Origin of the sequence: uncultured Xanthomarina sp., from assembly GCF_963971605.1 — a bacterium.
Classification (GTDB): domain Bacteria; phylum Bacteroidota; class Bacteroidia; order Flavobacteriales; family Flavobacteriaceae; genus Xanthomarina; species Xanthomarina gelatinilytica.
In genome coordinates, this window is the sequence record NZ_CAXATZ010000025.1 from 1 (window position 1) to 42,527 (window position 42,527).

Below are 42,527 nucleotides of genomic sequence, written 5' to 3' on the forward strand. Positions count from 1 at the left end.
ATCTTGCATCTGTTTTTAAAAGTTCGGTTTCGTCCCCATCCACAATATCTTTCAGTTGCTTGATGTATTGTTTTATAACGGTTTTGTTTACCTGTGTGGTGGTTTCTTCACCAGTAATTTCAACATATATGGAAAAATCTATTTTTCCACGTTCCAATGTGTTGGCAATAAGTTTTCTTAAAGACAGTTCTTTTTCTCTGTAAATAGAAGGCATTCTGGCATTCAAATCCAGATTTTTACTGTTAAGGGATTTTATTTCTATGGTAATTTTTTTGTTTGGCAATTGTAAAACCGATTTGCCATAACCTGTCATGGAGTGTATCATAAACTTATTTATAGTATGTTACAAAGGTAGGTAAATATTGAGGTTTAGAAAACACTAATTTTGTTATGCGTGCATAATATAAAAATGTAAATTTGTTCTTTTAAAAACAGATGCAAGATGTACAAAAAACAGTTTGAAATTAGATGGAGTGATGTAGATGCCAACAGGCATTTGGCCAACAGTGCTTATACTAATTTTATGAGTCATACCAGAATGGCCTTTTTGGTTGAAAATGGTTTTAGTATGAAAACTTTGGGTGAATACCATATGGGTCCTGTGGTGTTTTATGAACATATGTATTATTTTAAAGAAGCATTTTTAGGACAGCAAATCGTGGTTGGTTTAGAGGTTTCTGGCTTAAGTGAAGATGGGATGTTTTTTAAATTCGATCATAATTTTTACAATGAAAAAGGAGAAAACATTGCCCATTGCGAAATGCTTGGTGCTTGGATGGATCTTAACTCCAGAAAGTTAACCAAATTGCCGGAAACCTTATTGGCCATTAAAAACACCTTCCCAAAATCTGATGCTTATAAAACCCTTACAAAAGAAGACACAAGGGTTTCTGGCAAAAAACCGGTTCATTTAACGATATAGTTTGGGTTTTTTGGTTACCAAATAAACACCTGTAAAAATTAAGCAAGCAGCTACAATTTTAATTAAATTCATAGTGTCACTTCCCATTAATAAAGCAAAAATACTGGCAATTACAGGTTGTATATATAAAAACGTACTTACAGTTGAAGCTTTTAAATGCCTTAAGGCAATAGGGTTTAAAAGATAAGTGGTGAAGGTTGCCCCTACCACTACAAATAAGACTGAAAATACAATATATGGTGAAAAAGAAGCCCAGGCTATGGTAGAAAATTCGCCATATCCAAAAGGCAGAACCAAAATAAACCCAAACAAAAACAACCATTTTATAAACGTAAATGGATGATATTTGCTGGTTAGTTTTTTTATAATAATAAGGTAAATACTATAAGAAACAGCATTAATAAATACCAGTAAATTTCCAAGAGGAATATGATCTGCTACGTGAGTGGATTTGCCGTAAACCGATAATACTATAGCACCTGAAAAGCCGAGTAAAATCCCTATAATTTTTAAACCGGTAATTCTTTCCTTTAAGAAAAAAGCAGACAAAACCAACACCACAATTGGAACTACCGTCATAATTACAGAGGCATGGATGGGAGTTGTATATTCAAGACCTTTAAAGAAAGTTAACATGTTTAAGGCAATACCAAAAACAGAAGCAAAAAACAGTATGATAAAATCTTTGGGTTCTATGCGTTGTTTGGGAGTAAACAAACTTAAAATCCAGAATAAAATGGCTGCTCCCAAAACACGTATAAAAATAAAACCGAAAGGTTTTATAAATCCATCGTCAATAACATCGTTGGCAAACGTAAAGGTAAAACCATAAATAACCTGCACCAAAAACACAGCAATAAGCGCAAAAACCCTGGTTTTATCCATGTATGGCTTCTTTGGCTAGTTGGATTGTTTTTTTGGAATTCCCAATAAAAATATGGTTGTTGTAAACAATTACAGGGCGACTTAAAAAGGTATAATGTTCCAAAAGATATTGTTTGTAATCGGCTTCTTTCAGGTCTTGATTTTTTAAATCCATTTCTTTGTAAAGCTTGGCTCTTTTACTAAAAAGGGCTTCATAGGAGCCAGCCAACTGTTTCATTTCTTCAAGTTGCTTAACAGTAATCTCTTCGTTTTTAATGTCTTGTAAAACAAACCCGGAAGGTAGGTTTAGTTCCTTTAAAATACGTAAGCAGGTATTGCAAGTTTTTAAATAATAGACCTTCTTCATTTTATGCTCACGTTAGTGAGTAACTTTTGTGTTAACATTTATTTTCTCTTGACAAAGAACGTCCATTTTTATTGAAAAAATAATTACTTTTAATAAAAAATAACAAGATGGATTGGGCTTTTGACATTACAAACAAAAATAGGGCAATATTTAAAACGTTTTTAGAAACCTTCACTCTAGAAGAACTCAACAAGGTTCCCAAAGGCTTTAATAACAATATTATTTGGAACATTGCACATACCATTGTCACTCAGCAATTGTTGGTTTACAATTTGTCTGGATTGCCAATGCTTTTAACAAACGACATGGTAGAAAAATACCGAAAAGGCACCAAACCGGAACAAGATGTTACTTGGGCTGAAGTGGATTTGATAAAAGGTTTGCTGTTTTCTACCATAGAAAAAACAAAAGAAGACTACAACAATAACGTATTTGAAACTTATAATGAGTACACGGTTACTACCAAAAGCACTTTAACAAATGTAGATGAAGCCATAGATTTCAATAATTTTCATGAAGGCATTCATTTAGGTTATATCTTGGCGCTAAAACGTGCTCTATAAATAGTTTAATGAAGTCTGTAATTCTTCCCATGGAATCTGTATTTCAGTCATTCCAGAAGAATATGGAGCTATTTCATAGGTGTTGTAAAGCAAAATAACACCTTCTTCGTTAAATCCAATATTTTCGGGAAGTGTAAAATTATCTGGTTCAAAATACAGGTCTTTTTTATCTGCAATTTCCTCATCAAAATACGTTTTGGCAATCTTGGTAAATGCTAAATAATCTTCAAACAGGTCTTCATTTTTCAACATGTTACCTGTTTGGGCATTAAAATTCAAAAAAGAAACATTTAAGTGTCCATGAGCACCACCAGTGTTCATGTAGGTTGTAATGGAGAGTGAAATAACATCCGCAGATTGGTACATGACTTCACCATCTATTTGAGCTTCCCATGCGATAATGGTTTCAGGAAAATCAGACTTAAAAGATTCGTACTCATTGTTAAAAGCATCAATACTTTCTTCTATGGTTTTTAAGGCTGGAGCTTCAGTATCTTTTATGTTTAAAGAATTTATAACATGCTGATGGATGGAAGAATTAATGTTTTTGGAAATATCATCGTTTCCAGAAGCTTCTGGTATGTGAATTTCAAGTAGTTTATTGTTTGTTGTAGTTTTGGTAACTTCTTGAAACTCCACGGTTTTTTCCTCTTTACAAGTTTGTGAGATTAAAGAAATGATGATGGCATAAATAAAAATTTTAAAACGCATGGCACTAAAGGATTAAGATGATGTTAAAGGTAGTTATTGCATTCCAATAGACCGAATGAAACAGTAACTTTGTATGAAATAATTTTTTAATTTGTAATGGTAAGCTTTACCCTTACATTTTTAATGAACTTTAAATAAGAAAGCAAACAGGTTTCTTATTGGCTTAAAACTTTACAACCCATGAAATTCAACACCAAAACAATACATGGAGGCCAACAACACGATCCAGCATATGGCGCTGTTATGCCACCTATTTATCAAACCTCAACTTATGCTCAATCTACACCTGGAGCACATAAAGGTTACGAATATTCCAGATCCCATAACCCAACTAGAACAGCCTTGGAAAATGCTTTAGCAAGTCTTGAAAACGGGAATTACGGACTGGCTTTTGGTTCTGGTTTAGCTGCCATAGATGCTGTGTTAAAACTGTTGCAAGTAGGCGATGAGGTTATCTCTACAAACAATTTGTATGGAGGGTCCTATAGGTTGTTTACATCCATATATAAAAAATTTGGGATTAAGTTTCACTTTATTGGGATGCAACAAGCTGAAAACATAGAAGCTTACATCAACGAAAATACCAAACTTATTTGGGTTGAAACCCCAACCAACCCAATGATGAACATTATAGATATAAAAGCATGTGCAACCATAGCAAAAAAACACAAATTGCTTCTTGCTGTTGATAATACTTTTGCAACCCCTTATTTGCAACAACCATTAACTTTGGGTGCGGATATTGTCATGCACTCTGCAACTAAATATCTTGGTGGTCATAGCGATGTGGTTGTGGGAGCTTTGGTGGTAAAAGATAAAGACTTGGCAGACAAACTTTACTTTATTCAAAACTCCAGTGGAGCCATTTGTGGCCCTCAAGATAGCTTTTTGGTATTACGAGGCATTAAAACCCTACATGTAAGAATGCAGCGTCATTGTGAAAATGGGAAAGCAGTAGCCGAATATTTATCCAACCATCCCAAGATAGAGCACGTGTATTGGCCTGGATTTGAGCATCATCCAAATCATGCAATTGCAAAAGCACAAATGAAAGGTTTTGGTGGCATGCTGTCATTTTCTACCAAAGGGAATAATTTTGAAGAAGCCATTAAAATTGTTGAAACATTAAAGGTGTTTACCTTGGCAGAATCTTTAGGAGGTGTTGAGTCTTTGGCAGGACATCCTGCAAGTATGACACATGCCAGCATACCCAAGGAAGCGCGTGAAAAAACAGGGATTTTAGACTCCTTGATAAGGTTAAGTGTTGGCATTGAAGATATAGACGACTTGATTGAAGACTTAAAACAAGCTATAAATTAAACCAAAAAAAACCAAGAACATGTCTTGGTGTCTTATGTGTTTTAAAATTTTAATCCAGATAATAAATATATCCAAAATTCAACCAGATTAGCCAATCGTTATATTTGTTAGAAGATAATTGATGGTTTAAACCGTCTATCCAGTCACTTCCATAATACTGCCATCTCAAATCCAGCATCAAATCAGATAGAGGAGCTAACTTATATCGAACTCCAATACTGGTTACCACAGACCAAGTACTCCCTTTGGAAGGGTCTATAGAACCAGGTTCCCAAGCACTCCAGAAATTGTTGGCATTGTTAATGTTTCCATCTACAATTCCTGTATCAGGATCCATAAAATTGGTATATGCCTTAGGGTTGTACGATGTATAATGAACTCCTAAACTCACAAAAGGCGCAAACCTGTATGCAAAAGCCATAAAGTCTCGAATACTTAAAGGAAAATATTCTAATTGCATACCAATATCAAAATTATTGGCTTCCCCAGTGTGGGCTCTTAGCCTGGCAGCATCAACCGAATTTCCATCAGCCCATTGCCCATGATGATCTAGCTTGGTTTTGTTAAAGGAAATCTCACTTCTTAATTTGAAATGATCGTTAAAATAGGTGTCTGTAGAATAACAATTACAATCTGCTCTGTAGGCAAAATTGATGTAGTGTACAATACCTATTCCATATCCTGAGTTTCCATAATTGGTACCTTCATCATTTCGAACTCCAAAATCCGATCGAAATTGAACAGGACCTACTATGGCTCCAATTTCATGTGAAAATCCAAGTTGAGAAAAACTTGACTGAATTCCAATAAGTAGGAAAAAGAATACGGTTAACTGTTTCAAATTGCACATATAAGCATTCGATAATTAGAGCATAATAATAAACAAATATATAAAAACTCGACCAACTACCAAATAAATCGGATAAAATGCAAATTACAGGTAGTTTTTTACTTTAATAAGCTAAATCTAATAATTTATTCTCCAATAAACATTGTGAAAAAACAAAAAATAATAATTAATTTTTAAAGATAATGTATATTTGCTGAACAAATTAACAAATTACACAACAGTATTAAATTTAAATTAAATGAAAAATAAAATAGATGCTTTTCTAAGTCTTGTAAAGGAAAAGAATGGGCATGAACCGGAGTTTTTACAAGCTGTACATGAAGTGGCAGAAACTGTAATTCCATTTATAGAAGCGAATCCTAAATATCAGGATAAAATGTTGTTAGAGAGAATGGTTGAGCCGGAACGCACAATAATCTTTAGAGTGCCATGGATTGACGATCAAGGAAAGACTCAAGTAAATAGAGGGTTTAGGGTAGAGTTCAATTCTGCTATTGGACCTTACAAAGGTGGTTTGCGTTTTCACCCATCTGTAAACCTAAGCATTTTAAAATTTTTAGGATTTGAACAAGTATTTAAAAACTCGCTTACAACCTTGCCAATGGGTGGAGGAAAAGGTGGAAGTGATTTTGACCCTAAAGGGAAAAGCGATAATGAAGTTATGCGTTTTTGTCAATCGTTTATGACAGAGTTATTCCGTCATATAGGTCCAGATACCGACGTTCCTGCTGGAGATATAGGAGTTGGTGGAAGAGAAGTTGGATATATGTTCGGACAATATAAAAGATTAAGAAACGAATTTACAGGTGTCTTAACAGGAAAGGGTATCTCTTTTGGAGGATCTTTAATTAGACCAGAAGCTACAGGTTATGGCTGCGTGTATTTTGCCAAAAATATGTTGGCCACAAAAAATGATACGTTTCAAGGAAAGACTGTGGTGATTTCTGGATCTGGAAACGTCGCACAATTTGCATGTGAAAAAGCCACAGAACTTGGAGCCAAAGTAGTAACCTTATCGGATTCTTCAGGATTTATTTACGATGCTGATGGAATTGATGCAGAAAAATTGGCTTATGTTCAAGAAATCAAAAATGTTAGAAGAGGTAGAATTAACGAATATCTTGATAAATACCCTTCTGCAACCTTCCATGAGGGAGAGAGACCTTGGTCTGTAACTTGTAATGTAGCTATGCCATGCGCCACTCAAAATGAATTAAACGAAGCAGAAGCACACATGCTAATAAAAAATAAGGTTCAGGTAGTGGCAGAAGGTGCTAACATGCCAACCACACCTGAAGCTATTACAGCTTTCCAGAATGCAAAAGTGATGTTTTCTCCAGGAAAAGCATCCAATGCAGGAGGTGTGGCAACTTCCGGATTGGAAATGAGCCAGAACTCTTTAAGGCTAAATTGGACTAGAGACGAAGTGGATGCCAAGTTAAAACAAATCATGGATAACATTCATGAGTCTTGCGTTCTTTATGGTACACAGGATAATGGTTATATTGACTATGTGAAAGGAGCGAATATCGCTGGATTTGTTAAGGTGGCAGATGCCATGTTGGCACAAGGAGTGGTATAATTTCCTAAATATAAAAATGAAAAGCTTCCAAATTGGAAGCTTTTTTTGTTCAATTTATATGTTTTTATTCTAAAACTCGTTATATATAGATATATTTGAAAAGTTTTTAAATGACTATGAATATCAGAAACTACCTAATTTTAATCATCTTGTTTCCAGTATCTTTAATGGCCCAGGATTATTCTGCGTTATGGAAAGGACACTTTTCCTACCTAAATGTAAAGGATGTCACACAAGGTAATGGTAAAATATACGTGGCTGCAGAGAATGCTGTGTTTTCTTATGATCTTATGTCCTCTGAAATGGAAACACTTACAACTATAAACGGACTTTCAGGTGAAGAAATCTCAACCATTCATTATAGCGAAGCATATCAAATGCTCGTTATTGGCTATGCAAATGGACTTATAGAAATTGCTTTGGAAGATGATACCAATATCTTAACGGTTGTTGATATATTGGAAAAACCAACCATTCCTCCTAATGACAAAAGGGTTAATCATTTTGAAGAATATAATGAGCTGCTTTATATAGCCACTGATTATGGTATTTCAGTATACGATATGTCCAGACTGGAATTTGGGGACACCTATTACATTGGTTCTGGAGGTTCTCAGTTAAGGGTTAAACAAACCGCTATTTCTGGAGGCTATATTTTTGCTGCATGTTTAGATGGTGGAGGCTTAAAAAGAGCCTTGGTGAACAGTGACAATTTAATAGACTTTCAGGAATGGCAAACCGTAACAGGTGGTAATGTCATTGCTGTAGAATCTACAATGGATGATAGAATTTATATCATTAAGGCAAATAGACAGGTATTTGAGGTTATAGACACTTCTATAAATTCAATTACAACCATACCAGATCCAATTTTAGATTTTAGTGAATCCAATAACAATCTATTTGTAACTACTAAAAATGAATCTTATTTTTTCGACAATGCTTTTAATGAAATAACCGTTGTACCAATACTTCCAGATTACCCTACTGAATTTTCTGTCACAACTTTTGATAGTGAGTATATGTATATTGGAACTACAGATTATGGTATTTTAAAAATAGCATATGCCAACCAAACAGATATAACAGAAATACATCCAGACGGTCCTTTAAGAAATAATGCCTTTGCCATACAAACCATTCCTAATAATCTTTGGGTTTCCTATGGAGACTACAACTTGACGTATAATCCTGCTCCAATTAGGCAGTGGGGTTTTAGCCACCTTATAGATGAATCCTGGGTAAATGTGCCATTTGATAGTGTTTTAGGAGCCAGAAATTTAAATAAAATAGCTGTAAACCCATTTAATAACCAACAAGTATTTATCAGTTCCTTCTCAGATGGATTATTGGAAGTAAATAATGATGTTCCCACTGTATTGTATGATGAGTCCAATAGTGCTTTACGATCCCTCGTGATTCCCAGTGCACCTAATTATAAAAGTATTAGGGTCAGTGCCTCTAACTTCGATTCAAGTGGCGTTTTATGGACCATGACAGCTCGTGTTGCAAAACCATTGGTATCCTATGATCCAAACTCAAATCAATGGAATAGTTATGATTTTACAGATTTAATTCCCGATGCTTTAGAAGGCGAATGGGGTTACAGCGATATTGAAATTGATGCTAATGGCACCAAATGGATTGGAGCTTATAAAAATGGACTTATAGGCTACAAAGATGGACAACTTAGAGGGTTGTATTCCGAAGAACAGAACATGCCTACAGCGTTTGTTTCTTCATTGGCCATTGATAAAAGAGATCAAATCTGGATTGGTACAATTAATGGTTTAAGGGTGTTGTACAATACGGCAGGTTTCTTTACCGATCCAGCAATAGAAGCGCAATCTATTATTGTATTGGATGATGGATTGCCACAAGAACTTTTATTTCAAACCTATGTGTCTGACATCGAGGTGGATGGTTCCAACAACAAATGGATTGGAACTATTGGTGCTGGATTATACTATTTTTCATCAGATGGCCAAGAAACCATTTACCATTTCACAAAAGACAACTCCCCTTTGCCAACAAACAACGTGGTAGATGTTGCCATTGACCAAACCAACGGCATAGTTTACATTGCTACAGACAAAGGACTGGTGTCCTACGGCTCCGGTGGTTCAGAGACCATGACTACCTTAGAAAATGCCTTTATTTTTCCAAATCCAGTAAGACCGGATTATAACATGAATGATAAAAAAATTCAAATAAGAGGCATTACCGAAAATATGAATATTAAAATTACAGATATAGAAGGTAATTTGGTAGCAGAAGCTCAATCCAACGTAAATACCAGATATAGAGGTTACAATTTAGAGATAGATGGAGGTTCGGCCTATTGGAATGGAAAAAACCTAGGGAATAACTCTGTTGCCTCTGGAGTGTATCTTATCATGCTATCCGATTTGGATTCTTACGAAACAAAGGTGCTTAAACTAATGGTGGTGAGATAATGCTAACAACTACAAATGCCATTGTTTTATCAAAGATAAAATACAGGGATAACGATTTAATTGTTAAATGTTATACTCAAAAATATGGTCTTGTAAGTTATTTGCTTAGAAACGTATCCAGTTCTAAAAAAGGAAATTCAAAATCTGCCTATTTTCAATTGCTATCCCAATTACAGCTAGTCACTTTGCACAAAAACAATAGGTCTTTGCAGGAAGTTAAAGAGGTTAAGGTGCACTATCTGTACAGTAACTTACAAACCCATGTAATAAAAAGCGCCATTACTTTTTTTTTGGCCGAACTTCTAACCAGCACCTTAAAAGAAGAAGAATCAAACGAACATCTTTATACCTACCTGGAAACCACTTTGCAATGGTTGGATACCCATAACCATTATGCCAACTTCCATTTGCTGTTTTTACTGAAGCTCACCAAACATTTAGGATTTTATCCTGAATTACCACAAAACAACGAATCTTGGTTTAATTTGGCAGAAGGAACCTTCCAACATCACAAAACAAATATGTATGCAGTTTCAGGTGAAAATATAATTCTCTTAAAACACCTCTTGGGCATAAATTTTGATAAGTTAAACACGATTAAAATCAATTCAAATCAAAGACAGTCTTTTTTAAAAATGATGCTTTTATATTTTGAATTGCATCTGGAAGGGTTCAGAAAACCTCAATCCATGGAAATTTTTAATCAAGTATTTAATTCATAAATTTTTAACTAACCAACATGAGATTGTTTTTAACAATAGGTCTCTGGCTCTGTATTGTCATACCTGCTCAAGCCCAAGAAATTAAAGTATTAGAAAGTGAATCTAGGCTACCCGTTCCTGGTGTAACTATTTATAACCAAACTAAAACCATAATGGTGATAACAGATTTTGAAGGGATGGCCTCTTTAAATTCTTTTACAGACTCTGAATATCTTTATTTTGAAGATTTACTCCACAAAAAGTTAAAAATTAAAAAAGAGACCATCATTGCCAACAACCATACGGTTTTATTGGAAGCCAAAATTGAAGGTCTGGATGAAATAGTTATTTCTGCCTCTAAGTTTGAACAAAACAAAAAAGACATTCCTCAAAAAATTATTGGAATTTCTGCCAAGGAAATCCAAATCTCAAATCCACAAACCAGTGCCGATTTGTTGGAAAGCTCTGGGAATGTGTATATCCAAAAAAGTCAGTTAGGAGGAGGAAGCCCTATGATTAGAGGTTTTTCAACCAACAGATTGTTGCTTACCGTAGATGGTGTGCGAATGAACAACGCCATTTTTAGAAGTGGAAACCTTCAAAATGTCATCTCTATCGATCCGTTTACCATACAAAACACAGAAATTACCCTTGGAGCTGGTTCTGTGGTTTATGGTAGTGATGCCATAGGAGGTGTTATGAGCTTCTATACCAAAAAACCACAAGTGTCCTATTCAGACAAGCTGTATTTTAAAGCCAATGCTGTTGCTAGATATGCAACGGCAAACAAAGAAAAAACAGGTCATCTGGATTTAAATTTCGGTCTCAAAAAATGGGCGTTCTTAACCAGTGTTTCATATTCCGATTTTGACGACCTAAGAATGGGAAGCCATGGACCAGACGATTATTTAAGACCAGAATATGTGGTAACCAATAATGGCCAGGACCAAATAGTGTCTAATGACAACCCTAAATTACAAGTGCCAACAGGTTATGACCAAATAAACCTCATGCAAAAAGTACGTTTTGAGCCACAAGAAAACTTAAGTTTCGATTTAGGTGTAACTTATACAAAAACATCGGATTACCCAAGATACGATAGATTAATTAGATATCGGGGAGATGATTTACGTTCAGCTGAATGGTATTACGGTCCACAGCAATGGTTTATGGGTAACCTGCAAATGACCAAAATAAGCAGCAGTTCCAATTTATACGATAAAATTCAAACAACTCTAGCCTATCAAAATTTTAAAGAAAGCAGAAACGATAGGGACTATCGAGATGTGATGAAAAGCATGACAGAAGAAGCTGTAGATGCAGTGTCGTTTAATGCCGACTTTGAAAAATTACTATCTCCAAAAACCGAATTGTTCTATGGTGTGGAATATGTGTACAATAAAGTAAAATCCATAGGCAAGGAATTGAACATAGAGACCAACGAAACTGCTCCAATCGTGTCTAGATATCCCAATGGTTCTACATGGCAATCCATGGCAGCTTATACCAATTTTAAGTTTAAACCAAACCATAAATTTATCCTACAGTCTGGCTTACGTTACAATTATATTTTAATGCATGCCAATTTCACCGAAAACAATCAATTTCTAAATTTACCTTTTACTGAAACCGATCTAAATTTTGGAGCTTTAACGGGTTCGGCAGGAATTAGTTGGTTAGCCAATGATATTTTACAATGGCGATTTAATTTATCTACGGCTTTTAGGGCACCCAATATTGATGATATTGGAAAGGTTTTCGATTCAGAACCTGGTTCTGTGGTTGTGCCTAATCCAGATTTAAAGGCTGAATATGCTTATGGTGGCGAGTTAGGTCTAACCCTAAATTTTGATGATATGGTTATTTTTGATGTCGCTACTTATTATACCTATTTAGATCAAGCATTGGTAAGAAGGGATTATACTTTAAATGGAGAAACTGAAATTATGTATAATGGTGAATTGAGCAATGTACAGGCCATACAAAATGCTTCTGATGCCAAAATATATGGCTTTGAAGCTGGAGTGCGTTTAAACTTGACCAATCATCTTAAGCTTACCTCCCAATATAATGTTACTGGTGGAAAAGAAGAGGATGCAGATGGCAGTGAAGTTCCAGCGAGACATGTGTCGCCTAATTTTGGGAACACCCATTTTATTTGGCAAAAAAATAAATTTTTAGTCGATGCCTTCGCTGAATATAACAGCGAATTGTCTTTTTATCAATTGGCACCTTCAGAACAAGGCAAGGATTATATGTATGCTCTAGACGACAACGGAAACCCTTACGCTCCTTCTTGGTACACCTTAAATTTAAGGACCCAATACCAAATCACGAAAGCAGCAACCCTAACAGCCAGTTTGGAGAACATCACAGACCAACGTTATAAAACCTATTCCTCAGGAATTGCTTCTCCAGGAAGAAACCTGATTATTTCTTTAAGCTATAGCTTGTAACTAAAAACAAACAAAAAAGCCACTACAAACATGTGTTGTAGTGGCTTCTTCTAATTTGTGTCACACTCAGCCTGTCGAAGTGTCTACAAAGTGTATTATCGCTTCTCAACATCAAACAACAACTAAACAACAAGCTTACTTACGTTTTACAGCCTTTTTAGTGAGCACTTGCCCATTTGTTAAAGTTACTCTAGCTACATAAGTTGCCTGGCTTAAATTAGAAAGATTGTATGTTTCGGTGGAACTATTTCCTTTTAAGTTGTAAACAGTTCTTCCTAAAAGGTCTATAATATCAACAGTTTGTATTTTATATTGACTTGGAACCTTAAATGTAACCTCTCCATTGTCATGTTCTATGATACTAACATGGTTTGAAGTAAGTTCTTCTTCATTTACCGAAAGGAAAGAGTCCCTAAACACCAATTCAAAACGCTCATTAAACTCACCTACTCCTGAGGTGAATGTGTAAGGAGCATTATTTAAATTATGGATAATGTTTAATAGGTTGTCTTTTACAAAAACATTGTTATTGGAGAAAAACTCCCCTTCAAATTGCTCAATGGACAAACTATATAAAGTTGCTTCATTTATAGTTGTGTAAAAGCCGAGTGGAATAACTTCATCTAAATTCAAACTGTTAGGGTGTTTTCCTTGAACGGCATATCTTATGTTATCAACCTCTTCAATTGATGTGTAAATTACAGAAGCTAATCCACTAGATAGATTTCTTGGCGCATCATAGCTCCAACCATCATAACCATTTGTTGCTCCATCAACATATGCAATTAAAATTTGATTGAAAACACCATTATCCGAAGTTAAATTAACCCATAACCTATTGGTTTGATTGTTTGAAGTATTTTGATTTGAATTATCAACCCTAAAAAACTGATTATTACTAGTATTGTCTGCACGACGCATGGCATTTGTAAACCTCAAATCACCACCTGAGTTTATTGCCTTAACAAAAAAGCCTTGACCAGAAGGAATGAAAGATGTAGGAATAACAGTACTTCCTCCTGCAATATTACCACTTCCAGTAGTAATGATTGCATAATCTGCTTGATTAAAATTTAGCACTTCATTACCTGGATTTGTAATTAAAGGAGGTAATGCTTGAGACCATAAATAAGCAGCTCCATCAATTATTGCGTTATTTTCTGTATATAAATCATTAAAAGCAATAGCTGAAGCATAAGGGTTTCCAACCAAATTCCAATCGTTATCTCCAGAAAAACCATTGGTTATAATTGGTTTAAGTAAATCACCATTAAAAAATGTTCCTTCAAAAATTGCTTGGTCAACTCCAGGAAACGAACCTAAAGGCGAGGAGGTTGTGGCATACCCTCTGCCTGATTCCATAATATCTCCTGAGGCGTTTTGCCAATCATTACCATCATCATCAATATCATCTGGGACATTGTTAGTTGTACCAACAGTATGTTCATCTAAATAATTAGCAGTTTCAAAATAAAACCTTCTAGAATTTGGGGTATCTGGTGTAGCTGCATTTATCAATTGATTCACAACTGGAGAACTCCAATAGGTATACTCATACCAGTCATTTAAAATATCTGTATATTTAATTACACTAGCAGAACCATTGTTAGTAAATGTGCCTGCATTTGCACCCACACCATCCTGTACAAAAGCACCATGTGTTTGAACTGTAATGCTTCCGTTGTTAATAACATTATTTACAACTCTAACATAAGTGGAATTTTCCACATTTAAAGTGCGGTCTACTCCAGAATTTATAATAAGCTGGCAAGCGTCAATATCTCCATGAAACCCCGTATCATAAGTCCCGTCAATAACAGCTACAGTAAATTCATCTGGAGGTGTAGAGTTGGTCCAATCCGTTCCATCCCAAACAGTTTTAGTAACATGAAGTTTTACAGCATTAGATGCTTTGAAACAAAGTGCATCATCTTCTCTTACTTGGCAATAATATTGATAGCCATCCAGATTTAATGTATTGCTAATATCTAATGTTGCAGCATTATAACCACTATAAGGTGCAGCATTTGGTACTGGAGTCCATCCAGTATCACCAGATGCTGAATAATACCATTGATAAGCTAATGGATTCCCACCTGAAAAACCTTCAGTAGCAGTAACGCTTATAGTTGCAGAAAGATCACAATTACTTGTTGGTAAATTAGGCTGAACTGTTAATGTTGGAGGTGTACCTAATGAAAAATCATAATTTCCAATATCTGAATAATCGTTTATGCTACAAGTTGATAAACCTGACCCTGCCCAATCAATTATGTTCCAATTGCCTAGTTCTGCTAAAGTAAATGTTGGATCTGGTAATGGAGAGGCTGTATTTAATCTTCTAAAATTAAATCCTCTATCACCAGTAATACTTGTTGAATCCATCCAATCATCATCTTGATAAACTCCAAATTCATCTACAACAACAGTTCCAGATGATTTTAATAAACGAATAGCATCATGTTTATTATCCTTTTTATTAATACCTCCTACATAACTAACTAAGTCAGCCAATTCTCCATTTCCACCTGTGATAGAACAAGTATCTGCCCCTGGATCTGTATAATCTGGAGAAGTTGAAGCCCCTATGGCTATAACAAAGGTATCGTTATCAAGAATGCTACCTGTTAAATTAATAGAATTTGTTGGTGTAGCTTCTCCGTTACTAAGAATACCTATAGAATATCCAGAAAGATTAACAGTACTACCAGTTCTATTATAAAGCTCTATATAAGTTAAACCTCCTACAGTAGCATCTGTAATTTCACTAATAAAGATATCACTTAACGTTGCGCTACCTTCACAACCTCCTATTTGATTATCAATTACGGTAAATGCTATAGTACTATCACAATTCAAGTCGTTATTAATAATAATGTTACCAGTAACAGCTCCAGTAGGAATAATTAATTCCATTTGGGTTGTACTTAAAACAGTAACCCCAACAGCATTACCATTTATCGTGGCAGTTGTCGAGCCTCCAAAATTAGTTCCTGTAATAGTCGTTACGGTACCTACAGGTCCACTTAAAGGAGCAATTGTAAATCCGGTAGCTGTACAGGTGGCAGTTCCTTGTATAGCAAAATCGTAAGGATTCTCATCTGCATCATCACTAATGATGTTTACTGTAGTATTTCGTGTTCCTGCAGCAACTGGAAAAAATTCAATTTCAAAAGTAATAAGACTAGAAGGTGAAATTACTAATGGAAATGTTAATGTAGGTTCTACTATAAAATCTGCAGCATTCCCTCCTACTGTGGTAATGTTAGTAATGGTCAAATCAGCTGTTCCTAAATTTTGAATTCTATATGATTTTGTCTGTGACGACCCTATTGCTGTTGAAGCAAAAAGTGTGTTATCAGTCCCTTGTGGTGTCGTGTCTCCATCTGCAATATCTGGGAAAGACCCTAAATCGCCTTCTACATTAATTTCTGGTGCAGGAGTAAAACTTTGTCCTGTTAGGTTTACTACACATGTTCCTTCATCTATATCATTATTGTTTATAGTTAAAACGCCATTTCTTGTTCCTGTTGCTGTAGGTGTAAACCTAATAGTAACTGTTTGCGAGTTTCCTGAAGTAATTGTCAATGGTGCTGTTGGAGAGATTATGGCATAATCACCAGTAATCCCAAAAGAGCTAATATCTAAATCGGCACTCCCAACATTTTCTATATCAAAAGTTAAATCAGTATTTGTAGAAACAGCTTGTGCGCCAAAATCTATGGTATAACCACAGTTCTGATTCGTGGCTGTGTCATCTACTAATTGCAGTTCTGGGGTTGGGCCTTGGCAATCACTAGTATGATTGCCTAAATCTGAAACTGTATCTTGACCATAAACCTCCCATTCAGAGTTAAATGTAGGAAAACCATTTGCAGGATTTGAATCAACTCCAATTTGCACACTTGCATTTCGTCTTATTGTTCTGTTTTCAGTTGAACGGCCTCCTGTACCAGTCCATGCAGAACCTGGATCTTCGCCAATGGTTCCTATGATATCTATGTAAGATGAACCATTTAGAAGAGCGATGGCATCATCTCCATTAAAATTACAAACATTTGTTACTGTTACTGTCCCAGCGTAAATTGTTGCTAAATTGTTTGCATACACAATAGTTCCATAAGCTGGAATTGTTCCACTTAAATTTTCTGTTGACGAAGCTGTTGCACTGCCGTTTGAGTATAATTCTAATGAGTATCCCGATAAATTTATTGCAGAATTTGTTGGATTATAAATCTCAATATATTTATTATTAGAAGAACCTTCAACGTATTCCGAAATAAATAGTTCTGTACAATTTCCAGAAATACAACTTCCAGGATCTGTTATAAGCTGGTTTAATATGCATGTGCCATCAGTATCATCAGTAAGCGTAACTGTAACATCACCTGCGCCTGCTGAACCATTTTGCAATGTAAAAGTTGTAACACTTCCATAGGCAGCTGTCGTTGGTGAAATACTACCACTACTTACACTTACATTATAATTTGTTCCAAGTGTTGATCCTGTTGGGTTTAAATTAAAAGTAATATAATCATCTGTGTCGTCAGTTGTAGTACCATTATCATTGCAAGATATATTGGAGATACCAGAATTTGAAATAGCACAACCTCCACCTGTTGATGTTACAGTACCATTTACAATAATATCATTTCCTGTACCATCACCAATACCTCCACTGCCTCCAGTAGCTTCGGCATACATATAAAACCTATAAGTAACTGGTGAAGCAGAATTAGCTTGTGCAAAAGTAAAAGTAAAAGATTGAGTACTAGTAATATCCGTTATAGTTTTTATTGCATCAAGATCAGAAGAATAAGAATCGATAGAGCTTCTTAGGGTTATAGCTCTTGGTCCAGTTCCTGAACGCTGTAAATGGATTTCAATTGATGAAACTGAAAATTGATAAGTTGCATTAGGCGAAATAGTAAACTCCATGTAATCATCACCAGAAACAGCATTAGCTATACTTCCAGTTGCCCAGTTAGTCGCATTAAATCTCCCCCCATTATTTGAAGCAGATAATCCAGAGCCCCTTGTAATTGTAGAGGAAGATAAATTTGCGTTATTGAAATTGGAATTTGCACTTACTTCACTTCCAGCCAAACCAGAAAATTCAAAAGTAAGAATCTGCCCAAAACCAGACAAAACAAAGCACAAAAATGCTACTAATACAAGGGAGTATTTTTTAATCATAGGGATTAATATGGATTAATTAATTAGGCCCATTAAAAATGAGCACTCAAATATAACACAAATTATCATATAAATCAATGGCTCACAACGGGTTACTTGTTAATAAATTGTTATTATCTTGCAGCTATGAAATTGGTTAAAACATACACGGTTGAAGAAGCCAAAAGAACCCTTGAAAACTACTGTGCCTACCAGGAACGTTGCCATAAAGAAGTCGCCCAAAAACTTCGGGATATGCGCATGATTCCAGAAGCCATAGATGTGATTATCGTGCATTTGTTGGAACACGATTTCCTTAACGAAACCCGTTTTGCAAAATCGTATGTGCGTGGCAAATTCCGTGTTAAAAAATGGGGTCGCAAACGTTTGGAACTGGAACTTAAAAAACGCGACATTAGCCCTTTCAATATCAAGGAAGCTTTTAAGGACATTTCAGAAGCAGACTACTTAAACACCTTTCATGCCTTGGCAGAAAAAAAAGCAGCCAGCATTAAAGAAACCAATCCTTTAAAGAAAAAAAAGAAATTGGCAGATTACCTGCTTTATAGAGGTTGGGAAAGCCACCTGGTGTACAATAAGATCCATGAACTGTTTTAAAATAAGTCTACCTGTCATTGCGAAGACGAAGGACGTGGCAATCTCATTCATGTAAGCATATGTCCACAAACAGTTTAGCTTCTATATAGCTCAAGTATGGCTCAAGTATAGATAGTGTATGGAGAGTGTATGAAAAATATACAATCATTTTAGGATTTAGAAAAAGAATTGTATCCTGATATCAGGATTTATTTATTAATCTGTATAGTTATTTTAGGACGGGTCATTTTTTCTATACACAGCTTAAATAATAGCCTCGTTTTTTTGGACTTTAAGAAAAAAGGAGTATCTTAATCTTTCAAAGTTCACTCCCTTGAATCAATACAGGTTATGCCTGTTTTCAACCACTCTAAACCCTTATAAATAAAAGCATCCTTAGGGGTTCACCCGTAGTTACTCCCTAGTTACTCCGTATGTAAGTAATATAAACCCCATATCACACCCTAAAACAACCTAAGAAAACCTGCTCTTAAAGTGAGATCCATAGCAGGATAGGTCAGAAACTTGTATGGGCCTTTGGTACAAGCAATAGAACTTAACATCTAGCTATTGGAACTTCAATTTTTTTTCAACCAAACAACAAACATTTTAACACCTAACGTTTTTAAAAATTCAATACCTTTATGCCATGTATGCCCTTGTAGATTGCAATAACTTTTACGCCTCTTGCGAACGGGTTTTTAACCCTAGTTTGCGCCACAATCCTGTCGCTATTTTAAGCAATAACGATGGTTGCGTGATTGCGCGAAGCGATGAAGCTAAAGCCTTGGGTTTGCCCATGGGAGCTCCTGCTTTTAAATACGAAGCCTTTTTTAAAGAACACAACGTACAAGTGTTTTCTTCTAATTATCCACTGTATGGAGACATGAGCAGTCGTGTTATGAGTATCTTAAAACAGTTCACGCCAGATGTGGAAGTGTATAGTATAGACGAAGCTTTTTTACAATTTAGAGGCTTTGATGGGATAACACAAAACTCTCAAAACACTGAAAGATTTGACTTTAAGGAATATGGAGATCAAATTAGAAAACGCATTTTAAAATGGACTGGCATTCCAACCTGTGTTGGTGTGGCACCAACCAAAGCTTTAAGCAAGGTAGCCAATAAAATTGCACGTAAATTCCCAGAGCAAACCAAAGGCGTGTACGTGATTGATTCCGAAGACAAACGCATCAAAGCCCTTAAATGGCTAAAAATAGAAGATGTTTGGGGAATAGGACGCGCCTTGAACAGACGCTTAAAAGAAAAACACATTCTTACAGCCTATCAGTTTACACAGCTTTCAGATGAATGGGTCAGGAAAAATTTTTCCATTGTGGAATGGCGTTTAAAAACAGACCTGGAAGGTGTTCCAACCTTACAGTTGGAGGAAATGGCATCAAAAAAAGCCATTGCTACCACCAGAAGTTTTGAATATACCTTTTCAGATATCCAAAATTTAAAGGAACGCATATCCACCTTTGCTACCAGCTGTGCCGAAAAACTGCGCAAACAAAAAAGTAGTTGTCATATCATCTTGGTAAGCTTAAGCAGCGATAGGCACAAAAAAGATTTGCCTCAGCATCGTGTTAGTAAAATGATCCAGTTGGCATACCCAACAGACTCCTCCCTTATTATAAGTAACGAGGCTGTAAAGGCCGTAACTGCCATGTTTAAAAAAGGGATTAAGTATAAACGTGCTGGAGTTGTAGTTACAGGACTGGTTCCTACCAATAACCATCAATTACATTTGTTTTTGCAAGAAAACGCAAAACATAAGCCTTTGATGAACGCCATAGACAAACTAAATGGAAAGTATGGCGACCATAAATTAAAACTGGCCAACCAAGATTTAAAACGCACCTGGAAAATGCGTCAGGAACGGTTGTCACCACGCTATACAACCAATATAAACGATATTTTAAAGGTGAAATAATTTTGTCCATAAAAAAAAACCATAAATAAAAACTAAATTCAATATTGAAATTAAAACAAGTTTTCCCATGATAATGCACAAATCAGAAACCCTCACTTTCTTCACACCAGATGTTTCAAACCAATCTGGAGCTGTTTATTTAGACACAGGCATATCAGCAGGATTTCCTTCTCCAGCTGAAGACTTTAAAGAAGAAAGGCTCTCTTTGGACAACATTCTGGTAAAAAACAAACTAGCCACTTTTTATGCACGTGTTTCAGGACAAAGCATGGTTGGTGCAGGATTGGACGATAACGATTTATTGGTGATTGACAGAAGCCTGGAACCTGCTCACAATAGAATTGCAGTTTGTTTTCTGGATGGTGAATTTACCGTAAAACGTTTACGTGTGGAAAAGGATGGAGTATGGCTACAACCTGAAAATGAAAACTATGAGCCTATTAAAATTACTGAAGAGAACGATTTTGTTATTTGGGGCATTGTAACCAATGTCATTAAAAAAGTATAACTTAGAAACCTAAAGTAAATACCACACACTTATGGTCCAATTATCTTCGTTTGATGTTGTTTTAATTGTTTTGTTTTTTGCCATCACACTCTTTATAGGCATTTATGTTTCCAAACAATCTGGAAAAAGTGCAGCCGAATTTTTTCTTTCTGGAAGGAACATGCCTTGGTGGCTGTTAGGGGTTTCTATGGTGGCAACCACTTTTTCTACAGATACTCCCAACTTGGTAACAGACATTGTAAGAACCAATGGTGTATCAGGAAACTGGGTTTGGTGGGCCTTTTTGTTAACAGGACTTTTAACTGTTTTTGTCTATGCCAAGCTCTGGAGAAAATCGGAAGTCAGTACAGATATCGAGTTTTACGAATTGCGCTATGGTGGTGCTCCTGCTCGGTTTTTAAGAGGGTTTCGAGCCATTTATTTAGGGATTATATTCAATATTCTTGCCATGTCTGCAGTAACCTTGGCAGCTGTAAAAATAGGTGCCATCATGTTGGGTTTGCAACCTTGGGAAACGGTTATTTATGCTGGAACCATAACCGTTGTTTTTAGTGCCTTAGGTGGTTTTAAAGGCGTGGTTTACACAGATTTTATATTGTTCTTTACAGCCATGGCTGGTGCTTTGGGAGCAGCTTATTATCTGGTTGGCTTACCTGAAGTTGGTGGCTTGGAGGCATTGTTGCAACATGAAAACGTGGTAGGGAAACTAAATATCTTACCGGATTTTAGCAATACAGAAGCCCTAATTACCTTATTGATCATTCCATTGGCAGTTCAATGGTGGAGTTCTTGGTATCCTGGAGCCGAACCAGGTGGTGGAGGATATATTGCGCAACGTATGTTGGCAGCTAAAAATGAAAATCATGCCATTGGAGCCACATTCTTTTTTAACATCATGCATTATGCTTTACGTCCTTGGCCATGGATTATTGTTGCCTTGGCTTCATTGGTTGTTTTCCCAGATATAGCTAGTATTCACCAAGCCTTTCCTTTGGTGGCAGAAGATAAACTTGGGCATGACTTGGCTTATTCTGCCATGTTAACCAAACTGCCTAGTGGCTTGTTAGGTCTGGTTTTGGCTTCTTTGGTTGCAGCCTATATGAGTACCATTTCCACCCACTTAAACTGGGGAGCATCGTATGTGGTAAACGATTTTTACAAACAACAAATCAATAAAAACGCCACTGAAAAACAATTGGTTACAGTAGGTAGGCTGGCAACAGTAACTTTAATGGTTTGTAGCGCCTTACTGGCTTTGGTGCTTACCAATGCTTTGCAATTATTTGATATTATTTTAATGTTTGGAGCAGGAACAGGATTGATTTTTATCCTGCGCTGGTTTTGGTGGCGTATCAATGCCTGGAGTGAAATTTCGGCCATGTTTGTTTCTGGGATTGTATCAATTTTATTAAATTTTACAGATTTAGGGATTTACTTTTTTGGTGAAGAAGGTCTTTTCCCCACTTGGGCAAAATTCCCTATGATTGTCTTGGTTACTACCATTGTTTGGGTAGCAGTAACATTTTTAACTCAAGCTGAAAGCAAAACCGTTTTGCAACATTTCTATAAAAAAACACAACCAGGAGGTCCAGGATGGCAAAAAATTGTATTGGAAGCTAGACAAGAAAACATTGAATTGGAAAATACGAAAGCAGGTTGGAGTGTGCCTTCGGGAATATTGGCTATGTTAGTGGGTTGTGCACTTATTTACTCTATTATGTTCGCTACAGGCTATATTATTTATGGAAATTACTTGAATGGCTTATTGCTTATTGGGGCAGCCCTTATTTTTGCACTGTTGCTAATGAAGCTTTGGAAAAAAATAAAAGTGACTATTTTGTAAAACAAAAATGCCAAGCAACTGCTTGGCATTTTTGAATATGACCGAAGGATTTAAAATAAGATTTTTCTATACACAACATGATTGTTTTCCAAAGTAATCTTCAACAGTAAAACCGTATTTGATTTTTTAATGGATTCTATTTCAAGCTTGTTTGAATGTAAATCGATTTCATTAAATAACTGTCTGCCCAAAATATCATAAACCACAACATTGTTTAATGTTTCTTTTTGAGAATGAATCACTAAATGGTCATCACCATAGATGTCAATGGTATTTGTAAGGGATTCAAACTCGGTAACGGAAATGGTATTTTGATCAACCAATTTAATGTCGTCCAAAGCGATATCCGATTCAAAACCAGATCCAGTAATACCTCTAAACCTTATTTTAATGGTTTTTCCATTGTAGGCAGCCAAATCTACGGTTGCTGTAAGCCAATTAGTTCCTTGATCCCCAGACACGGCAGGAATGATGTTTTCATTCCAAACACCATCAGCAAAGACATCTATATGTAAGCTGCCCATGCTTGCTCCCTCCATATGGTAAGCAAATTCCAAATTATATGCAGTATCCATAATCATACAGGAACTTTCTAAAATGGCAGTACTGCCAAAACAATTAGAAGCTTCGGTATAGATATAATTGCCAGTTGTTGAACCTGGATTGTAATCATTTGTTGGTCCTGTTCCACTGGAAGTGGTTCCGCCTTCATCCACACGCCAATCTATATCATCTTCACTTCCATTGCTTAAGTTTATCCAAAAACTGGAGGTTAAATTACAAGTTGTTGCACCACAATCTGAAGCTGTTCCACATAGTGCTTCTCCTTCAAAATCTGTACTAAAACCAGAAGCGATAGTTCCAGGATAAACAGTTACATAATCCACCTTAGTGGTTGTATGGTTTCCATTGGCATTTGTAACAGTAAGCGCTATGGTATAAGTACCCGAACTAGTAAAAATAACTTCTGGATTTTGAGAATTGGCTGTTGTACCATTGGTAAATGTATACGTTGCAGGAGTAATGTTCCATAACCATGAGGTAGGTGTGTAATCGGATTTATCCGTTAATACCAAGGTACTTCCTACACAACCTTGTGTGGCTTCTGCCTTAAAACAAGCTGTTGGAGCCACATTTCCAGGATCTTTTAAATCGCTCATCCACAAGCCTTGTCCGTAGGTTGCAGCAAAAAGTTTACTGCTACACTCTGTGATGTTTGAATGAATTTCCAACTCTGTTACTTCCAAATTGGCCAATCCTGTATAAAAAGGTGTCCAGTCCGAAAGGGTATTATCTTTATAATAAACACCTACATCCATCCCTACATACATGGCATCAATAGGACTGGAAGCGTCAATTACAATAGTATTTAACGAGATATTAGGCAACGTTCCTGATATGTCTGTCCAAGTATTTCCTGCGTCTGTGGATTCATAAATGTTATTTCCTAGAGCTATAAAAAGATGATTGTGGTCTGTTGGATCTATTTCAATGTCTTTTGGAGACGAAGAACTAGGTAAATTAGCTGTTAAATTATTCCATGTTGGAGAAGCGGATAAGGCGTTATTGGAATAAAAGAATTTTCCAGAGCCACTTCTGGACGCATACACCACATTGCTGTTAGAAGGAGCTATGGCAAGATCCACCATGTTTGAAGTACCTCCAAAATTTGAAATTCTTGTCCATATAATTGCGCTAGAAGCAGGCGTTTTAACATCGTCTGAACGCCAAACGTTATCATAGCCAGCATACATTCTGTTAGGATTGTTTGGGTCTAATTTATAAGGGGTAACCCAAGCACCACTTTCTGTAATACCATTCACACCATTTTCTGCAATGGTAGAAAACGAGGTACCATTATTGGTTGAGCGTCTAATATCTCCGTAATATAAGGCGCCATACATGAAGTTGTCGTCTGTAGGATCAATAATACATTCCATACCATCTCCACCAATTTCGGTATGAAAAACAGAATTTCTATTAATTGCCGTTCCATTATCTTGATAGCCATTGATTACAGTGTTTTCTGAAATCTGAGACACACCAATTTTATATACTTGAGCAATGGCCAATCCACTGCTGATATCGATCCAGTTGGCTCCAAGGTTTGAGGAGTAATAAATACCACCATCATTACCACTATAAATGTCGTTGTTAAATGGTGAAAATTCCAAAACATGTTGGTCTGCATGAACTCCATCTATGGTTCCAGAACTGCCTACCCAATAAGTGTTAATGTTCATAGTGGTACCTCCATCAATGGATTTCCATATGTTGATACCTCCAGTATAAATAATATTGGCATTGGTAGGGTCTGCTGCTATAACCAAATCGTACCAAGCCTGACTTCCAGAACCACCATTTGTGTCGTATCCTAAGATATTTGGTGAAGTTGTTCTTGTTGTGAAGCTTACACCACTATCAGTAGATCTGTAAACACCTACCAGGCCACTTCCATTACCAGCTAACAAGTACACCCAATCTGGTTGGTCTGCCGAAACGGCTAAAGCAATTCTTTGAGCGTTACTTGGGACACCACTTGTTACTTGACTGAAGGTGTTACCTCCATCTGTAGAAACATCAACGGTTGTTCCTGAAGCATAAATAATGTTGGAATCTCCTGGTTTATATGCAATATCTTTCATTGAAGAACTGGTTGATGTATAAGACCAACTTGAACCTCCATCTATACTTTTATAGATACGGCTACCACTGGTTGATGCAATTAAAACATCTGGATTATTAGGGTCCATAAGTACCTCATAAACGGTTCTGTTGCCCATTCCTGAGTTGCTACTGCTCCAAGTCAAGCCACCATCGGTACTTTTATAAACTCCATAGCCAGGAGCGTCTCCACCATCCCTATCTCCTGTTCCTAAGTAAATAATATTAGGATTGGAAGGGTGTATTACAATACTGGATATTCCCAGACGTACCAATCCATTGGAATATTCGGTCCAAGTAACCCCATTATCTGTGGTTTTCCAAAATCCACCAGAAGGAGCACCTACAAAAATGGTATTTGGGTCTGTTGGATGGAAAGCAATGGAGCTTACGCGTCCATTTCCGTTTAATTGTCCAGTTCCGTTGTTTGGTAAAGCTATAGGTCCTACAAGTTCCCAGTTCCCGGTGTTGGTCGCGTAGCCTCTTTGGTTTGTGGCGTGCAACCTGTTGTAGCGTGACATTTCATCCAGAACATGTCCTTCACTTGGAAAGTTACCGTTTTCATCTACTCGATGTTCCCAATAATATTCCCATCTTTTAAATTGTTTGAAGCCTGTTCCTTTTGGAATTTTAAGGGCATTTCCAGCTTTTTCTTGATAATATTTTTCAAAGTCTTGTTTAATGTCATAGAAATTTGCATCTCTATCAAACATCATCTTGGGCCATTTGTCTTGTGAAAAAACCATGGAGGTAACCATTAAGGTTACAATAAGTAGTGTATTTTTCATTAGTTGGATTTTGGTTGTTGTTAAGCAAATATGGTATAAAAAAATAAACCTTGCAAATAGCAAGGTTTATAATAGTTTCATATATAAAAGGTTATACGGTTTAATCTGCCAGTATAATCACTTTATTATCTTTCATCTCTATGGTTCCAGACTTTATCTTTAAAAGAAAGGTCTTATCGTCATCAAGATGCTTATGTACTTCAGCTGGTAATTCATCAAATACCAAATGACTTTGCGTATGTGTATGAATTTTTATGGTTCCTTCCTTAAGAAGCGAGACTATGGGAGCGTGATTTTTTAACATTTCAAACTCACCGTTGACTCCAGGCACTACTACAGAGTCCACTTCGTTGCTAAATAAGGTTGCTTCTGGTGATACAATTTCTAAATACATGTCTCTTTTAGTTATGAGTTATGAGTTATAAGTTAGGAGCATCAATATTAAACTCTAAAACTTAAACTCCAAACTGGATTAAGCTTCTGAAAGCATTTTTTCTCCAGCTTCTATAGCTTCTTCAATAGATCCTTTAAGGTTGAACGCAGCTTCTGGTAAGTGATCTAACTCACCATCCATAATCATGTTGAATCCTTTAATGGTTTCTTTAATATCTACTAAAACTCCTGGGATACCAGTAAATTGTTCGGCCACGTGGAATGGCTGCGACAAGAAACGTTGCACACGTCTAGCTCTAGATACAGCTAATTTATCTTCTTCAGATAATTCTTCCATACCAAGAATGGCAATAATATCCTGTAATTCTTTATAGCGTTGTAATAGCTCTTTTACACGTTGCGCACAATCGTAATGTTCATTTCCTAAAATGTCTGCAGTAAGGATTCTAGATGTAGAGTCCAAAGGATCTACAGCAGGATAAATACCTAGCTCAGCAATTTTACGTGATAATACGGTTGTAGCATCTAAGTGGGCAAAAGTTGTAGCTGGTGCAGGATCCGTTAAATCATCTGCAGGTACGTAAACGGCCTGTACAGATGTAATGGAACCTCTTTTTGTAGAAGTAATACGTTCTTGCATGGCTCCCATTTCTGTAGCTAAGGTTGGTTGGTAACCTACTGCAGATGGCATACGACCAAGTAATGCAGATACCTCAGAACCAGCTTGAGTAAAACGGAAGATATTGTCTACGAAGAAAAGAACGTCTTTTCCTTGACCTTCTCCAGCACCATCACGGAAATATTCAGCAATGGTTAAACCAGAAAGTGCCACACGTGCACGTGCTCCAGGAGGTTCGTTCATTTGTCCGAAAACGAAAGTTGCTTTGGAATCTTTCATAGCGCTTTTATCTACTTTAGATAAATCCCATCCACCTTCTTCCATGGAATGCATGAAATCTTTTCCATAACGGATAATTCCAGATTCCAACATTTCGCGTAATAAATCGTTACCTTCACGGGTTCTTTCACCTACTCCAGCAAATACTGAAAGTCCACCATGACCTTTAGCAATGTTGTTAATTAATTCTTGAATCAATACGGTTTTACCAACTCCTGCACCACCAAATAATCCAATTTTACCACCTTTTGCATAAGGCTCAATTAAGTCGATAACCTTAATACCAGTGTACAACACTTCGGTAGAGGTTGATAAATCTTCAAATTTAGGAGCTTGTCTATGGATTGGTAAACCAGCTTCTCCAGCTTTTGGTAAGTTTCCAAGACCATCAATAGCATCTCCAATTACGTTGAACAAACGACCGTAAACTTCAACACCAATAGGCATTTGAATAGGTGCTCCAGTAGCCTGAACTTCTGTTCCTCTACTTAAACCATCAGATGAATCCATGGCAATAGTACGTACAGTGTCTTCACCAATGTGAGATTGTACTTCTAATACCAGAATAGAACCATCAGGTCTTGTAATTTCTAATGAATCGTAAATTTTTGGAAGTTCAGCACCAGCAGCGAATTCTACATCGATAACTGGACCTACTATTTGTGCAACTTTACCTGTAACTTTTGACATTACTATTATGTTTATTTATTTGCTAAATTTTTTAATATGAAAAACACCTGGTTTTTCGCGCTGCAAATATAGGAGTTTTAATTTAAAAATAACATCAAATTTTTTACCTTTTTTATTCATTAAAAACGCCTTCTTCCAATGACTTAGAAGAAGGCGTATAATTTTTGAATTTTTTATATGTTATTGTAAGCTAGGCGAGTAGTTTGTTGGGTAATCTCCACAATCCACAAAGTTTCCTGAAGCTTCAAAATTAGAACCATAAGTGGCATCTATGGCTCTCATCATTTCATTGGCCATCACAGCATAACCTCTGGATGTTAAATGTACACCATCTAAACTGATCAAACCTCCTGTTACCAAACTGGTGTTTAAGATATAATTTCCTGAAGCAATTCCTGTAGTGGATGCTTCTATTAAAATAGATTTAAAATCAACCATGGCAAGACCGTTTGCGTTGGCAACAGATTCTATGGTAACATTATAAGCATCTGTAGCTGTTTTTATAGCCTGTTGCTCTTCTGGGGTCAACACCCATTTGTCTGCTAAAGGAATAGCAACACCATTAACTGTTAATGGATTTCCAGGAACAGCTTCCGTACCAATAAAAGATGAAGCTGGTAACACTAATAAATCATCGGCTGTAGCTTGTCTCATGCTAACTAATTGCGGATTTATCGCTGTCAAATCTGTTAAATCTTCATCCATAATAACTACAGCGTTTGATTCTGATGCTTCGAACATGATGGTTCTTTTGGCTATTTCAACATCTGCATCAGCTTGTGATACAGCTCCTATTCCAACTAAATAAGCAAAAGCTTGAGCTACACCAGCATTATAAGCTGCGTAAGCATTGTTTACAACTGCAGCTGTTCCAGCATCAAGAGGTACTGGATTATAAGGAACCGTTGTAAAATGTGCTAAACTAGTAATATATGGCACGTTCGTAACAACCCCTTTGGCACCATTGGCCGTTAAGGCATCTACTGCTGCTGAAAAAGAAGCTGCAAATACATTAGGGTCTGTAATGTCATTTACTCCATAGGTTGCAGGATTTAAGTTTCCTGTTTGGTCTACTCCTGTTCCACCGGAAGTCGCATAAGATAGTACATCGTTTCCACCAATTTCAGATAAGGTAAAAAACGTTGGGTTTTGAGCCACAGCATCTCCAATAACAGTTGCTGTTGGACTTGAAGCCATTCTTCCAAAATAAGGGTTTAGGGAAGCGTAACCTGGGATTCCAAGATGGAAACTTTTAGCGCCTGGAATACCATAGTTATTAAAAGAACCAGATAAATGATCGGTAATTTGAGTTGTAGGGGTTGCCGGCAACACAACAGGTCCAGAACCATCAAAATATAGTCTAGGGTTAGCCACAACTGTTCCACCCATGACAAAACCACCAATATTATCGTTCATTAGAGGTTGAGAAAAACTGCCACCACCTAACATCTCGAATTTCTTGGACATGATATTGGGAAAGGAGTTTTCTTGTGTAGCAATAAATAAAGCGCCATCAGAGAATCCTGCAGAAAAGGAAGCACCCACGGCTACATAATTTGAAAAATCTGCTTCACCTGCTGTTAAAGGAGGTAAATTATCAACTGTTGAAGACGAATCGTCATCGTTGTTACACGCTGTAAAACTTAGAAGAACAGCTAGTAACCATATATATTTTGTTTTCATTTTCATATTTTTTATAAGTTATTAATTGTCCAAGACGCATAGTAAATAGAACCAATGCTACCAGTACCAATAGCTGTGTAGTATTCTTCACCTAAAGCATTGGAAGCTCCTATTTTAAAGGTTGATTTTATTTTAGGAACGGTATAGTTTAACTGTGCATCCAAGGTATGGTAAGAAGGTATGTCTCCATCACCAAAGGAAGCTTCCCAATAATATGCATCGCTCCATTTCCAAGCTAAGTTAAATCCTAAGTTCTTAACTACTTCTGTATGTCCAAAAGACACCTTCACTTTATGTTCTGGTGTGTTAAAATTTGTTCTAAAATCTGGATTGGTGGCACTATCAAAATCTTCTTTAGCATACGTATAGCTACCATCTAAATCGAAACCATTGAATACTTTAACGCCAACACCTATGGAACCACCATAAGAATTCACATCAGCATCAGAATTGGTATAGGTTTGGTACACTTGGTAATCACCATTGACTACGGCTGTAATAGATGTATTGTCTCCTACGGTTCCATATAAAGGAGCAATAACGTATTCATTGGAGATAAAGTCTTGGTATTTGTTATAGTACACACTAAAATCTACAGTTACTTTGTTCAGTTTTCCTCTATAACCAACTTCAAAAGAGGTTACTTGTTCTGGTTTTACCAAATCTGGATTGCTAATTGTTAAATCTGCTGGGTTTCCTGAAGCTGCAAAAGCTTCAACAGAGTTTCTGGAGTAAGAGTTGTTATAAGCTGCACTACCTGTTTGATTGATGGTAGCTGGTTGCCCACTTATTTGTCCAGCAGCACTAACTGCATAATCCCTGGAATATCTGTCTAAATTTGAAGGAGCACCACCTATTAATACATAAGGCCCAGCATCAAGTCCAATAAATAAATCTTGTGTGGTTGGATTTCTAAATCCGGTTTGAACAGAAGCTCTAATGTTATGGTTTCTATTCACGGTTAAACCTGCAGAAATTCTGGGAGATACAAATCCATCAAAAAACTCCGATTTGTCGTAACGCGCAGAACCTGTAAGTTTTAATTCTAAACTTTCGTTTAGTTCAAATTGTTTTTGTAATTGTGTGTAAATACCATATTCAGAATATGGGATGGTTCCATCATAATCAGTGTAAATGGTTCCAGAAGAATTTAGGTTATATTCTCTAAAAGAACCACCAACCTGAACTTCTACCACATCCCAAAGATGACTAAAGTTGTAGTTTCCATCTACATGGTAATATTTGGATTCATCCTGGAATTTAGATCCCGTAGTTAGTTCTGGGTCATTGATACTTTTTTGTAATGCAGCGTTGAATTGAGGTGAACCTGGCTCAAAACGTCCTGATTCTGCTTGAGCTCTTGCAGCAGCATGTGCCTGATCTTCTGTAGCACCACCTAGAGTGGCAGCAGCAAATGCACCTATATATTCTTGAAACCACTGTTGGTCACTTTTCCAAGCTCTGTTTATTTGGATACCTGTTACGTTCATATCATAAGAGTCTCCAGCTTTATCTGCAACCACATAACCTCTTAAGAAGAAATTGTTGTTTCTAAATTCAATTTTGTGTTGTTGTTGAAAGAAACCATCAATATGGTATCTATTGGATCCTTGATAAATAGTGGAACCTGTTCCAACTTTACCCACATAGGCAATTTCAAAATCGTTTGCCCAAGGACGATAGTAAAGTCCCCAATCTGCTTTTACACTCTCAGCATTGTAGTCTGTTAAGGCACTTTCTTCATACCCAGTTCTACTAACCACAACATCTGGAATAATACCAAGACCTCCAGAAGCTGCTTTAATATTTGTTGCTACTTCATCTCCATAGATATTGTAACCGTCATAATTTAAGCTGGCTCTAGTGTCTCCTGTACCAGGTTTACCTTGGTAGTTGTTAGCAACCCAATCGGTTCCTTTTAACCAACCAAAATTTACTTTGGCAGCAAATTTATCGCTAAATTTATGTGCAATTCTCAGTCCAAGATCCCTGTAAGTGTTATCTCCAGCAGCATCTTGAGAGGTAATACCTTGTTTGTAGTAACCACTGATTCCCTGTACATCGAAAGGATTTTTACTTCTCATGAAAAGAATTCCGTTAAAGGCATTTGCACCATATAAAGCAGATGCAGCACCAGGAAGTAACTCAACACTCATTACATCTGTCTCAATCATACCAACTAAATTCCCCATTGGAAAATTTAATGCTGGTGTTGAGTTGTCCATACCATCTACTAACTGCATAAAACGCGTATTCGAAAAAGTAGCAAAACCTCTAGTATTAATAGAGTTAAATGTTAAACTGTTTGTGTTAATATCTACACCTTTTAAATTTTCTAGACCACCATAAAAATCGGCAGATGCTGTATTTTTAATTTCTTTTAAGCCAAATCGTTCAACAGTAACAGGAGACTCAAAAATTCTCTCTGGAGTTCTAGATGCTGAAATTACCACTTCATCCAAAGAGGTTCCTTCTTTTAAAATAAAGTTTATTGTTTGATTGTTTGCAGTAACCTCTTGTGTCTCTGTACTAAAACCTATGTTACTTGCTTGTAACGTAAATGGTGGTACTTGACTAACATTTAAAGTGAAATTACCATCAAAATCGGTAGAAGTTCCAGTCGAAGTTCCGACTATAATGACGTTTGCTCCAGGAATTGGCTGACTGTTTTCGTCAGTGACTACCCCAGAAATTGTTGTTTGTGAATATGTTATGCCACAAAAAAACAACAATAAAAGTGAAAGGATTGATTTCATTTTATAGATTTAGTTAATTATTAATTGATTTAGTTAATTATTATTAGGCAATATAAATAATATTATGAAAACTTTAAGAAGTTTTTCATTAAAATTATGCGCGCATAATATTTTTAACAAATGAGCTGGATTTTGACATATCATTAATTATTAATAACAAATATTGAGAATATGATTTTTAAATAAGCAGATTTCAATTTATTTTTTATTCTATATTTGTTTGCATGTTAAATGTAACAAATTGAAAATTACGTATGAAAGTAGTAAGAAAAATAGCTTTAGGTATCATTTTAATCTTTTTGTTAATGGTTTGGAGTGGCATTGTAAGAAATGTTACTTTAGGGGAAAAAACCATGGGACTATTGACTCAGCCCATTAAAGTTTTCTCAGAAGGTGTTTCCAACATGAAAAAAGCCTATACCTATATTTTTAAAGCCCCAGATTACTACATTAAAACAAAAGACCAAGACACTTTAAACATCAATAAATTGAATTACAACCTCTATGGCTTGTATTCTTATAGGCAGGGAGACGCATTTAATATAGAACTCAAAAATTTTAAGGATAATAGTTTAAAGCATGAGTGGAAAGTACCTATTGATAAGTTATCGGAACACTATAAAGTGGATGGAAATGATAGGCTGTATCCTGCAACCCTTATGCCTAATTTTGATATTATAGTGTCTTGTAATGAAAGACCAGGACTTTTAAGGATGGATGCAAGCTCCAAAGAAAAATGGTTTAACGAAGACTTTATTTTTCATCATGCCATGAACAGGGATTCCTTGGGCAATATGTGGATTCCCGCAGTGAAACATGAAAATGGAGTAATTGTTCCCATGAAAATGGAGTTGGATGGTCAAGTCACAGATTTTAGAGACGATGTTATTGTAAATATAGATGTCAATACTGGAAAAACTCTTTACAGCAAATCCCTAACAGATATTTTTTTAGAAAACAATTTAGACTATTTAATTAACAAAAGCCCTTATGTTAACGATCCGTTTCATTTAAACGATGTGCAACCAGTATTGGAAAGCACACCTTATTTTAAGGAAGGAGATTTGTTTTTAAGCTTCAGAAGTCCATCATTGGTCATTCAATATAGACCTAAAACCAATAAAGTGGTAAAAGTGCTTGAAGGACCATTTACATTTCAGCATGATGTGGATATTATTACGCCAAATTCCATTGCCATTTTAAATAATAATTCCGTAGTAACAAAAGTGACTTATGATGATGTGATTGAATTTAAACCAACAAATCATCCGGTTAATCGAAAAATAAACCATTCAAATGTACTTATTTATAACTTTGAGGAAGATGCCTATAGTTCTGTATATGAAGATGTTTTTATAGAACACGAGATTTTTACAGCAGCCGAAGGTTTATATCGAATATTTCCAAATGGTGATATGTTTTTTGAAGAACAAGGTTCTGGCATCCTTTGGGTGATCAATCAATATGGCGTGGTTTTAAAAACCACACTAAAAAGTGATATAGAAGGATATCATTATTTACCTAATTGGACAACAACCTATTTAGATGATGAGTTGCAATCCTTAAACTAAAACATTATGACGTTATACATTGGTCCTGGAATTGGTCTTGGCACACTTTTAATTATAGTTTTTATAGTATTATTGGTGCTTTTTGCCTTTGGAGTGGTTTTATGGATTCCCATTAAACGATTTTTTAGAAAAATATTTAGTAAAAATTAATGATTTACTATGTAATAATAGGTCTTAGTGGCATTGTTCTTTCCAGCTCACTTATCTATTTCCGAAAACACTTTTTTGTAGCTTTAGAGTCCACATTGGCTTTGTCTGATGCTGTATTGTCCAATGAAGATGAACTCTTAAAACAAAAAAAATTAATTAAGGCCTTAAAAACCATGATGCTGTCCTTGGGCATTGCCTTGGGCCTTTTGTTCCTTACCATAGTTTTAACTTGCTTTCCTGTATATTTATACAAATTAATAGCCAATCTTACTCTACAAGATTTAGACTTAAGTTCCATTTGGTTTATACTTAGTCTATCCTTAGGCAGTATTTTGCCATTTTTAATTAAACGGAAAAAACCAACAGAAGACTATACAGAAGCTTCCATATTGTTTCACAAGCTTATTTTAAATAATTACAACCTATCTAAAATGTTGTTTTCTTTTGATAGACGGTTTAAAAAAGAAAAAAACATACAAGATAAAAACACGTTTTTAATTGTATCTGGACTTGCAAGGGCAGGTACAACAAGTTTAACAGATCAGCTTTTTAAAGCTGGAGCTTTTAGTTCGTTGGATTATTCCAACATGCCATTGCTGTTGGCGCCAAACCTTTGGAGAAAAATGTACAACCCTAAGAAAGTGACCTTAAAAGAGCGTAAACATGGCGATAAAATGCTTTTTGGTTTTAATACCATAGAGGCTCTAGAGGAATACTTTTTTAAAGTTTTTTTAAACGACAGCTTTATTTCTGAAAACCACTTGGAAAAACACGACATAACTGAAGAAGTCTATAATAACTATCTAAAATACCAATCTTTAATCCGTCAAGATGCAACTTCCACATATCTCTCAAAAAACAACAACATCATTTTAAGATATGAATCGTTGCGTTCTTATAACAAGGCATTTAAAATTATTTTTCTGTTCAGAAAGCCAGAAGAACATGCTTATTCTCTATTGAACCAGCATCAGCGATTTTCAGAATTTCAAAATGAAAGTGAATTTATCCAAACATACTTGAACTGGTTGGGTCATCATGAGTTTGGTAAAAACCAAAAAGTATTTAAGTTTGGTGAAAAAGCTCCAGAGATTCCGTACGATAAAAGCACCTTGGATTACTGGTTGGCGATTTGGTTGAATTACTATTCCTATTTAATACATATTTTAGATGAAAATTATCTGCTTATTGAATATGAAGACTATTTAAACAAACCCAAAGAAGTCCTGGAATATATTGAAGAGGAAATGAAAATGACTTTTGATTATTCCAATGTAACACCTTTTACCAATACCAAGCAAATAGACACTTCTGCCTGCGACCCAAACTTATTGGAAGCAACGCATGCCATATATTTAAAACTTAAAGAAAGAAAGCTTAAATTTTAGACTACTCTACAGTTACAGACTTGGCTAAATTTCTTGGTTGATCTACATTTCTATCTAGCATGACTGCAATATGGTACGACAGCAATTGTAAAGGAATGGTGGTGAGTAAAGGCGACAAGGACTCCAGGGATTCTGGCACCTCAATAACATAATCGGCTAATTTTTTCACGTTGACATCTCCTTCAGTAACAACACCAATAATTTTACCTTGTCTTGCTTTAATTTCCTCTATGTTGCTAACCACTTTTTCGTAATGTCCTTTTTTTGTTGCAATTACCACAACAGGCATGTTTTCGTCAATTAAAGCAATTGGGCCATGTTTCATTTCTGCAGCAGGATAGCCTTCAGCATGGATGTACGATATTTCTTTTAGTTTCAAAGCGCCTTCTAAAGCAACAGGGAAATTATAGCCTCTTCCTAAGTATAAGAAATTACGTGCATTCTTATATTTTTCAGCTATCATTTTAATATGTTCTTCAGATTTTAAAGCACTTTCCACCTTTTCCGGAATCAGTTCCAATTCTTGTAAATGGTATCTGTAATCAGAGTTGGAAATTTCACCTTTAACCTTTGCAAGTTTTAAAGCAATTAGTGTTAAAAGGGTAATTTGGGTTGTAAATGCTTTTGTGGAAGCAACACCTATTTCAGGACCTGCATGTGTATATGCACCAGCATGTGTTTCCCTAGCAATAGAAGATCCAACCACATTACAAACGCCAAACACAAAAGCGCCATTTGCTTTGGCTAGTTTAATGGCAGCCAAAGTATCGGCAGTTTCTCCAGATTGAGAGATGGCTATCACCACATCTTTGTTGGTAATAACTGGGTTTCTATACCTAAATTCTGAGGCATACTCAACTTCTACAGGAATTCTGGCAATATCTTCAAAAATATACTCGGCAACCAAACCTGCATGCCAAGAGGTACCACAAGCCACAATAATGATTCTGTTGGCATTTAAAAATTTTTCAATATTGTCGTCAATGCCTGCCATTCTAATAATACCTTCTTTTACAAGAAGCCTTCCACGATAAGTGTCTTTGATGGCAGTAGGTTGTTCGTATATTTCTTTAAGCATAAAGTGGTCGTATCCACCTTTTTCTATTTGCTCCAGATTCATTTGTAATTCCTGAACATATGGGTCTACCAACGAATCGTCTTTAATTTTTCGGATTTTAATTCCTTTATTAGCTCTAATTATAGCCATTTCTTCATCTTCGAGATAAATGGCATTTTTAGTGTATTCAATAAATGGAGAGGCATCGCTTGCGATAAAAAATTCGTTTTCACCAACACCAACAGCAAGAGGACTGCCTAATCTGGCAATAACAATTTCATCGGGTTTGTTTTTGTCGAAAACAGCAATGGCATAAGCTCCAACCACTTGATTTAGTGCAACCTGTACAGCTTTGCCCAATTTTACGTTTTCTTTTAACTTGACATCTTCGATTAGGTTGATTAAAACTTCGGTATCTGTGTCGGATTTAAAGGTGTACCCTCTTTTAGTAAGCTCTTTTTTAAGAGATTCATAGTTTTCTATAATCCCATTGTGGATGATGACCAAGTCTCCAGAGTTTGAGTAGTGAGGATGCGCATTCACATCGTTTGGAACACCATGTGTTGCCCAACGTGTATGACCTATGCCAATGGAACCACTGGTAGAAATTTCATTGTTGACCTTTTGTACTAAATCGGCAACTTTGCCCTTGGTTTTGGAAACATTAAGGTCTGTCCCATCATATAAAGCAATTCCGGCACTATCGTAACCTCTATATTCCAATCTTTTGAGGCCTTCAATAATTATTGGGAAGGCTTTTCTATGACCTACATATCCTACAATTCCACACATAGTTTTTAATTATCTGGTTGGGTATAATATATTTCTAATTGCACTCTTTTGTCTTCTGGAACGTTTTCGTTGCTACCATAAAGGATTGTTCCTTTTGGTGACAATCCAGTACCTACAGGAATTCCATCTATAATCCCATCGTTTAAGACATAAGAATTACTTATTTCATTAATATTACTGGTAATATACAAACCTAATTGGAAATTAGTGGAATCCCTCAACAAAATATTGTTTAAATGTTCTGTAAGTCTAATTTTGTATTTAACACCTTTTTCATTACCATCTCTCTCCAAAATAGACGAATAATTTAATTTGGAATTTATTGGATTGGTTGTGTTAGTGGTTAAATCATAAAAATAGTCCACTATAGGCGTGTTGTTTTTAATGTCATATAAAATAACCCGGTTAGGTTGCTGTTTTTTATTTGCATCGTCATCGTCTATCAATAAGGAACTAGCAAGATCATCCACATAAAAGATTAAGTTCGCTTCATTTATTAAACGGCTGGGATTGCCATTGGCATCTTTATAAAGCAGGTTAAATTCGTCCAATTCTGCTTGGTCTTGAAATAAATTAACAACCGCAATGGAACCTTCGCCACCTTTTAAATACAGTGATGTGTCACCGTTTGTGGTATCTGCCGAATTGTTGGCGTTGTTTAATAAAGAGGTGGCAATTGGGTCTAGGGTTATAGTGCTAGCTCTGTTCCCTCTAAAATTCATTGTAAACTTGTTATTTCTAACAATTTCACCATCTACCCAATTGTTATAATAAACGGTTAAACTAGCTGCAGAGCTTAAAAAGTTTAGCATGAAAGCCTGTCCTTCCATTTCACCATCTGCAAGTTCCACTTTAAAGTAGAGGCCTCTAAAATAATCTTTAAAGTTATTGGCATTGCTTAATTCCGGCATGCCTTGTTTGTCAAATAGTAAAGTTTCCCAAAAATCATCATTGGGATTTAAAAGTTCGACACGCAAACTAGGTGGGATTCTACTTACCTCTTCGTCTTGACCATTTTCGTCTTCTTCATAAATTATCTGTTCAGAATCACTTGCTTCAAAATCTGGATTGAAATATAGCAACTCCCCTAAATTTCCGGGAGAATCAAATTCATTATTGTTGGAATAATAAATTTGTGGATCTGCATCTTCAGCAGCAGGATCGTAATCCCTTAAAAAATAATTAGATCTGTAAATGGATAATTTAATGGGTTTATTTCCATACAAAGAATCTATATTGTAAGCAGGTTCCTCAGTTGTAGATTCTACTTCTTTTGAATAATAAGGTATGGTTAAATATGCGTGTGTAAATTCTGGGTCTGTACCAAAATCTGGATCAAAATTTGTTGAAGTAGGTACTACCTGCGTAATTATTTCATTTGTGGTATTCCCATAAATAGGATCAGTATAAATACCTAAAAAATTAGAAGGGAAATTATTTGTTTGTATTGGTTTCACCCTTTTGTTGTAAGCAACTACAGCAAATTTATCGCTATTGGTATCGAAATTTTCAATGCCTTCAATGTCACTTTCCAAAGAATTGTAATCGTTTTGACAAGCAATAAATGCTAGGGATGTGATTGATAAAACACCTATAAACTTACAGGTCTTAATGAATTTTTTCATAAATAAAAATGGGATGATTTTGGCCTTAGCCCAATACTTGTGTGTTATAAAATTCAACATAAGCTTCTCCAAACTCATCTTTTGATTTAAAATCTAATACAGGTTTCTTTGAATCTTTTAAATGTTTGTTCAATTCTTCTGGAATCTCTTCCGAGCCTATAATCAAAGCATCAGAATGGTCGATTGCAATTTTCATTAAACTGTTGTAAGTTGGTTTTTCCAGCTCTTTGATAAAGTTGTCATCTATGTTATCAAACTTCACTTTATTGATCATGTCTTTATTTAACGTACCATCAAAGCTTTGATTGTATATGGAAGTTACTATTTTACTTTCGTTAAACAAGGGCTCGTCTTTATAGTATTGTTTTAAGTACATTGGCAATAAGGCTGCCAACCAACCATGAACGTGAATAATGTCTGGAGACCAATTTAATTTTTTAACGGTTTCTATAACCCCTTTGGCAAAGAAAATGGCGCGTTCGTCATTATCCGGAAACAAATTACCTTCTTCATCTGTTAAAGTGGCTTTTCGTTTAAAATATTCGTCATTATCAATAAAATATACCTGTATGCGTTCCTTGGGAATGGAAGCCACTTTAATAATTAAAGGCATGTCCAGATCATTGATAACCAAATTAATCCCAGAGAGTCTAATTACCTCGTGCAATTGGTGTCTTCTTTCATTAATGTTTCCATATCTAGGCATGAAAATTCGAATTTGCCCACCTTGTTGATTCACCATTCTTGGTGCTTCAAAGGACATAGAAGAAATTTCAGTTTCTGGTAAATACGGCACTACTTCAGATGATACATACAATATCCTCTTATCTTTCATAAACTTATTGCTTTTGGTAATTCAGAATAAAAAACACGCAAAAGTACAAAAATTTATGCAGATTCATTGTAAAATATTAAGTTTGCACGCGTTAATATTTTATTAAAGGTGAAGATTTTTACTGAAAAAACTCAAATTCAAAAAGCCATACAGCAAATAAAAGCCAAAGATTTGTCCGTTGGTTTTGTTCCTACCATGGGGGCTTTGCATCAAGGACACCTGTCCTTGGTCCAGGAAGCCTTTAATAACAATGATGTTGTAGTGGTAAGTATTTTTGTAAACCCTACGCAATTTGATAATGAAGATGATTTAGAAAAATATCCCAGAACCCTTGAAGCAGATACCAAATTATTGACAGCTTTTAGAGAGAATTTAATTGTTTATGCTCCTAGCATACAGGATATTTACGATGGAGATGCCAAAGCTGAGCATTTTTCGTTTGATGGCTTGGAATTTGAAATGGAAGGTAAGTTTAGAACCGGTCATTTTAATGGTGTTGGCACCATAGTAAAACGGCTGTTTGAAATTATTACTCCTGACAATGCCTATTTTGGCAAAAAAGATTATCAACAATTAATGATCATTAAAAAACTGGTGGAAAAACACCACATTCCAGTGACCATTATTGGCTGTGATATTTATAGAGAACCTGACGGCTTGGCCATGAGTTCCAGAAACACACGCTTAAAAGAAGATTATAAAAAAGCAGCACCATTTATTTATAAAACCTTAAAAACTGCCAAAAAAAAGTTTGGCACAAAAAGTGCTAATACAGTGAAAGAATGGGTTGAGAAGGAGTTTGCCAATCATAAGTTATTAAACTTGGAGTATTTTATAATTGCAGACGACCAGACTTTAAAGCCCGTAAAGAGAAAATCCAAGAAAAAAACATATCGTGCGTTTATTGCGGTTTTTGCAGACGATATCAGATTAATTGATAATATCGCACTAAATTAATTACCTTTGCCACATGCAAATACAAGTTGTAAAATCTAAAATCCACAGAGTAAAATGTACAGGTGCAGACCTGAATTACATTGGTAGTATTACTATCGATGAAGATTTAATGGATGCAGCCAATATTATTCAGGGAGAAAAAGTTCAGATTGTAAATAACGATAACGGAGAACGTTTGGAAACCTATGTTATTCCTGGACCTAGAAACAGCGGGGAAATTACCCTAAACGGAGCAGCTGCCAGGAAAGTGGCTGTAGGAGATACGCTAATCTTAATTACTTATGCATTTATGGATATAGAGCAAGCCAAAGTGTTTAAGCCTTCTTTGGTATTTCCAGACGAGGCTACCAATAAATTGATATAAGAATTGAGTCCATCAATAAAGAAATACATAAAAATCCTACTCCCAATTCTGTTGGGAGTTTTTTTAATATGGTATTCTTTATCTAAGGTACCTTTAAACGAACTCTTGACCTATTTTAAAAGTGCCAATTACAGTTGGATATTTTTAGGCATGTTTTGTGGTTTGTTAAGTCATTTGTCCAGAGCCTATAGATGGCAATATCTTTTAGAGCCTTTGGGTTATAAAATAAGTTTGGGGAATAGTGTGATGGCTGTTTTTGCTGCCTATTTAATAAATTACACCATACCTAGGGCTGGAGAAGTCGCCAGGGCTTCAGTTTTAACGACCTATGAAGCTGTGCCTTTTGAAAAAGGTTTTGGGACCATTGTGGCAGAACGTGTGGCAGATTTATTGGTGATGTTATTGATCATCATCATAACACTATTTATCCAATTCGATTTTATTTACCAGTTTTTTGTTCAAAAATTCAATCCCTTGCATCTGGGCATTGGCTTGTTTGGTTTACTAGTTCTGTTTTTTGTAGGAGTTAAATTTATAAAATCCAGTACCACTGGAATTGCCTTAAAAATTAAAACCTTTGTTATTGGACTTTTGGAAGGTGTTCTAAGTATTTTTAAAATGAAAAGGAAATGGGCTTTTATTGGCCATACCATTTTTATTTGGGTCATGTACATTGCCATGTTTTATACCACATCCTTTGCATTAACAGAGTTAAATAACATACCATTTGGTGCTATTTTAATAGGTTTTATTTCTGCCAGTTTTAGCATAGCTGCAACCAATGGAGGCATTGGCTCTTATCCAATTGCAGTTTATGCAGTATTTTCGCTTTTTGCCATTCCAGAAGCACCAAGCATTGCTTTTGGCTGGATTGTTTGGACATCCCAAACATTACTTCTTGTTTTAGGAGGCGGGTTGTCTCTCATGTTATTGCCTGTTTTCAATAAGAATAGAGTATTGAAAAGTAGCCCAAACAAAGATGAAGTTTAAAGGATTAATATTTTAAATCTTATAGGTAATTTATTATCTTTAGTGAGGATTTCTAAAAAATCCTCATAAAGTCTT

General features: G+C 35.8%; 31 protein-coding genes. 17 read left to right on the forward strand and 14 right to left on the reverse strand.

Annotated elements, in window-relative coordinates; translation table 11 throughout:
* Nucleotides 1-325, reverse strand: a 325-nt coding sequence (locus tag AACY93_RS09775; protein ID WP_339611834.1) for a YicC/YloC family endoribonuclease, incomplete at its 3' end; no start/stop codon positions are given.
* A gap of 117 nt (nucleotides 326-442) precedes the next feature.
* Between AACY93_RS09775 and AACY93_RS09780 the strand changes: the two genes are divergently transcribed.
* A complete protein-coding gene (locus AACY93_RS09780; protein WP_286852973.1) occupies nucleotides 443-922 on the forward strand; it encodes an acyl-CoA thioesterase in 480 nt (159 codons plus the stop codon).
* Here the strand turns inward: AACY93_RS09780 and AACY93_RS09785 are convergent.
* Both AACY93_RS09785 and AACY93_RS09790 read right to left on the reverse strand, forming a co-directional pair.
* Nucleotides 911-1,807: a DMT family transporter gene (locus tag AACY93_RS09785; RefSeq protein WP_286852972.1), complete on the reverse strand. Its 897-nt coding sequence runs from the start codon at nucleotides 1,805-1,807 to the stop codon at nucleotides 911-913. The two genes, AACY93_RS09780 and AACY93_RS09785, sit on opposite strands and share 12 nt — an antisense overlap.
* Nucleotides 1,800-2,153: an ArsC/Spx/MgsR family protein gene (locus tag AACY93_RS09790; protein ID WP_286852971.1), complete on the reverse strand. Its 354-nt coding sequence runs from the start codon at nucleotides 2,151-2,153 to the stop codon at nucleotides 1,800-1,802. The genes AACY93_RS09785 and AACY93_RS09790 overlap by 8 nt, the downstream gene beginning before the upstream one ends.
* A gap of 107 nt (nucleotides 2,154-2,260) precedes the next feature.
* On the opposite strand from AACY93_RS09790, the gene AACY93_RS09795 reads away from it, so the two are divergent.
* Nucleotides 2,261-2,716, forward strand: a complete 456-nt coding sequence (locus tag AACY93_RS09795; protein ID WP_007646992.1) for a DinB family protein — start codon at nucleotides 2,261-2,263, stop codon at nucleotides 2,714-2,716.
* On the opposite strand, the gene AACY93_RS09800 is transcribed toward AACY93_RS09795, so the two are convergent.
* Entirely contained in the window at nucleotides 2,711-3,427 is a 717-nt protein-coding gene (locus AACY93_RS09800; protein WP_286852970.1) for a DUF3298 and DUF4163 domain-containing protein, read from the reverse strand. The genes AACY93_RS09795 and AACY93_RS09800 overlap by 6 nt on opposite strands.
* A 180-nt stretch (nucleotides 3,428-3,607) precedes the next feature.
* Here AACY93_RS09800 and AACY93_RS09805 point away from each other — a divergent pair, with 180 nt between their 5' ends.
* Nucleotides 3,608-4,747 (forward strand): cystathionine gamma-synthase, encoded by a 1,140-nt coding sequence (locus AACY93_RS09805; protein ID WP_286852969.1) that lies wholly within the window; start codon nucleotides 3,608-3,610, stop codon nucleotides 4,745-4,747.
* A gap of 49 nt (nucleotides 4,748-4,796) precedes the next feature.
* Here the strand turns inward: AACY93_RS09805 and AACY93_RS09810 are convergent, their stop codons facing one another.
* Nucleotides 4,797-5,597 (reverse strand): hypothetical protein, encoded by an 801-nt coding sequence (locus AACY93_RS09810; protein ID WP_040491194.1) that lies wholly within the window; start codon nucleotides 5,595-5,597, stop codon nucleotides 4,797-4,799.
* Between the two features lie 238 nt (nucleotides 5,598-5,835).
* Between AACY93_RS09810 and gdhA the strand changes: the two genes are divergently transcribed.
* From gdhA to AACY93_RS09830, 4 genes are all read left to right on the forward strand, one after another.
* A complete protein-coding gene (gdhA, locus tag AACY93_RS09815) occupies nucleotides 5,836-7,179 on the forward strand; it encodes an NADP-specific glutamate dehydrogenase (RefSeq protein WP_007646985.1) in 1,344 nt (447 codons plus the stop codon).
* Nucleotides 7,180-7,289: 110 nt separating this feature from the next.
* Nucleotides 7,290-9,635: an ABC transporter substrate-binding protein gene (locus tag AACY93_RS09820; RefSeq protein WP_286852968.1), complete on the forward strand. Its 2,346-nt coding sequence runs from the start codon at nucleotides 7,290-7,292 to the stop codon at nucleotides 9,633-9,635.
* Complete coding sequence (gene recO, locus AACY93_RS09825; protein WP_007646982.1) at nucleotides 9,635-10,357, forward strand: DNA repair protein RecO; 723 nt, start codon at nucleotides 9,635-9,637, stop codon at nucleotides 10,355-10,357. Before AACY93_RS09820 ends, recO begins: the two co-directional genes overlap by 1 nt.
* A 17-nt stretch (nucleotides 10,358-10,374) precedes the next feature.
* A complete protein-coding gene (locus AACY93_RS09830) occupies nucleotides 10,375-12,792 on the forward strand; it encodes a TonB-dependent receptor (protein WP_286852967.1) in 2,418 nt (805 codons plus the stop codon).
* A gap of 135 nt (nucleotides 12,793-12,927) precedes the next feature.
* Here AACY93_RS09830 and AACY93_RS09835 read toward each other — a convergent pair whose 3' ends face one another.
* On the reverse strand, nucleotides 12,928-17,988 hold the full coding sequence (locus AACY93_RS09835) for a choice-of-anchor D domain-containing protein (protein WP_286852966.1): 5,061 nt from the start codon (nucleotides 17,986-17,988) through the stop codon (nucleotides 12,928-12,930).
* A gap of 126 nt (nucleotides 17,989-18,114) precedes the next feature.
* On the opposite strand from AACY93_RS09835, the gene AACY93_RS09840 reads away from it, so the two are divergent.
* The 4 genes from AACY93_RS09840 (at nucleotide 18,115) to AACY93_RS09855 (ending at nucleotide 22,851) form a co-directional block, all read left to right on the forward strand.
* A complete protein-coding gene (locus tag AACY93_RS09840) occupies nucleotides 18,115-18,585 on the forward strand; it encodes a regulatory protein RecX (RefSeq protein ID WP_286852965.1) in 471 nt (156 codons plus the stop codon).
* Between the two features lie 628 nt (nucleotides 18,586-19,213).
* Nucleotides 19,214-20,500, forward strand: a complete 1,287-nt coding sequence (locus AACY93_RS09845; RefSeq protein ID WP_286852964.1) for a Y-family DNA polymerase — start codon at nucleotides 19,214-19,216, stop codon at nucleotides 20,498-20,500.
* 67 nt (nucleotides 20,501-20,567) lie between these two features.
* The gene (umuD, locus tag AACY93_RS09850) at nucleotides 20,568-21,008 is read left to right on the forward strand and encodes a translesion error-prone DNA polymerase V autoproteolytic subunit (protein WP_007646972.1); all 441 of its coding nucleotides are present in this window, start codon (nucleotides 20,568-20,570) and stop codon (nucleotides 21,006-21,008) included.
* A 31-nt stretch (nucleotides 21,009-21,039) separates the two neighbouring features.
* Nucleotides 21,040-22,851, forward strand: a complete 1,812-nt coding sequence (locus AACY93_RS09855; protein ID WP_286852963.1) for a sodium:solute symporter family protein — start codon at nucleotides 21,040-21,042, stop codon at nucleotides 22,849-22,851.
* A 50-nt stretch (nucleotides 22,852-22,901) separates the two neighbouring features.
* Here the strand turns inward: AACY93_RS09855 and AACY93_RS09860 are convergent, their stop codons facing one another.
* From AACY93_RS09860 to AACY93_RS09880, 5 genes are all read right to left on the reverse strand, one after another.
* A complete protein-coding gene (locus AACY93_RS09860) occupies nucleotides 22,902-26,303 on the reverse strand; it encodes a T9SS sorting signal type C domain-containing protein (RefSeq protein WP_286852962.1) in 3,402 nt (1,133 codons plus the stop codon).
* A gap of 100 nt (nucleotides 26,304-26,403) precedes the next feature.
* Complete coding sequence (locus tag AACY93_RS09865) at nucleotides 26,404-26,697, reverse strand: F0F1 ATP synthase subunit epsilon (protein ID WP_007646967.1); 294 nt, start codon at nucleotides 26,695-26,697, stop codon at nucleotides 26,404-26,406.
* Nucleotides 26,698-26,775: 78 nt separating this feature from the next.
* Nucleotides 26,776-28,284 carry a F0F1 ATP synthase subunit beta gene (atpD, locus tag AACY93_RS09870; RefSeq protein ID WP_007646966.1) on the reverse strand — a complete coding sequence of 503 codons (1,509 nt, stop codon included), beginning with the start codon at nucleotides 28,282-28,284 and terminating at the stop codon, nucleotides 26,776-26,778.
* A gap of 180 nt (nucleotides 28,285-28,464) precedes the next feature.
* Nucleotides 28,465-29,967 (reverse strand): G-D-S-L family lipolytic protein, encoded by a 1,503-nt coding sequence (locus tag AACY93_RS09875; protein ID WP_286852961.1) that lies wholly within the window; start codon nucleotides 29,965-29,967, stop codon nucleotides 28,465-28,467.
* Between the two features lie 11 nt (nucleotides 29,968-29,978).
* Nucleotides 29,979-32,723: a TonB-dependent receptor gene (locus AACY93_RS09880; protein WP_286852960.1), complete on the reverse strand. Its 2,745-nt coding sequence runs from the start codon at nucleotides 32,721-32,723 to the stop codon at nucleotides 29,979-29,981.
* A gap of 254 nt (nucleotides 32,724-32,977) precedes the next feature.
* Here AACY93_RS09880 and AACY93_RS09885 point away from each other — a divergent pair, with 254 nt between their 5' ends.
* Genes AACY93_RS09885 through AACY93_RS09895 form a run of 3 tightly spaced genes read left to right on the forward strand, consistent with a single transcriptional unit; the run spans nucleotide 32,978 to nucleotide 35,832 of the window.
* A complete protein-coding gene (locus AACY93_RS09885; RefSeq protein WP_286852959.1) occupies nucleotides 32,978-34,294 on the forward strand; it encodes an arylsulfotransferase family protein in 1,317 nt (438 codons plus the stop codon).
* Nucleotides 34,295-34,300: 6 nt separating this feature from the next.
* The gene (locus AACY93_RS09890; RefSeq protein WP_007646962.1) at nucleotides 34,301-34,444 is read left to right on the forward strand and encodes a hypothetical protein; all 144 of its coding nucleotides are present in this window, start codon (nucleotides 34,301-34,303) and stop codon (nucleotides 34,442-34,444) included.
* Entirely contained in the window at nucleotides 34,444-35,832 is a 1,389-nt protein-coding gene (locus AACY93_RS09895) for a sulfotransferase domain-containing protein (protein WP_286852958.1), read from the forward strand. The genes AACY93_RS09890 and AACY93_RS09895 overlap by 1 nt, the downstream gene beginning before the upstream one ends.
* 1 nt (nucleotide 35,833) lies before the next feature.
* On the opposite strand, the gene glmS is transcribed toward AACY93_RS09895, so the two are convergent.
* The 3 genes from glmS to AACY93_RS09910 are packed head-to-tail and all read right to left on the reverse strand — an operon-like array spanning nucleotide 35,834 to nucleotide 40,141.
* Entirely contained in the window at nucleotides 35,834-37,681 is a 1,848-nt protein-coding gene (glmS, locus tag AACY93_RS09900; RefSeq protein ID WP_286852957.1) for a glutamine--fructose-6-phosphate transaminase (isomerizing), read from the reverse strand.
* Nucleotides 37,682-37,686: 5 nt separating this feature from the next.
* Nucleotides 37,687-39,306: a DUF4270 domain-containing protein gene (locus AACY93_RS09905; protein ID WP_286852956.1), complete on the reverse strand. Its 1,620-nt coding sequence runs from the start codon at nucleotides 39,304-39,306 to the stop codon at nucleotides 37,687-37,689.
* A 25-nt stretch (nucleotides 39,307-39,331) separates the two neighbouring features.
* Nucleotides 39,332-40,141, reverse strand: a complete 810-nt coding sequence (locus tag AACY93_RS09910) for a glycogen/starch synthase (RefSeq protein ID WP_040491188.1) — start codon at nucleotides 40,139-40,141, stop codon at nucleotides 39,332-39,334.
* Nucleotides 40,142-40,249: 108 nt separating this feature from the next.
* Between AACY93_RS09910 and panC the strand changes: the two genes are divergently transcribed.
* The 3 genes from panC to AACY93_RS09925 are packed head-to-tail and all read left to right on the forward strand — an operon-like array spanning nucleotide 40,250 to nucleotide 42,452.
* On the forward strand, nucleotides 40,250-41,098 hold the full coding sequence (panC, locus tag AACY93_RS09915; RefSeq protein ID WP_286852955.1) for a pantoate--beta-alanine ligase: 849 nt from the start codon (nucleotides 40,250-40,252) through the stop codon (nucleotides 41,096-41,098).
* A 13-nt stretch (nucleotides 41,099-41,111) separates the two neighbouring features.
* Entirely contained in the window at nucleotides 41,112-41,462 is a 351-nt protein-coding gene (gene panD / locus AACY93_RS09920) for an aspartate 1-decarboxylase (RefSeq protein WP_007646951.1), read from the forward strand.
* A 3-nt stretch (nucleotides 41,463-41,465) separates the two neighbouring features.
* Nucleotides 41,466-42,452, forward strand: coding sequence for a lysylphosphatidylglycerol synthase transmembrane domain-containing protein (locus tag AACY93_RS09925; protein ID WP_286852954.1), 987 nt, complete (start codon nucleotides 41,466-41,468; stop codon nucleotides 42,450-42,452).
* The last annotated feature ends 75 nt before the right edge of the window (nucleotides 42,453-42,527 follow it).

Bases quoted from the DNA above. Each gene is read 5' to 3' on its own strand.
- AACY93_RS09860 (WP_286852962.1), bottom strand. From the start codon at position 26,303: ATGAAAAATACACTACTTATTGTAACCTTAATGGTTACCTCCATGGTT.
- AACY93_RS09875 (WP_286852961.1), bottom strand. From the start codon at position 29,967: ATGAAAACAAAATATATATGGTTACTAGCTGTTCTTCTAAGTTTTACA.
- AACY93_RS09800 (WP_286852970.1), bottom strand. From the start codon at position 3,427: ATGCGTTTTAAAATTTTTATTTATGCCATCATCATTTCTTTAATCTCA.
- AACY93_RS09820 (WP_286852968.1), top strand. From the start codon at position 7,290: ATGACTATGAATATCAGAAACTACCTAATTTTAATCATCTTGTTTCCA.
- AACY93_RS09845 (WP_286852964.1), top strand. From the start codon at position 19,214: ATGTATGCCCTTGTAGATTGCAATAACTTTTACGCCTCTTGCGAACGG.
- atpD (WP_007646966.1), bottom strand. From the start codon at position 28,284: ATGTCAAAAGTTACAGGTAAAGTTGCACAAATAGTAGGTCCAGTTATC.
- AACY93_RS09880 (WP_286852960.1), bottom strand. From the start codon at position 32,723: ATGAAATCAATCCTTTCACTTTTATTGTTGTTTTTTTGTGGCATAACA.
- AACY93_RS09810 (WP_040491194.1), bottom strand. From the start codon at position 5,597: ATGTGCAATTTGAAACAGTTAACCGTATTCTTTTTCCTACTTATTGGA.
- AACY93_RS09785 (WP_286852972.1), bottom strand. From the start codon at position 1,807: ATGGATAAAACCAGGGTTTTTGCGCTTATTGCTGTGTTTTTGGTGCAG.
- panD (WP_007646951.1), top strand. From the start codon at position 41,112: ATGCAAATACAAGTTGTAAAATCTAAAATCCACAGAGTAAAATGTACA.
- AACY93_RS09805 (WP_286852969.1), top strand. From the start codon at position 3,608: ATGAAATTCAACACCAAAACAATACATGGAGGCCAACAACACGATCCA.
- AACY93_RS09835 (WP_286852966.1), bottom strand. From the start codon at position 17,988: ATGATTAAAAAATACTCCCTTGTATTAGTAGCATTTTTGTGCTTTGTT.
- glmS (WP_286852957.1), bottom strand. From the start codon at position 37,681: ATGTGTGGAATTGTAGGATATGTAGGTCATAGAAAAGCCTTCCCAATA.
- recO (WP_007646982.1), top strand. From the start codon at position 9,635: ATGCTAACAACTACAAATGCCATTGTTTTATCAAAGATAAAATACAGG.
- gdhA (WP_007646985.1), top strand. From the start codon at position 5,836: ATGAAAAATAAAATAGATGCTTTTCTAAGTCTTGTAAAGGAAAAGAAT.
- umuD (WP_007646972.1), top strand. From the start codon at position 20,568: ATGATAATGCACAAATCAGAAACCCTCACTTTCTTCACACCAGATGTT.
- AACY93_RS09890 (WP_007646962.1), top strand. From the start codon at position 34,301: ATGACGTTATACATTGGTCCTGGAATTGGTCTTGGCACACTTTTAATT.
- AACY93_RS09885 (WP_286852959.1), top strand. From the start codon at position 32,978: ATGAAAGTAGTAAGAAAAATAGCTTTAGGTATCATTTTAATCTTTTTG.
- AACY93_RS09865 (WP_007646967.1), bottom strand. From the start codon at position 26,697: ATGTATTTAGAAATTGTATCACCAGAAGCAACCTTATTTAGCAACGAA.
- AACY93_RS09910 (WP_040491188.1), bottom strand. From the start codon at position 40,141: ATGAAAGATAAGAGGATATTGTATGTATCATCTGAAGTAGTGCCGTAT.
- AACY93_RS09790 (WP_286852971.1), bottom strand. From the start codon at position 2,153: ATGAAGAAGGTCTATTATTTAAAAACTTGCAATACCTGCTTACGTATT.
- AACY93_RS09780 (WP_286852973.1), top strand. From the start codon at position 443: ATGTACAAAAAACAGTTTGAAATTAGATGGAGTGATGTAGATGCCAAC.
- AACY93_RS09830 (WP_286852967.1), top strand. From the start codon at position 10,375: ATGAGATTGTTTTTAACAATAGGTCTCTGGCTCTGTATTGTCATACCT.
- AACY93_RS09840 (WP_286852965.1), top strand. From the start codon at position 18,115: ATGAAATTGGTTAAAACATACACGGTTGAAGAAGCCAAAAGAACCCTT.
- AACY93_RS09905 (WP_286852956.1), bottom strand. From the start codon at position 39,306: ATGAAAAAATTCATTAAGACCTGTAAGTTTATAGGTGTTTTATCAATC.
- AACY93_RS09895 (WP_286852958.1), top strand. From the start codon at position 34,444: ATGATTTACTATGTAATAATAGGTCTTAGTGGCATTGTTCTTTCCAGC.
- AACY93_RS09855 (WP_286852963.1), top strand. From the start codon at position 21,040: ATGGTCCAATTATCTTCGTTTGATGTTGTTTTAATTGTTTTGTTTTTT.
- AACY93_RS09795 (WP_007646992.1), top strand. From the start codon at position 2,261: ATGGATTGGGCTTTTGACATTACAAACAAAAATAGGGCAATATTTAAA.